Source organism: Pseudoxanthomonas sp. SORGH_AS_0997 (assembly GCF_031453535.1).
GTDB classification, from domain to species: domain Bacteria; phylum Pseudomonadota; class Gammaproteobacteria; order Xanthomonadales; family Xanthomonadaceae; genus Pseudoxanthomonas_A; species Pseudoxanthomonas_A winnipegensis.
The window spans coordinates 1,371,627-1,425,409 of record NZ_JAVIZI010000001.1 but is presented as its reverse complement, the minus strand read 5'-3'; the positions used below and the strand labels follow the sequence as shown (position 1 = coordinate 1,425,409).

At 66.2% G+C, this 53,783-nt stretch carries 59 protein-coding genes, 1 tRNA gene and 1 pseudogene (1 of these 61 only partly in view); 32 read left to right on the top strand and 29 right to left on the bottom strand.

Annotated elements, in window-relative coordinates:
• Nucleotides 1-178: 178 nt before the first annotated feature.
• On the top strand, nt 179-952 hold the full coding sequence (locus QE438_RS06440; RefSeq protein ID WP_306991666.1) for an SDR family oxidoreductase: 774 nt from the start codon (nt 179-181) through the stop codon (nt 950-952).
• Nucleotides 953-1,752: 800 nt separating this feature from the next.
• Nucleotides 1,753-2,400 (top strand): response regulator, encoded by a 648-nt coding sequence (locus QE438_RS06435; protein WP_130522720.1) that lies wholly within the window; start codon nt 1,753-1,755, stop codon nt 2,398-2,400.
• 652 nt (nt 2,401-3,052) lie between these two features.
• Here the strand turns inward: QE438_RS06435 and rne are convergent.
• Nucleotides 3,053-6,291: pseudogene (rne, locus tag QE438_RS06430) on the bottom strand (ribonuclease E).
• A gap of 416 nt (nt 6,292-6,707) precedes the next feature.
• Here rne and QE438_RS06425 point away from each other — a divergent pair.
• Nucleotides 6,708-7,688, top strand: a complete 981-nt coding sequence (locus tag QE438_RS06425) for an RluA family pseudouridine synthase (RefSeq protein WP_130532094.1) — start codon at nt 6,708-6,710, stop codon at nt 7,686-7,688.
• A gap of 12 nt (nt 7,689-7,700) precedes the next feature.
• On the opposite strand, the gene QE438_RS06420 is transcribed toward QE438_RS06425, so the two are convergent.
• Nucleotides 7,701-9,734 (bottom strand): ATP-binding protein, encoded by a 2,034-nt coding sequence (locus QE438_RS06420; RefSeq protein ID WP_306991669.1) that lies wholly within the window; start codon nt 9,732-9,734, stop codon nt 7,701-7,703.
• 204 nt (nt 9,735-9,938) lie between these two features.
• Nucleotides 9,939-11,138 (bottom strand): cation:proton antiporter, encoded by a 1,200-nt coding sequence (locus QE438_RS06415; RefSeq protein WP_306991671.1) that lies wholly within the window; start codon nt 11,136-11,138, stop codon nt 9,939-9,941.
• Nucleotides 11,139-11,336: 198 nt separating this feature from the next.
• Between QE438_RS06415 and QE438_RS06410 the strand changes: the two genes are divergently transcribed.
• From QE438_RS06410 to QE438_RS06400, 3 genes are all read left to right on the top strand, one after another.
• Entirely contained in the window at nt 11,337-12,194 is an 858-nt protein-coding gene (locus QE438_RS06410; protein WP_130517991.1) for a PA4780 family RIO1-like protein kinase, read from the top strand.
• 92 nt (nt 12,195-12,286) lie between these two features.
• Nucleotides 12,287-14,044: a M1 family metallopeptidase gene (locus tag QE438_RS06405; RefSeq protein WP_306991674.1), complete on the top strand. Its 1,758-nt coding sequence runs from the start codon at nt 12,287-12,289 to the stop codon at nt 14,042-14,044.
• 115 nt (nt 14,045-14,159) lie between these two features.
• Nucleotides 14,160-14,855, top strand: a complete 696-nt coding sequence (locus QE438_RS06400) for an SGNH/GDSL hydrolase family protein (protein WP_306996117.1) — start codon at nt 14,160-14,162, stop codon at nt 14,853-14,855.
• A 16-nt stretch (nt 14,856-14,871) separates the two neighbouring features.
• Here the strand turns inward: QE438_RS06400 and QE438_RS06395 are convergent, their stop codons facing one another.
• The 5 genes from QE438_RS06395 to QE438_RS06375 all read right to left on the bottom strand — a co-directional run bounded on the left by QE438_RS06395 (nt 14,872) and on the right by QE438_RS06375 (nt 17,844).
• Nucleotides 14,872-15,264 (bottom strand): MliC family protein, encoded by a 393-nt coding sequence (locus QE438_RS06395; protein WP_165394511.1) that lies wholly within the window; start codon nt 15,262-15,264, stop codon nt 14,872-14,874.
• 315 nt (nt 15,265-15,579) lie between these two features.
• The gene (locus QE438_RS06390; RefSeq protein ID WP_306991677.1) at nt 15,580-16,056 is read right to left on the bottom strand and encodes a DUF6644 family protein; all 477 of its coding nucleotides are present in this window, start codon (nt 16,054-16,056) and stop codon (nt 15,580-15,582) included.
• 12 nt (nt 16,057-16,068) lie between these two features.
• Nucleotides 16,069-16,410 (bottom strand): DUF6152 family protein, encoded by a 342-nt coding sequence (locus tag QE438_RS06385; RefSeq protein ID WP_130517999.1) that lies wholly within the window; start codon nt 16,408-16,410, stop codon nt 16,069-16,071.
• A gap of 117 nt (nt 16,411-16,527) precedes the next feature.
• A complete protein-coding gene (locus QE438_RS06380; RefSeq protein ID WP_130518002.1) occupies nt 16,528-16,773 on the bottom strand; it encodes a DUF2789 domain-containing protein in 246 nt (81 codons plus the stop codon).
• 69 nt (nt 16,774-16,842) lie between these two features.
• On the bottom strand, nt 16,843-17,844 hold the full coding sequence (locus QE438_RS06375) for a cupin-like domain-containing protein (RefSeq protein WP_306991679.1): 1,002 nt from the start codon (nt 17,842-17,844) through the stop codon (nt 16,843-16,845).
• A gap of 148 nt (nt 17,845-17,992) precedes the next feature.
• Between QE438_RS06375 and QE438_RS06370 the strand changes: the two genes are divergently transcribed.
• Complete coding sequence (locus tag QE438_RS06370) at nt 17,993-18,259, top strand: DksA/TraR family C4-type zinc finger protein (protein ID WP_130518006.1); 267 nt, start codon at nt 17,993-17,995, stop codon at nt 18,257-18,259.
• A 1-nt stretch (nt 18,260) separates the two neighbouring features.
• On the opposite strand, the gene QE438_RS06365 is transcribed toward QE438_RS06370, so the two are convergent.
• Both QE438_RS06365 and QE438_RS06360 read right to left on the bottom strand, forming a co-directional pair.
• The gene (locus tag QE438_RS06365) at nt 18,261-18,833 is read right to left on the bottom strand and encodes a mechanosensitive ion channel family protein (RefSeq protein WP_130518009.1); all 573 of its coding nucleotides are present in this window, start codon (nt 18,831-18,833) and stop codon (nt 18,261-18,263) included.
• Between the two features lie 127 nt (nt 18,834-18,960).
• The gene (locus QE438_RS06360) at nt 18,961-19,485 is read right to left on the bottom strand and encodes a DUF1993 domain-containing protein (RefSeq protein WP_306991681.1); all 525 of its coding nucleotides are present in this window, start codon (nt 19,483-19,485) and stop codon (nt 18,961-18,963) included.
• A 157-nt stretch (nt 19,486-19,642) separates the two neighbouring features.
• On the opposite strand from QE438_RS06360, the gene QE438_RS06355 reads away from it, so the two are divergent.
• Entirely contained in the window at nt 19,643-19,921 is a 279-nt protein-coding gene (locus tag QE438_RS06355; protein ID WP_306991683.1) for a hypothetical protein, read from the top strand.
• Nucleotides 19,922-19,935: 14 nt separating this feature from the next.
• Here QE438_RS06355 and QE438_RS06350 read toward each other — a convergent pair whose 3' ends face one another.
• Nucleotides 19,936-20,385, bottom strand: a complete 450-nt coding sequence (locus QE438_RS06350; protein ID WP_306991685.1) for a carboxymuconolactone decarboxylase family protein — start codon at nt 20,383-20,385, stop codon at nt 19,936-19,938.
• 155 nt (nt 20,386-20,540) lie between these two features.
• Complete coding sequence (locus QE438_RS06345) at nt 20,541-21,416, bottom strand: RNA polymerase sigma-70 factor (RefSeq protein ID WP_306991687.1); 876 nt, start codon at nt 21,414-21,416, stop codon at nt 20,541-20,543.
• 108 nt (nt 21,417-21,524) lie between these two features.
• Here QE438_RS06345 and QE438_RS06340 point away from each other — a divergent pair, with 108 nt between their 5' ends.
• The 4 genes from QE438_RS06340 to QE438_RS06325 all read left to right on the top strand — a co-directional run bounded on the left by QE438_RS06340 (nt 21,525) and on the right by QE438_RS06325 (nt 24,519).
• Nucleotides 21,525-23,090, top strand: coding sequence for a fumarate hydratase (locus tag QE438_RS06340; protein ID WP_306991689.1), 1,566 nt, complete (start codon nt 21,525-21,527; stop codon nt 23,088-23,090).
• 79 nt (nt 23,091-23,169) lie between these two features.
• Nucleotides 23,170-23,454, top strand: coding sequence for a hypothetical protein (locus tag QE438_RS06335; protein ID WP_130533213.1), 285 nt, complete (start codon nt 23,170-23,172; stop codon nt 23,452-23,454).
• 21 nt (nt 23,455-23,475) lie between these two features.
• Nucleotides 23,476-24,114 (top strand): glutathione S-transferase family protein, encoded by a 639-nt coding sequence (locus QE438_RS06330; RefSeq protein ID WP_306991692.1) that lies wholly within the window; start codon nt 23,476-23,478, stop codon nt 24,112-24,114.
• A gap of 30 nt (nt 24,115-24,144) precedes the next feature.
• On the top strand, nt 24,145-24,519 hold the full coding sequence (locus QE438_RS06325) for a hypothetical protein (RefSeq protein ID WP_306991694.1): 375 nt from the start codon (nt 24,145-24,147) through the stop codon (nt 24,517-24,519).
• 3 nt (nt 24,520-24,522) lie between these two features.
• Here the strand turns inward: QE438_RS06325 and arsC are convergent, their stop codons facing one another.
• Nucleotides 24,523-24,903: an arsenate reductase (glutaredoxin) gene (arsC, locus tag QE438_RS06320; protein WP_306991697.1), complete on the bottom strand. Its 381-nt coding sequence runs from the start codon at nt 24,901-24,903 to the stop codon at nt 24,523-24,525.
• A 218-nt stretch (nt 24,904-25,121) separates the two neighbouring features.
• On the opposite strand from arsC, the gene QE438_RS06315 reads away from it, so the two are divergent.
• Complete coding sequence (locus QE438_RS06315; protein WP_306991699.1) at nt 25,122-25,610, top strand: redoxin domain-containing protein; 489 nt, start codon at nt 25,122-25,124, stop codon at nt 25,608-25,610.
• 30 nt (nt 25,611-25,640) lie between these two features.
• The gene (locus QE438_RS06310) at nt 25,641-26,177 is read left to right on the top strand and encodes a thioredoxin domain-containing protein (RefSeq protein WP_306991700.1); all 537 of its coding nucleotides are present in this window, start codon (nt 25,641-25,643) and stop codon (nt 26,175-26,177) included.
• 37 nt (nt 26,178-26,214) lie between these two features.
• Here QE438_RS06310 and QE438_RS06305 read toward each other — a convergent pair whose 3' ends face one another.
• From QE438_RS06305 to QE438_RS06295, 3 genes are all read right to left on the bottom strand, one after another.
• On the bottom strand, nt 26,215-27,351 hold the full coding sequence (locus tag QE438_RS06305) for a phospholipase A (protein WP_286574647.1): 1,137 nt from the start codon (nt 27,349-27,351) through the stop codon (nt 26,215-26,217).
• Nucleotides 27,348-28,613: a phospholipase D-like domain-containing protein gene (locus QE438_RS06300; protein WP_306991702.1), complete on the bottom strand. Its 1,266-nt coding sequence runs from the start codon at nt 28,611-28,613 to the stop codon at nt 27,348-27,350. Before QE438_RS06300 ends, QE438_RS06305 begins: the two co-directional genes overlap by 4 nt.
• 119 nt (nt 28,614-28,732) lie before the next feature.
• Nucleotides 28,733-29,218 (bottom strand): DUF456 domain-containing protein, encoded by a 486-nt coding sequence (locus QE438_RS06295; RefSeq protein WP_306991704.1) that lies wholly within the window; start codon nt 29,216-29,218, stop codon nt 28,733-28,735.
• Between the two features lie 230 nt (nt 29,219-29,448).
• Between QE438_RS06295 and QE438_RS06290 the strand changes: the two genes are divergently transcribed.
• Nucleotides 29,449-29,658, top strand: a complete 210-nt coding sequence (locus QE438_RS06290) for a cold-shock protein (protein ID WP_130518035.1) — start codon at nt 29,449-29,451, stop codon at nt 29,656-29,658.
• Between the two features lie 93 nt (nt 29,659-29,751).
• Here the strand turns inward: QE438_RS06290 and QE438_RS06285 are convergent, their stop codons facing one another.
• Nucleotides 29,752-30,234 carry a glycine zipper 2TM domain-containing protein gene (locus QE438_RS06285; protein WP_306991707.1) on the bottom strand — a complete coding sequence of 161 codons (483 nt, stop codon included), beginning with the start codon at nt 30,232-30,234 and terminating at the stop codon, nt 29,752-29,754.
• Between the two features lie 160 nt (nt 30,235-30,394).
• The gene (locus tag QE438_RS06280) at nt 30,395-30,811 is read right to left on the bottom strand and encodes a hypothetical protein (protein WP_130518039.1); all 417 of its coding nucleotides are present in this window, start codon (nt 30,809-30,811) and stop codon (nt 30,395-30,397) included.
• Between the two features lie 68 nt (nt 30,812-30,879).
• On the opposite strand from QE438_RS06280, the gene QE438_RS06275 reads away from it, so the two are divergent.
• A complete protein-coding gene (locus tag QE438_RS06275) occupies nt 30,880-31,725 on the top strand; it encodes a tRNA threonylcarbamoyladenosine dehydratase (RefSeq protein WP_306991709.1) in 846 nt (281 codons plus the stop codon).
• Between the two features lie 95 nt (nt 31,726-31,820).
• Here QE438_RS06275 and QE438_RS06270 read toward each other — a convergent pair whose 3' ends face one another.
• Nucleotides 31,821-32,585, bottom strand: coding sequence for a TatD family hydrolase (locus QE438_RS06270; RefSeq protein ID WP_306991711.1), 765 nt, complete (start codon nt 32,583-32,585; stop codon nt 31,821-31,823).
• A 4-nt stretch (nt 32,586-32,589) separates the two neighbouring features.
• Nucleotides 32,590-32,814: a DUF6116 family protein gene (locus QE438_RS06265; protein WP_130522698.1), complete on the bottom strand. Its 225-nt coding sequence runs from the start codon at nt 32,812-32,814 to the stop codon at nt 32,590-32,592.
• A 166-nt stretch (nt 32,815-32,980) separates the two neighbouring features.
• Between QE438_RS06265 and QE438_RS06260 the strand changes: the two genes are divergently transcribed.
• Nucleotides 32,981-33,805, top strand: a complete 825-nt coding sequence (locus QE438_RS06260) for a glycine zipper 2TM domain-containing protein (protein ID WP_130518045.1) — start codon at nt 32,981-32,983, stop codon at nt 33,803-33,805.
• 244 nt (nt 33,806-34,049) lie between these two features.
• Nucleotides 34,050-34,676, top strand: a complete 627-nt coding sequence (locus QE438_RS06255; RefSeq protein ID WP_306991714.1) for a glutathione S-transferase family protein — start codon at nt 34,050-34,052, stop codon at nt 34,674-34,676.
• A gap of 14 nt (nt 34,677-34,690) precedes the next feature.
• Here the strand turns inward: QE438_RS06255 and QE438_RS06250 are convergent, their stop codons facing one another.
• Nucleotides 34,691-35,569, bottom strand: a complete 879-nt coding sequence (locus QE438_RS06250) for a folate-binding protein (protein ID WP_306991716.1) — start codon at nt 35,567-35,569, stop codon at nt 34,691-34,693.
• A gap of 21 nt (nt 35,570-35,590) precedes the next feature.
• On the opposite strand from QE438_RS06250, the gene QE438_RS06245 reads away from it, so the two are divergent.
• From QE438_RS06245 to lolD, 9 genes are all read left to right on the top strand, one after another.
• Entirely contained in the window at nt 35,591-35,743 is a 153-nt protein-coding gene (locus tag QE438_RS06245; RefSeq protein WP_130518053.1) for a DUF1674 domain-containing protein, read from the top strand.
• A 73-nt stretch (nt 35,744-35,816) separates the two neighbouring features.
• The gene (sdhC, locus tag QE438_RS06240; protein WP_130518055.1) at nt 35,817-36,212 is read left to right on the top strand and encodes a succinate dehydrogenase, cytochrome b556 subunit; all 396 of its coding nucleotides are present in this window, start codon (nt 35,817-35,819) and stop codon (nt 36,210-36,212) included.
• Nucleotides 36,209-36,589 carry a succinate dehydrogenase, hydrophobic membrane anchor protein gene (sdhD, locus tag QE438_RS06235; protein ID WP_130518057.1) on the top strand — a complete coding sequence of 127 codons (381 nt, stop codon included), beginning with the start codon at nt 36,209-36,211 and terminating at the stop codon, nt 36,587-36,589. The genes sdhC and sdhD overlap by 4 nt, the downstream gene beginning before the upstream one ends.
• 7 nt (nt 36,590-36,596) lie before the next feature.
• A complete protein-coding gene (gene sdhA, locus QE438_RS06230; protein ID WP_130532072.1) occupies nt 36,597-38,390 on the top strand; it encodes a succinate dehydrogenase flavoprotein subunit in 1,794 nt (597 codons plus the stop codon).
• A 104-nt stretch (nt 38,391-38,494) separates the two neighbouring features.
• A complete protein-coding gene (locus tag QE438_RS06225) occupies nt 38,495-39,274 on the top strand; it encodes a succinate dehydrogenase iron-sulfur subunit (RefSeq protein ID WP_130518061.1) in 780 nt (259 codons plus the stop codon).
• A gap of 71 nt (nt 39,275-39,345) precedes the next feature.
• Nucleotides 39,346-39,612 (top strand): succinate dehydrogenase assembly factor 2, encoded by a 267-nt coding sequence (locus QE438_RS06220; protein ID WP_306991721.1) that lies wholly within the window; start codon nt 39,346-39,348, stop codon nt 39,610-39,612.
• Nucleotides 39,613-39,640: 28 nt separating this feature from the next.
• Entirely contained in the window at nt 39,641-39,955 is a 315-nt protein-coding gene (locus tag QE438_RS06215; protein WP_309732829.1) for a hypothetical protein, read from the top strand.
• A gap of 109 nt (nt 39,956-40,064) precedes the next feature.
• Nucleotides 40,065-41,327: a lipoprotein-releasing ABC transporter permease subunit gene (locus QE438_RS06210; protein WP_130518067.1), complete on the top strand. Its 1,263-nt coding sequence runs from the start codon at nt 40,065-40,067 to the stop codon at nt 41,325-41,327.
• The gene (gene lolD, locus QE438_RS06205; protein ID WP_130518069.1) at nt 41,320-42,021 is read left to right on the top strand and encodes a lipoprotein-releasing ABC transporter ATP-binding protein LolD; all 702 of its coding nucleotides are present in this window, start codon (nt 41,320-41,322) and stop codon (nt 42,019-42,021) included. The genes QE438_RS06210 and lolD overlap by 8 nt, the downstream gene beginning before the upstream one ends.
• A gap of 81 nt (nt 42,022-42,102) precedes the next feature.
• On the opposite strand, the gene QE438_RS06200 is transcribed toward lolD, so the two are convergent.
• The 4 genes from QE438_RS06200 to QE438_RS06185 all read right to left on the bottom strand — a co-directional run bounded on the left by QE438_RS06200 (nt 42,103) and on the right by QE438_RS06185 (nt 45,716).
• Nucleotides 42,103-42,933, bottom strand: coding sequence for a hypothetical protein (locus QE438_RS06200; RefSeq protein ID WP_306991725.1), 831 nt, complete (start codon nt 42,931-42,933; stop codon nt 42,103-42,105).
• 558 nt (nt 42,934-43,491) lie between these two features.
• Nucleotides 43,492-43,968: a hypothetical protein gene (locus QE438_RS06195; RefSeq protein WP_306991728.1), complete on the bottom strand. Its 477-nt coding sequence runs from the start codon at nt 43,966-43,968 to the stop codon at nt 43,492-43,494.
• Nucleotides 43,969-44,126: 158 nt separating this feature from the next.
• Complete coding sequence (locus tag QE438_RS06190) at nt 44,127-44,723, bottom strand: hypothetical protein (RefSeq protein ID WP_307183993.1); 597 nt, start codon at nt 44,721-44,723, stop codon at nt 44,127-44,129.
• A gap of 669 nt (nt 44,724-45,392) precedes the next feature.
• Nucleotides 45,393-45,716, bottom strand: coding sequence for a helix-turn-helix transcriptional regulator (locus QE438_RS06185; RefSeq protein WP_306991732.1), 324 nt, complete (start codon nt 45,714-45,716; stop codon nt 45,393-45,395).
• Nucleotides 45,717-45,874: 158 nt separating this feature from the next.
• On the opposite strand from QE438_RS06185, the gene QE438_RS06180 reads away from it, so the two are divergent.
• Both QE438_RS06180 and QE438_RS06175 read left to right on the top strand, forming a co-directional pair.
• Nucleotides 45,875-46,318 carry a hypothetical protein gene (locus tag QE438_RS06180; protein ID WP_306991734.1) on the top strand — a complete coding sequence of 148 codons (444 nt, stop codon included), beginning with the start codon at nt 45,875-45,877 and terminating at the stop codon, nt 46,316-46,318.
• Entirely contained in the window at nt 46,315-46,794 is a 480-nt protein-coding gene (locus tag QE438_RS06175) for a hypothetical protein (protein WP_306991735.1), read from the top strand. The genes QE438_RS06180 and QE438_RS06175 overlap by 4 nt, the downstream gene beginning before the upstream one ends.
• Nucleotides 46,795-47,178: 384 nt before the next feature.
• Here QE438_RS06175 and QE438_RS06170 read toward each other — a convergent pair whose 3' ends face one another.
• On the bottom strand, nt 47,179-47,685 hold the full coding sequence (locus QE438_RS06170) for a MarR family transcriptional regulator (RefSeq protein ID WP_306991738.1): 507 nt from the start codon (nt 47,683-47,685) through the stop codon (nt 47,179-47,181).
• A gap of 186 nt (nt 47,686-47,871) precedes the next feature.
• Between QE438_RS06170 and QE438_RS06165 the strand changes: the two genes are divergently transcribed.
• From QE438_RS06165 to QE438_RS06155, 3 genes are all read left to right on the top strand, one after another.
• Nucleotides 47,872-48,921 (top strand): hypothetical protein, encoded by a 1,050-nt coding sequence (locus tag QE438_RS06165; RefSeq protein WP_306991740.1) that lies wholly within the window; start codon nt 47,872-47,874, stop codon nt 48,919-48,921.
• Nucleotides 48,922-49,787: 866 nt separating this feature from the next.
• Complete coding sequence (locus QE438_RS06160) at nt 49,788-50,012, top strand: hypothetical protein (protein WP_306991743.1); 225 nt, start codon at nt 49,788-49,790, stop codon at nt 50,010-50,012.
• Nucleotides 50,013-50,297: 285 nt separating this feature from the next.
• Nucleotides 50,298-51,731: a hypothetical protein gene (locus QE438_RS06155; protein ID WP_306991745.1), complete on the top strand. Its 1,434-nt coding sequence runs from the start codon at nt 50,298-50,300 to the stop codon at nt 51,729-51,731.
• A gap of 114 nt (nt 51,732-51,845) precedes the next feature.
• On the opposite strand, the gene QE438_RS06150 is transcribed toward QE438_RS06155, so the two are convergent.
• The 3 genes from QE438_RS06150 to QE438_RS06140 all read right to left on the bottom strand — a co-directional run.
• Nucleotides 51,846-53,057: a tyrosine-type recombinase/integrase gene (locus QE438_RS06150; RefSeq protein ID WP_306991747.1), complete on the bottom strand. Its 1,212-nt coding sequence runs from the start codon at nt 53,055-53,057 to the stop codon at nt 51,846-51,848.
• Between the two features lie 146 nt (nt 53,058-53,203).
• A tRNA-Ala gene (locus tag QE438_RS06145) sits at nt 53,204-53,279 on the bottom strand.
• A gap of 115 nt (nt 53,280-53,394) precedes the next feature.
• A protein-coding gene (locus tag QE438_RS06140; protein ID WP_306991749.1) for an Lrp/AsnC family transcriptional regulator crosses the window boundary here: on the bottom strand, nt 53,395-53,783 show its 3' portion. Its footprint extends 154 nt past the window's final position; only the last 389 of its 543 coding nucleotides appear in the window; its start codon lies beyond the right edge, outside the window; the stop codon is at nt 53,395-53,397.

Here is a 53,783-nt window from a genome sequence, read left to right as displayed (position 1 = left end):
CTGCGTCCCTCGATTGGTCAGGATCCACGACATGTGAAGTCACACATGCCAGCTTTATGTTCTTGGCCTGGATTATATGGTGTGAGGCACGCCCGCAAGCGGGGGAGGCGGTCTTCGTATCGCGTTCTTCCGGCACGGGCCGACGTGGTTCCCGTTTTCCACAGCCAAGGATCTTCCAATGACCGACCATTCCCTCCAGGGCAAGACCATCCTCATCGCCGGTGGCGCCAAGAATCTCGGCGGCCTGCTCGCCACCGACCTGGCCAGGCACGGGGCCAAGGCCGTGGCGATCCACTACAACAGCGCCGCCACCAAGGCCGACGCCGACAAGACCGTGGCAGAGATCAAGGCCACGGGCGCCAAGGCCTTCGCCTTCCAGGCCGACCTCACCACCGCCGAGGCGATGGAGCAGCTGTTCGCCGATGCCAAGGCCGCGATGGGCTCGATCGACATCGCGGTCAACACCGTGGGCAAGGTGCTGAAGAAGCCGATGACCGAGATCAGCGAGGCCGAGTTCGACCAGATGAGCGCGGTCAACTCCAAGTCGGCGTTCTTCTTCATCAAGGAAGCCGGCAAGGCGCTGAGCGACAACGGCAAGATCTGCACGCTGGTGACCTCGCTGCTGGGCGCCTACACGCCGTTCTATTCCAGCTATGCCGGCACCAAGGCCCCGGTGGAGCACTACACCCGCGCCGCCTCGAAGGAGCTGGGCGACCGCGGCATCTCGGTGACCGCGATCGGCCCGGGCCCGATGGACACGCCGTTCTTCTATCCCGCCGAAGGCGCCGATGCGGTGGCCTATCACAAGACCGCCGCGGCGCTGTCGCCCTCGTCCAAGACCGGCCTGACCGACATCGAGGACATCGTGCCGTGGATCCGCTTCCTGGTGAGCGACGGCTGGTGGATGACCGGGCAGACCATCCTGGTCAACGGCGGCTACACCACCAAGTAAGCGTGGCGCCGCGGCCGGCTTCCAGGCATCCGGCTTTCACGCCTCCATCTGAAGCCGCCGCGGACCTCTCTCACCGTCATTCCCGCGAAAGCGGAACCTTTGCAAAACTTCCCTCGGCTGCGTTCGGGTGGCACTCATCGGCTGACTGCGCCGAGCTAGGTCAAAGCCAAAAGCAAAAGCACCCCACCCCCTCAGTCGCTAGCCGCGACTTCGAGCTCCCCTTCGCCTTCGGCGAAAGGGAGGGGGCCAAGCCCAGTAGGCGGTGGCACAGCAAGCAACCTACTGCCCCCTCCCTTGCGCGCAGCGCAGGGGAGGGCTGGGGAGGGGTCGGGGCTTTCCCGATCAACTGGCCAGCCACCAAGGCGCAATCGTCGTTCCCGATCAGCGATGTTTTGCAAAGGTCCCGCGAAAGCGGGAATCCAGGGACTTTGGGGTTTGCGCGCGCAGCCGTGGCAGGCGCCCAGGCCTCCACAGGAAGCCGCCGCTAACCCTCTACCGTCATTCCCGCGAAAGCGGGAATCCAGGGACTTTGGGGCTTGCGCGCGCACGTCCATGGATTCCCGCCTTCGCGGGAATGACGGGGTTTGTTTGCGGGTCGGCGGGAATCTCTGGACGTTCCCGCCGCTGAGCTCGTTCCCCTCAGGGCAACGACACCGGTTGATCCAACTTCCCGGCGCGCCCGTGTCCGGTGACACCCCGCGCACTTCGCCACCGCAACCAGCCGGCGCCCTTGCCCAGTTTCACCCGCCGCGAGTAGGCTGACCACGGGAGCGGCATATGCCTACAAGGGGATGGCAAGGATGACGATCCGGGTATTTCTGGTGGACGATCATGCGCTGGTGCGGACTGGCCTGAAGCTGATCCTCGCCGGCCAGGTGGATATCGAGGTGGTCGGCGAGGCCGAGAGCGGCGAGGAAGCGCTGCCGGCGATCCGCAAGCTCAAGCCCGATGTGGTGTTGTGCGATCTGCACCTGCCCGGGCTCAGCGGCTTCGACGTGACCGAGCGCATCGTGCGCGGCGACTACGGCAGCCGCGTGATCATCGTCTCGGTGCTCGAGGATGGCCCGCTGCCCAAGCGGCTGCTCGAGGCCGGTGCCTCGGGCTATGTCGGCAAGGGCGGCGATGCGGCCGAGCTGCTGCGCGCAGTGCGCGATGTCTCGCGCGGCAAGCGCTATCTGGGCAGCAACGTGGCGCAGAACCTGGCGCTGTCGAGCATGAGCGAGGAGGCCTCGCCGTTCGACGATCTGAGCGCGCGTGAGCTGGAGGTGGTGATGATGCTGGTGCAGGGCCTGCGCCAGAGCGAGATCGCCAAGCGCCTCAACCTCAGCCCCAAGACCGTCAGCACGCACAAGACGCGCCTGCTGGAAAAGGTGCAGGTGCAGGACACGATGGCGCTGGCGCGCCTGGCGGCGCAGTACGGGCTGATCGATCCGTCGAAGAGCCTTTGATTGTGCGAGGGCGGCACGTGCGAAGGTGGCAGATGCCAGTGTGCTGCCGGCCTTTCATTGCTGTGCGTACGCCGCTCAGGCTGGGGTAGGGCGCTGGCAGAGCGAGCTCGCCGAGTGTTCCCCTGGTCCGATCACTCGACGCCCGTCATTCCCGCGAAAGCGGGAATCCATGGACGTTCGCACGCAAGCCCCAAAGTCCCTGGATTCCCGCTTTCGCGGCAATGACGTGTTGTTGGTCCGTTCGCACGGACTGTTCGTCCCTTCGTAGGGACACGCAAAAGGTCACTTAGAGCCCGCGCAAAGCGAAACGGGCAGCTGGGTCCCCGCCGCAGCGAAACCTCTACCGTCGTTCCCGCGAACGCGGGAACCCAGGGACTTTCGCTCCGCAGTGCAGCGGGCACGGGATGGTCAGATATGCGTCTGCCAAGAAGCACTCCCCGCGTTCGCGGGAATGACGGACCGATGGTCCAGTCGTAAGGACTGTCGGTTGCTTCATACGGGCTGGCCGTCCCTTCCTAGCGACGCGAGAACGTAAAGGCAAAGAGCCACTCAAAAGGCCACGCAAAGCGAAACGGGCGCCTGAGGGCGCCCGTTCCGTTTCATCCCGATGCCGGGCCTGGCGATGAAGCCGGGCCCGGTCCGCGTCGCTGGCTCAGGCGCTGCGCTCGCTGTCGGTCGTGCCGCCATGGCTGTCGTTCTGCGCGGGCGTCTGTTCGTCGGACGCGCGCGGGGCGGGCGCCGGCTCGAACAGGTGGCGCGTCACCGAGCGCGGGGTCTGCGCGTCGGCGGCGAAGAACAGCGAGCCCGAGGCCGCCGCGGGCTTGGACGCCGGGGCATCGGCCGGCGTCTCGTCCTCGGTGGCCTGCGCCGTTGCCGGGGCTTCCTCGGCGGGCGGGGTCACTTCGGCCTGGACGGGCAGCTCGGGTTCGGGCGCGGCGCTGGCCACGGGGGCCTGCACCTCAGCCGGCGCCTCCGCCGACGTATCGGCGCTTGGGGCGGCCGTCGTCACCGGAGGCTGCTCGGGCGCGATCTCGGCCACGACCGGCGACGGCTCGGGCTGCACTTCGACGCTGACGTGCACTTCCGGACCTGCGGGAGCAGCTTCAGCGGTCACCGGCTCGGTCGCCGGAGCAGGCGTTGCCGCTTCGACGACCGGGGCGGCGACCTCGTGGGTCGGCGCCGGCGCATCGAACGACGACGCGACCTGCGGCTCCTCGGCGGGCGCCGACGGCTTGCTGTCCGGTGCGACGGCAGCGACCACGGCAGTGGCGCTGGCCGCGGCGACCGCAGCGGTGGCGGCCTCGGTGCGCACGCGCGGCTTGGCCGCCGGCACGGCCGGGGCGGGCGTCTCGGCGTCGTCGAAGTCGAACTCCGGCTGCGAGGACGACGGCACGACCACCGGCTCTTCCTCGCCGGCGGCATCCTGCTCGAACGCATCGCCAGCGGCCTGCTCGCCATTGCCACGACGACGGCGGCGACCGCCGCGACGGCCGCGACGACGGCGCGGCGTGCCGTTGTCGTCGCCGGACTCGGCGCCGTCGGCGTTCAGTTCGTCCTGCTCGTCGCGCGCGTTGTCATCGGTCTCGCCATCGGCATCGACGGTCAGCGGTGCGGCCGGCGCGGGCTTGGGCGCTTCGGCGACCGGTTCGGTCGTCGCTGCCGGCACGGGCTGGGGCGCCTCGGCGTTCAGGCCGGCGGTCACGGCCGTGGCGGCCAGCAGCTCGGGCGTGGCCTCGACCGGCTTGGCCGGCTCGCGCGGCGGCCTGGGCGCACGCGGCTGCGCGGGCTGGGCCTGCTGCGCCGGGGCGTCCTGCTGCGGCTTGTCCTGCTGGGGCTTGGGCTGCTTGGGCGGGTTCTGGTTCTGCGCGGCCTTGGGCTGCTGCTGGGGCTGCTTGTTCTGCTGGCCCTCGCCCTTGTTGCGCGGCGCCTGACCGTTGCCGGCCTGCGCCTGGCCGCCGTCCCGATTGCCGCGCGCCTCGCGGTTGTCGCGACGCGCCTGGCCGTTGCCGTTCTGCTGGCCGCCGCGGGCGTTGTTGCCGCCCTGGCCACGGTTGCCTTCATTGCCGTTGCGACGCTGCTGACCGTTGTTGCCGCGCTCGTTGCGCGCCGGACGCGCCTCGCGCGCCGGCTGCGGCTGCGCGGCGGCCGGCGCCGGGGCGCTGGCCGCGCCGAACACGCGCTTGAGCCAGCCGACCACACCACCGGTGGCGGCGGCGACCGGCTGCGGCGCCGGGGCGACCGGCGCGGGGGCCGGTTCGACCGGGGCCGGCGCCTCGCGCTCCTGGCGGATCGGCGCGGGCTGGGCGTGCTTGACCGTGGTCACTGCCGGGGCGGCGGGGATGTTGAGCTGGGCCTTGGTCAGCGCATGCACCGGCAGCTTGCGCGGGGTGCCGCGCTGGTAGCTGGGCTTGCTCGACTCCTCGCCCAACTCGTTCTCGCGCAGGCGGGTCACTTCGTAGTGCGGGGTGTGCAGCTGCTCGTCGGCGACGATGATGATCGGGGCGTCGTGGCGCTGTTCGATCTCGCGCAGCGCGTTGCGCTTCTCGTTGAGCAGGTAGTTGGCGATCTCCAGCGGCGCCTGCACCAGGACCTGCCCGGTGTTGTCCTTCATCGCGTGCTCTTCGGCCACGCGGATGATCGACAGCGACAGCGACTCGACGCTGCGCATGCGGCCATGGCCGTCGCAGCGCGGACACACGATCTGGCTGGATTCGCCCAGGCTCGGGCGCAGACGCTGGCGGCTCATTTCCATCAGGCCGAAGCGCGAGATGCGGCCCAGCTGGACGCGGGCGCGGTCGTACTTGAGCGCGTTCTGCAGGCGGTTCTCGACCTCGCGCTGGTGCTTGGAGGAGGACATGTCGATGAAGTCGATCACCACCAGGCCGCCCAGGTCGCGCAGGCGCAGCTGGCGGGCCACTTCCTCGGCCGCTTCGCAGTTGGTGTGGAACGCGGTCTCCTCGATGTCGCCGCCCTTGGTGGCGCGCGCCGAGTTGACGTCGATGGCGGTCAGCGCCTCGGTCTGGTCGACCACGATCGAAACCGCCCGAGGGCAGGCGCACGTTGCGCTCGTAGGCGGCCTCGATCTGCGACTCGATCTGGAAGCGGTTGAATAGCGGGATGTCGTCGGTGTAGTGCTTGAGCTTGCGCAGGTTGTGCGGCATCACCTGCTGCATGAACTCCTTGGCCGTCTCGTACAGCTCGGCGGTGTCGACCAGGATCTCGCCCACGTCGGAGCGCAGGTAGTCGCGCAGGGCGCGCACGATCAGGCGCGACTCCTGGTAGATCAGGAACGGCGCCGGCTTGGCCAGCGCGGCCTCGGCCACGGCCTTCCACACGCTCAGCAGGTAATCCAGGTCCCACTGCAGCTCTTCGGCATCGCGGCCCACGCCAGCGGTGCGGATGATCACGCCCATGTCGTCTGGGATGGTCAGCGCGTCCATGGCCGCCTTCAGCGCGGCGCGGTCATCGCCCTCGATCCGGCGCGAGACGCCGCCGGCGGTGGGCGAGTTGGGCATCAGCACCATGTAGCGGCCGGCCATGGGAGATGAACGTAGTCAGGGCCGCGCCCTTGTTGCCACGCTCGTCCTTGTCGACCTGGACCACCACTTCCTGGCCCTCGCGCAGCAGTTCGCGCAGGCCGGCCTTGTGATGGTCGACCCCGGACTGGAAGTAGTCGCGGGAGATTTCCTTCAGCGGCAGGAAGCCGTGACGCTCGGCGCCGTAATCGACGAAGGCCGCTTCCAGGGAGGGTTCGAGCCGGGTGATGCGGCCCTTGTAGATGTTGGACTTCTTCTGTTCCTTGGAGGGCTGCTCGATATCGATGTCGTACAGCGTCTGCCCGTCCACGATCGCCACGCGCAGTTCTTCCGCCTGCGTGGCATTGATCAACATACGTTTCATTGTTGCGTTCCTCGCGCTGCTACCGCGCGGGGCGCCATGGCGTTTTGCCTCTGGAACGTTCGGCCGCCCCTCGCGCGCTGCGCGGGTGGGGCGGGTTGGAGCTTCCAGCGCTTCGACACCACGGCGGGCCGCGGGAGCGCTTTGTCATGTGTCGGTGTTGCGGGACCGTCGGCGACCGCCCGGGAAGGGCCGTTACCGCGCGGGACGTGTTCAGCTTCGGATGTCTGACGCATCCGGCGGGTGTCGGGGCCTGCCGGCGAGCCGCTAACATGGCCGCCCCGGGGGCGGTGGTCGCGCACTGTGCCGGGCTTTCGCGAGGGAAGCTGGGCTTCTGGCCCGTGTAGAACTTTCCTGCGAAATCAAACCCTTATCTCGCATCGCCGAGTGTAACAGAGAAGCTGCCGGAAATGACCGTACCGCCACGCCCCGACTCGCCGCCCGCCCGCAGTGCCGTGCGCACGGTGGTCGTGCCCGCCGACCGCGATGGCCAGCGGCTGGATAATTTCCTGCTCGGCCAGCTCAAGGGCGCCCCGCGCAGCCTGGTCTACAAGCTGGTGCGCAGCGGGCAGGTCCGCGTGAACGGGGGCCGGGCCAAGGCCGAGCGCAAGCTCGCCGCCGGCGACGAGGTGCGGGTGCCGCCGGTCAGCTTGGAGGAGGCCGGGCCCAAATCGGCGCCGCCGGCCGGCTTCCTGGCGCGGATGGAGGCGGCGATCGTGTTCGAGGACGCCCGCCTGCTGGTCATCAACAAGCCCACCGGGGTGGCCAGTCACGGCGGCAGCGGCATCAGCCATGGCGCCATCGAGACCATGCGCGCCCTGCGCCCCAACCAGCCGCTGGAGCTGGTCCACCGCCTGGACCGCGATACCTCCGGCCTGCTGGTGCTGGCCAAGAAGCGCTCCGCCCTGACCGAGCTGCAGGCGCTGCTGCGCGAGGACGCCGGCCCGGCCAAGGGCATCCGCAAGCGCTACCTGACCCTGCTGACCGGGCGCCTGCCCGACGGCACCATGACCGTCGACGCGCCGCTGCTGGTCGGCCTGCGCCAGGGCGGCGAGCGCCACGTTCAGGTCAACGACGGCGGCAAGCCCAGCGTCAGCCACTTCAAGGTGCTCGAGCGCCGCGGCGGCCAGTCCTACTGCGAAGTCCTGATCGAGACCGGCCGCACCCACCAGATCCGCGTCCACGCCCAGCACATCGGCCACCCGGTCGCCGGCGACGACAAGTACGGCAATCCGGAGGCGAACAAGCGCCTGCGCGAGCAGATCGGCCTCAAACGCCTGTTCCTGCACGCCGCCTCGCTGGAGTTCTCCCTCGACGGCGGCCGCACCCCGTACCTGCTCAACGCCCCCCTGGCCGACGATCTGGCCGCGGCGCTGGACGCATTGGGCTAGCGAAGGCCGGATTCAGTGGGCGAAGCCGATCGGTCGGCTGTTGCCCGGCTTCAGCGCCTGCTCTTCGTCCAGCCAGGCCAGCAGATCGCTCTGGCCCGCCTGACCGTCTGCTGCCTCCAGCCGGCGCCGGACCGCCGTGAAGTCGCCCGGGGTCAGCCGATCCAGGCGCTGCAGCCGGCGCATGCGATCGGCCTCGTCCAGGTCAGGATGCAGACGATGCTGGGCCACGTGGCGCTCGAACAGCTGCAGGCGCTGGCGCGGATCCAGGTAGTCGAAGCGCAGCTTGAAGTCGAACCGACGCAGCGCGGCGGCGTCCAGGGCGCCCATCAGATTGGTCGAGGCCACGAACACCCCCTCGAAGTCCTCCAGCCAGGTCAGCAATTCGTTGACCTGCGTGACCTCCCAGGCGGCACGCGCGCTCTGGCGGTCGCGCAGGAAGCTGTCGGCCTCGTCCAGGCAGAGCAGGGCGCCGTCGCGCGTGGCCTGCTCGAACATCGCGGCGATCCGGGCCTCGGTCTGGCCCACCCAACTGCCCAGCAGATCCGAGGCGCGCTTGCGGTGCAGGGGCATGTCCAGGCGCTGGGCCAGGTACGCGGCCAGCGCGGTCTTGCCGGTGCCTGGAGGGCCGTACAGGCAGATGCGGGCCTGCGGACGGCGTTCCAGCAGCGACAGCATCGGCGCCAGCGGCGGGGTGCTTCGAACCAGCTCGGGATCGAAGGTGGTCTGCGGCCCGTCCTCTTGCAGCGGCGGCTCGCCGGCGATGCGCAGAAGCGCGTTCAGCGAGTCGCGCAGGATGCCTGCTCGCGCCTCGGGCGCCGGCGCAAGGCGCCGCATCAGGCGCGCGACCCGGGTGAAATGCGCGGGCGCGAAGGCCTCCCGTCCGGCGATGCATTCCAGCAGCGACGCAGGAACCGGGGTGGCATCCAGTGCCCGTTCCAGCAGGGCGCGGCGGGCGCTGCGCGGCGGCGGCACCACTTCCAGCACGATGTCGAACCGGCGCAGCTGCGAGTCGTCCAGCCCGTCGATGCGGTTGCCGATCCAGACACACGGCAGGGTCATGCTTTCCAGGCGCCGGTTGACCCAGCTCTTGTAGCTGACCTTGGGACTGTCGGCGCCGTTGCCGTGGCGAAAGACGTCCTCGATCTCATCGAACAGCAGCAAGGCGCGCGGGTTGTGCGCCAAGGCACGTTGGGCAGTCTCGAAGGCGCGCAGCCGGGCCAGCGCGTCGATCGGCTCGCCATCGCTGTCGGCGCTGCGCACCAGATAAAGCTCCATGCCCAGTGTGCTCGCCAGGGCGCGGGTGAGCTCGCTCTTGCCGGTGCCTGGCGGTCCGTGCAGCAGCACGTTGGCGCCCGATCCGTCTCGGCGCGCGGCGCGCAGCAGGTCGGCGATGCGTTGAACCGCCGCCTGCAGATGCCCGTAGTCGGCCAGCTTGAGCGTCCCGGGTTCGGCGCGCTCGAACAGGCGGCCGAGTAAGCGTTCGTCCAGCACCCCATCCTCGAACAGCTGGCTGGTGTGGTCGGCCGGTTCCAGGCACTCGGAGGCATCGCTGCAGTGCACGAAGCTGGCGTACAGCAGTCCGCTGGACAGCAACGCGCCGCGTGGCCGGGTGGTCTCGCGCAGCCGGGCCGGCGGGAGTTCCAGCGTATCGCCGAGCAGGCGCAGAAGGCCGCCGCGTGTGCCGGGCCAGCGCTTGGCGCCGGCCTCGACCGCGTCGATCAGCGGACGGTGGTCGTGCAGGATGCAGACGAACCACACCACGCGCAGCTGGTCGCGCGAGAGGCCGAAGATGCTGGCCAGTTCCTTGATGAAGGGCAGGGCGAGCGGCGTGGCCATGGCGCGCGGGCGCGCCAGCAACTGTTCGACCTTGGCGCGCGCGGCCGCCGTGTCGGCAGGTGCCTGGCGCACGCCGAGCGACAGCAGGCCCTGCGCAACGGTCGGCAGGATGTCGTCTTGCTTGATTGAGGAATTGAGCAGCTGGCGGTACAGGCGCAGCTGCCACACGCGCGCCGATGCGGCACGCAGGGAACGCAGTTTGATGTGCATCTCGTTTCACCGGCGCAATGCGCCAACAGGTCACGGTTCCGCCTGGGCCTCATGCCCATGCGGGGGCGTCGGGATTACGACGCTGTGAGATTTCCTGGGTGAAAGGCGGCACGCATGACGGCGGTCCGGAAGGATGCGAAAAGAGGCGGCGATCCTACAGGCGTCGTGGCCGGCGGGCAAGCGGTCGCGCCGCCCGCCGGGCTTTCAGTCTTGTTGCTGCTGCAGCCGCCGCAGCCGCGGCGTGGCCATCGGGATGGAGAGCATGGTGCTCATCACGGCCATCAGCAGCAGGGCGGTGAAGGTGGCGCTGGTGATGATCGCCTTGTCCAGCAGGATGTTGGCGAAGATGATCATGATCAGGGCCTTGGTCTGCAGCAGCCAGCCGATCAGGCTGGCCTCGCCGGGCTTCCACTTCAGCAGCCGGCCGGCCAGGTGCACGCCGGCCAGCTTGCCGGCGACGGCGGCCACCAGCAGCGCCAGCGCGGCCAGGAACACGGTCGCGCCACCGACGCTCCAGGCGGTGCGCAGGCCCGTGCTCAGGAAGAACACCGGCATCATCACCAGCAGCACGTTGTGACGCAGGCGGTCCATGTCGGCCTGGTCGAACCAGTGGGCGTCGATCACCACGCCGGCCAGGAACGCGCCGACCATGAAGTGCAGGCCCGACCAGTCCGCACCGAAGGCGCACAGCGCCAGCCAGATCAGCATCACGTACCAGCGGTCGCGCTCGCCGATCGCGCGCATCAGCCTGCGGAACAGCACGCAGGCCACCGCGAAGCTGACCAGGAAGCCGACCTGCCGGCCGATCCGCTCCCAGTCCAGCAGGACCAGGGCCAGCACGCCCCAGATGGCGATGTCGTCCAGGCTGGCATAGCGCAGGATGCGCTGGCCGATGGGCTGGCGCAGGATCGCCAGCTTCTCCATCAGCAGGATCAGGATCGGCAGCGCGGTCACCGCGCAGGCCATGCCCACGCCGGCGACGAACTGCCAGGACTGGCCCTGCGCGCCGATCCAGCCCGGAAAGCGCAGCAGCCCGACCGCCGCCAGCCCGCCGAACAGCAGCGGCACGCCCAGCGCCAGGCCGGCGGTGATGCCGCTCTCGCGGCGGTTGGCCCAGGCCTGGCTGAGGTCCAGCTCGATCCCGGCGATCAGCACGAACAGCATCACCGCCCAGCCGCCCAGGCCGGTCAGGATCTGCACCACCTGCGGGGTGAACACAAATGCGTAGTAGCCCGGCAGCGCCGCGCCCAGGATGCCCGGCCCGAGCAGGATGCCGGTGATGATCTGCACCACCACCAGCGGTGCGAAGTACTCGGTGCGGCCCAGCCGCCAGATCAGGAAGGGAACGCAGAAGATGATCGCCATGGCGATCAGGAACACTTCCATGGTGCTGACCGGATGCATCGGCGCTGTCGTCCCTTTGGCAGGTGCCGCGAGGGCGCGGCGGTGCGCGACTGTAGGGCCAGCCCGGCCGCCGCCACAAGCCCGAGGGCAGGCCGCCGGCTGTGAATCGCGATGGGATCTTCAACACCGCTCGCCCCGGGGATGCGACACTGGCCCGCCCGCAACGGACCTGCGACGCAAGTCCCCTGGCATGACGCGATGAAGACTCCCCCCGGCCTGCTGGCCTTGATCGACGATGGTGTGATCGACGAGGTGCTGCGACCGCTCAAGAGCGGCAAGGAAGCCTCGGTGTACGTGGTGCGTGCCGGCGACGAAGTGCGCTGCGCCAAGGTCTACAAGGACATGGCCCAGCGCAGTTTCCAGCAGCGCGTGCAGTACCAGGAAGGGCGCAAGGTGCGCGGCAGCCGCGAGGCCCGCGCCATGGGCAAGGCCACTAAGTACGGCCGCAAGCAGGCCGAGGTGGCCTGGAAGAACACCGAGGTCGATGCGCTCTACCAGCTGCGCGATGCCGGTGTGCGCGTGCCCGAACCCTTCGGCTACTTCCACGGCGTGCTGGTGATGGAGCTGGTGACCGATGCCGAGGGCTTCAGCGCCCCGCGCCTGGGCGAGGTCGAGCTGGAGGCCGACCAGGCGCGCGCGTTCCACGCGGTGCTGATGCGCCAGGTGGTGCGCATGCTGTGCTGCGGCCTGATCCACGGCGATCTGTCCGAGTACAACGTGCTGGTCGGCCCCGACGGACCGGTGGTGATCGATTTCCCGCAAGTGGTCAGCGCCGGCGGCAACAACGCGGCGCGACGCATGCTGCTGCGCGACGTCAACAATCTCACCGCCAGTCTGGGACGCTGGGCGCCGGAGCTGCTGGACACCTGGTATGGCGAGGAGATGTGGGCGCTGTTCGAGGCCGGCGCGCTGCAGCCGGACACGGTGCTGACCGGCGAGTTCACGCCCGATACGCGCACCGCCGATCTGGACGGCGTGCGCGAGGCGATCAACGAGGCGCGGATGGAGGCCATGATCCGCCAGCAGGGGCGCGAGGCCGCCGCCGAGGACGATTGAGCCAGGCATCTCGGCGGGCATGACTTCGGATGGATGCAGCGGCGGCGGTTTGCTGGCACGCTGCGCCGGTTTCCCTTTCCGCCAGGCCTGCCATGTCCCGTTCCCGTCTGCTCGTCTCCACCCTGGCGCTTGCGCTGGCCTGCGTGTCCCAGGCGCACGGCGCCGAGCTCAGTCCCGTGACCAAGCAGACCGGCCTGCCGCGCACGCCGGAGCAGCTGGCGGTGAGCTTCGAGCACGCCGACCTGGGCTTCAAGGTGATTCCCGACCAGCGCCGGATCGAGGGCGATGCGACGCTGACCTTCAAGGCGATCTCCCCGCTGCAGGCGCTGGTGGTCGATCTGGATCCGGAATACGCGGTCAGCCGGGTCGAGGTGGACGGCAAGCCGGTGGCCCGCGAGGCCTGGCAGAACCCCGAAGGCCGCATGCGCGTGACCCTGCCGCGGCAGGTGCCGGCCGGGGGCAGCGTCAAGCTGCGCGTGGTCTATGCGGGCCAGCCGCACGTGGCCAAGCGCGCGCCGTGGGACGGCGGCTTCGTCTGGGCGACCGCGCCCACCGGTGAGCCGTGGGTGGCCTCGGCCATCCAGGGCGAGGGCTGCGATCTGCTGTGGCCGTGCATCGACCATCCGCAGGGCGAGCCCGCGCTGGTGGACGAGCACATCACCGTGCCCGCGCCGCTGGTGGCGCCGGGCAACGGCGTGTTCGTCGGCATGCAGGAGCGCAAGGGCTGGCGCACCTACCACTGGCGCGCCAAGAACCCGGACACCTACGCCATCGCCCTGGACGTGGGCCCGTACGAGCAGCTCAGCGGCAGCTACAAGAGCCGCTACGGCAACACCATCCCGCTGGCCTACTGGTATCTGAAGGGCGACAAGGACGCGCAGGCCAAGGCGCTGTTCGACGAGTTGCCCAAGATGCTGGACTTCTTCGAGAGCCAGATCGGCCCGTATCCGTTCGGCGATGAGAAGGTGGGCGTGGTGCAGACCCCGCACCTGGGCATGGAACACCAGACCATCAACGCCTACGGCAACGACTACAAGAAGGACAAATACGGCTACGACTGGCTGATGCAGCACGAGTTCTCGCACGAGTGGTTCGGCAACCAGCTGACCAACGCCGACTGGGACGACATGTGGCTGCACGAAGGCTTCGGCAGCTACATGCAGCCGCTGTACCTGCAGTACCTGCGCGGCGAGATGGACTACCACGCCGCGCTGCTGGACCAGCGCGCCGCGGTGACCAACCGCGTGCCGATCGTCAGCGGCAAGTCGCAGACCGAGGAGGCGGTCTACAACCGCGAGCACGGCGCAGGCCTGGACATCTATTACAAGGGCTCGCTGATGCTGCACACGCTGCGCTCGCTGATCGGCGACGAGGCGTTCTTCACCTCGATCCGTCTGGCGGTGTACGGCAGCGCGCATCCGCGCCCGGGCCACTTCAAGCCGCGCTATGTCTCGACCAGGGACTACATCGACATCGTCAACAAGGTCACCGGCAAGGACTACGGCTGGTTCTTCGACGTGTACCTGTATCGCGCCGCGCTGCCGGAGCTGATCGCCGAGCGCGATGCCGGCGGCCTGTCGCTGCGCTGGAAGACGCCGGGCGATCTGCCGTTCCCGATGCCGGTGGACGTGCGCATCGGCCCGAACAGCGGGCGCACCGTCACCGTGCCGATGACCGACGGCCGCGGCCATGTCGCGCTGCAGGACAACGACCTCTACACGCTGGACCCGCAGTCCAAGCTGCTGCGCGAGGAGCCGCGCTTCGCCGCGGCGGTCAAGGATGCGGCCGAGCGCAAGGCGGCGGCGGACAAGGCTGCGGCCGACAAGAAGGCGGACAAGCCCAAGCCCTGACCGGACGCGCCGGCACGAGGCGATAGACTGGTCCGCATGACATGCCTGGGAGGGACTCATGTTCAAGCGCGTATTGCCTCGTGCCGGCCTGCCGGTGTTGCTGTTGATCGCCGCGATGAGCGGCAACGCCACCGCGCAGACGCCGGGCGCCGAGCAGGTGCAGGCCATGCAGCGGCAGCTGGCCGACTGGCCGCAGCTGTCGCGCTATCGCGATGAGAACGCGGCGCTGGCCGCGCCGGCGCCCGGTGAGCGGCGCGTGGTGTTCTTCGGCGATTCGATCACCGAAGGCTGGGGAAAGACCGGGAGCGAGACGTTCTTCCCGGGCAAGCCCTACGTGAACCGCGGCATCTCCGGGCAGACCACGCCGCAGATGCTGGTGCGCTTCCGCCAGGACGTGATCGATCTCAAGCCTGCCGTGGTGGTGATCCTGGCCGGCACCAACGATATCGCCGGCAATACCGGGCCGGCCACGCCGCAGATGATCCAGGACAACCTGGCCTCGATGGCGCAGCTGGCCAAGGCCAACGGCGTCGCCGTCGTGCTGGCCTCGGTGCTGCCGGCCAGCGACTATCCGTGGAAGCCCGGCCTGCAGCCGGCGCCGAAGATCCGCGCGCTCAACGACTGGATCAGGCAGTACGCCCAGCGCACCGGCGCGGTGTATCTGGACTACTACAGCGCGCTGGACAACGGACAGGGCGGCCTGGATGCGAAGGTCTCCGGCGACGGCGTGCACCCCAACGCGGCCGGCTATGCGGTGATGGCGCCGCTGGCCCAGGCCGCCATGCAGCGCGCGCTGCAGCACGCGCGCTGACGCAGGCTACGGTCCGTCAGCGCTGTGGCGCCTCCGGCGGGAGCGCCGTGCAGGTCTTGTCGTGGGGGTCCTGGGCGAGCGTCAGCGTCGCCCGGTCCATGCCCTTGGCCCAGAAGGCGTTGCCGGCATCGTCGGCGTAGCGCGCGCCATCGGCGGCGAGGGCGGGCTTGAGCACCAGCAGACGCGCGTCCAGCGTCACTTCGGCGCGCGCCTGGCCGAAGAAGGCCACGGCGATGCGGGTGCCCTCGCAGTCGTAGTCGGCGTGCTGGATCGGCGTGTCGGGCGGTGAGGCGTCCGGCGCTGTCTGCGGCGATGGAGCGGGAGCGGCGACTTCCGGGGTCTTTGTTGGCGTGCAGGCGGCCAGGGCCGCGGACAAGGCGATGGGTGCCAGCAGGATCAGGGATCGCAACGCGGAGCGCTCCTGCCGCCGTTGCGGCCTATCGAACCAGGGGCCAGCCTAGCCGGGCCTGCCTGGCGCAGGATGATTGGTGGATGAAGCGGGCGGGATCGTGCGCGGGGCTGGAGTTCGGGCGGCAAACAGGCTTCTGTCTTGCTTCATCCGCTGATCCGCGGCTCCTTCAGGTCGTCATTCCCGCGAAGGCGGGAATCCAGCTTTTGCCTTTGCTTCTGCTTCGAATGCTTCGCACCAAGCAACCCGCGACCTGATCCAACCCCCCTCCCGGCCTCCCCCTGCTGCGCAAGGGGAGGGGCGGAGCGCGCGGGCTCAGGTGTAGGCGATCATCCGGCCGGCGACCAGGATGGTCAGCCACGCCAGCAGCGACAGCGCGGCCATCGCGCGTCCCAGCGGCGGCGAGCGATGGCGCCAGGCTTGCAACCTTCCGCCGAAGCACAGGCGGAAGGCCAGCGCGTTGATCACCGCCACGGCGATGGCGATCAGCTTGAACTGCATCATGCGGTTTCCGAGCAGGGCGGTGGCGTCGGCGCTGAACAGCATCACCCCGGTGACCACCAGCACCAGCAGCCCGACGATGCCCAGCGGCGTGAGCAGGCGCGAGACCTGTTCCGGCTCCAGCCGCCTGCCGAAGCCCAGCAGGCGCAGGTCGAGCAGGCCGATGCTGCCGAGCAGCAGCACCAGCCCGCCCAGGTGCAGCACGTTGGCGAAGGGATAGCCCCAGCCGGCCCGCATCCACTGGCCCAGCGCGGAGGCTTCCAGCTGCTGGGCCCAGGCCATCGCGTCCATGGCGCTGCGAGATCAGCGCAGCTCGATGGTCTTACCGTCCACGGTGATGCGTTCGGCGCGCAACTCGGCCGTGCCGTCCAGGCGCGGATAGCCTTCGATCGTGACGGTCTTGCCGACCACGAGGGCGCCGTCCGGCAGGCCGCGCGAGGTCATGCGGCTGATCGGCGCCAGCACCGCGTTCCAGCGCTTGCCCTGGTAGTCGACGCCGACTTCGGCATGCGGGTTGCGGTACTGCACCTGGGCGAGCGGTGCGGAGATCTTCAAGGTCTTGTTGGCGTCATAGCTGCTCCAGCCGTGGTGGGCCAGGGCGGGCAGGGCGATGAGCGCGGCGAGCAACACGGGCAGACGACGCATGGCGCAACTCCGGGCGGTGTCGGGTGTGTTCCGGTGATAGCACGCGTGCGCTTGGGTTCCTGGCAAATGCGCCGCTGCGGGCATGACAATCAGGTCAGGCCCGGTTCGCCTGAGGATTCAGGCCTCGGGCGTGGCGTGCAGGGCGACATTGAGCTGATCGACCACCACCGCCCAGTCTGCATCGTCGATCCGTTCTTCGCGCAGCAGCTGAGCCTGGGCCGGCGACCAGAACGGGGCCTCCTCCAGACGCATGGCATCGGGCAGCGGCGCGTGTTCGGCGATGAAGGCGCGGATGCTGCGCTCGTCCGAGGCCAGGCCGAGCTGGGCGAACAGTTCGGAAAAAGGATGGACGGTCTGTTCCATGGTCAAGCTCCGCAAGGTGAAAGGAGAGGGTGACGGCGCCGGCGTCAACGCGGGATCAGCGCCCCGGGCCTAGAGCGAATTGGCGATGCGCTGGCGCAAGGCCGCCAGGGCCTGCGCATCGAGCGCGCCCAGCACGCCGCGCCTGGCTTCCGGGATATGCGCGGCCGGGTCTTCCTCGCCGAAGACGTAGTGCTCCAGCAGCGCGCGCCAGGCCTGGCGCTCGTGCGTGGGCAGGCCGGCGAAGGCCAGGCGTGCATGCAGCAGCGCCACGATCCCGGGGCTGGGCGCACGGCCATCGGCCAGGGTCGGCTGCCACCAAAAGTTCACCAGCGCGTTCAGGCGCTCCAGCGAGGCGACGTGGTGCCACCACAGCGGCGGCAGGTACAGCGCATCGCCGGGCGCCAGCTCGGCGACGAAGGCGTGTTCGCGCGCCTGGGCCAGGCGCGGGAACTGCGCCGTGTCATCGTCCAGGTCGGCCAGGCTGATCGCCGCGCCGGTCGGCGCGAAGTCCAGCGGGCCGATGTAGAGATTGCGCACCTGCTCGGGCGCGAACACGCTGAAACGCCGCCGCCCGCAGACCACCACGGCGATGTTGTGGAAGGCGTCGAAGTGCGCAGGCGTGGTGACCCGGTTACCCAGCCACAGCCGCGGCGCGATGGCGGCCGGCAGGCCCTCGATCGCATGGTCGGCCAGCAGACCAGGCAGGCAGCCGGCGATCGGTGCGCTCTGCAGGGCCACGCCGTTTACCGGGCCTTCGCGGCGGCTGTACTGCGCCAGCCGGGTCAGCACATCGGTCACCGACACCTTGAAGTGCTGGTAGTTGAAGCCCTCCAGCGTGGCGTCGTAGCCGACCAGGCCGTTGGCCTCCGGCGGCATCAGCAGCGTGTCCACCGCCGCGCCGCTGTCGTGCGCGGCCAGCAGCTTGGCGAACTCGGTGTCCGAGCGCTGCGCCGCCTGCACCATCGGCCAGTGCGCGCACAGGCCGCGCAGGACCAGCGGCGTGCCGCGCTCGACCAGCATGGCCGGGTCGACTGCGCCGGCGTCGCGGACTTCTTCGATGGCAGAGGGCATGCGCGGGCGGCCCGGCGGCGGTGGAGCCGTGCATGCTAGCGAAACCGCACCGATCCGGCCGGGCGCGGGCGTCTGGCCCGCGCGGCTCGCTGCGGATTCATCTGGATCGGCGTAGGGTCGGGGACTCGTCCACAGGCAGGAGACGGCCATGGCCACCGGTTGGGCCAACGATGGCGCGGTGCAGGACCAGATCGATGCGACGGTGAAGGACGCGATCCAGCGCGCCCGCAGCCAGTTGCCCAGCGGTCCCGGGCTGACCCATTGCGAAGAATGCGATGCCCCGATCCCGAAGGCGCGACGCGACGCCATTCCCGGCGTGCGCCTGTGCGTGCAGTGCCAGGCCGCGCACGATGCCGAGCAGAAGTCCGCCAGCGGCTACAACCGCCGCGGCAGCAAGGACAGCCAGCTGCGCTGAGTCAGCTGCCGGCGATGCGCTGCGCGTCGCGCCAGCGTCGGATGCCGCGCTGGAAGAACCAGTTGTTGGGCACCTGCACCGAGGTGGCCGGCGCACCGTCGCCGGCCGCTTCTTCCTGCAGCGTGGTGTAGAGCAGGTTGACGTCGATCACCTTGCCCTTGATGCCGGGCTTCTCGCCGTTCTCGAGCAGTTCCACCGTTTCGTACAGGCGGAACGGACGCACGATGAAGATCAGGAACGTGCAGAAGATATTGGACAGCACGCTCCACGCGGCGAAGAAGGCCACCGCGCCCACCGTCGCAAAGCCGGTGAACGCCGTCCACAGCACGGTGCCCGACACGCCAAGACGCTCCAGGATCAGCAGGGTGGCCGCCATCAGCAGCACGGTGTTGAGCACCCGGCGCACGCCCATGGCCAGCTCGGGTGGCAGGTCGTAGCGCGCCGCGGCACGCCCGATCAAGCGCTTGAGCAACAGCTGCAGCAGCCGCGTCAGCAGCAGGATCAGCAGGACCTGCGCGACGGGCAGGATCACGCCCAGCCAGTCCTGCAGCAGCGGGGGAAACGGGATCTTCATCTTCGGCACAACGGATCGCACAAACGGCCGACCATGATGCCAACCCTGCGCAGGGCCGGCAAAGCTGGCGATCGCGAGTCCGCGGCGCACACCGGCGCGAGGCTGCGCCGGTGCGCCAGCATGAAGCTCACTCGGTGATCGGCGTGCCGATCGGACCCAGGTAGTCGAGCTTGCCGACAGGCACGCCGTGGTGGCGCAGGATGTCGTAGGCGGTGACCACGTGGAAATAGAAGTTCGGCAGGCCGAACTGCAGCAGGTAGTCCACGCCTTCCAGGCGCGTGCCCAGCTTGCCGAACTTCAGCGTGATCTCGCGCGTGGCGCCGGCATCGACCTGTTCGGGCGTCAGCGAGGCGAGATAGTCGGCGGTGGCCTGGATGCGCGCCTGCAGCTCCTCGAAGGTCTGCTCGGTGTCGGCCAGCTTGGGCGAGGGCACGCCGGACAGGCGCTCGCCCGTGCCCTTGGCGGTGTCGCTGACGCGCTGCACCTGCGCCGCCAGCGGCAGCATGTCCGGCGCCAGCCGGCCCTGGATCAGCGTGGCCGGGTCCAGGCCGGCCTCGGCGGCGTGGCGCGCGCCGCGTTCCAGCACATGCGAGAGCTGGCGCAGGCCGCGCTGCAGGGACGGGATGGCGACTTGGTAAAGGGACAGCGACATGGTGTGTTCCGGGCTGGAGATGAGCGCGCAGCCTAGCGCCGTCCCCACGCCCACGCAGCGCCCATCACGAAGACGCGGCGTTGCAGGCCGATGGCCTTGTGTGAACGCAAGGCCGACCCGCGCTGCAGCCGGGCGCGGCGACGGGCACAATCGGACGATGCGCCACGTGCTCCCCCTGTTCTGCAACGCCCTGGCCCTGCTGCTGTTCGGCATCGGATTGACCGGGCCTCTGGTGCCCAAGGGCGGCACGCCCGGCTGGTGGGTCCTGATGTGCTTCGGCGCCGCGCCGATCGCGCTGCTGTTCGTCTGCGGCTATGCCGCGCGCGGCTGGCCGGCGCGGATCGCCTTCGTGCTGCAGGGCGCGGTGCTGCTGGCGGTACTGCTGGCGATCCTGTCGATTCAGGCCGGCGCGTTGGGACTGCCGCCGCCGCGCTGACGGCGGCGGGCGCCTCACGGCATCTGCGGCTGCAGGCCCACGCCGAGCCGGTTCCAGGCGTTGATGGTGGCCACGGCCATGGTCAGGGTGGCGATGGCTTCCTCGTCGAAGTACGCCTGCAGCGCCTGGTACGCGGCCTCTTCTGGTTCGCCCGAGGGCAGGGTGGTCAGGCTCTCGGCCCAGGCCAGTGCGGCGCGTTCGCGGGCGTCGAACAGGCGGCTGTCGCGCCAGGCCGCCACGGTATCGAGCTTGCGCGGCTCCACGCCGGCCTTGCGCAGCGCCGTGGCATGCATGTCCAGGCAGTAGGCGCAGCCGTTGAGCTGCGAGACGCGCAGGAATACCAGCTCCACCAGCGTGTGTTCGAGCACGCCCCCGTGGACATGCTGGCTGAGCGTCAGCAGCGCCTGGGTGGCCTTGGGCAGATGGCGGGTGTAGTCGATGCGGGCGAAGGTGGTGGCGCTCATGCGCAAGATCCTTTCAGCGTGGCGACCGACAGGGCCGCCTTCCCTGCAAGGACGCGCCAGAGGTGGCTCGCGTGACAGCTACCGCTTCTCCTTCCGCACAGGGGAGGTTGAAGAAGATCGTCGCCCGGTTCGGACTCGGACGCGCACGGTCGGCGCTATGGGCGGCCCGCCTGGACCGCAACGGCGGCCAGCTTGTCCGGATTCATCAGCGTCAGGATGTCGCTGATGCGCTCGCCGTCGCTGACCAGCATGGTCAATGAATGCAGCCGGCCGTCCACGAAGCGCAGGATCGCCGGCTCGCCATCGACCCAGCCCACGCGCGCCTCCACCTGCGCGCCACGCCGGGCGATGGCCCAGTACAGCCGCGCGATGCGCTCGGCGCCCAGCAGCGGGCGCAGCGCGGCGGTGACCTTGCCGCCGCCGTCGGACACCAGCCGCGCATCGGCGCGCAGCAACGCGGCGATGGCCGCCTGGTCGCCGGACTGCGAGGCGGCCATGAACTTTTCCAGCAGGCGGCGATGGCGTTCGGCCGGCACCTCGAACCGCGCGTGCCCGGCCTGCAGCCGCGCGCGGGCCCGGTGCACCAGCTGCCGGCAGTTGGCCTGGCTGTGGCCCAGCAACGCGGCGATCGCCTCGTAGTCGTAGTCGAACACTTCCCTGAGCAGGAAGGCCGCGCGCTCGTCCGGCCCCAGCCGTTCCAGCAGCGCCATCAGGGCCCAGGACACCGATTCGGCCTGCTCGGCGCGTTCGGCCGGGTCGGGCGCCAGCGCCACCTGCAGCGGCTCGGGCAGCCATGGGCCGACGTAGTCGGTGCGGGCGTTGCGCACCGCGCGCAGCCGGTCCAGCGCCAGGCGGGTGGTGGCGGTGACCAGCCAGGCCTCGTCGTCGCGGATCTCCTCCTGCGCCGCACCCTGCCAGCGCAGCCAGGCCTCCTGGACCACGTCGTCGGCCTCGGCGCGGCTGCCCAGCAGGCGATGGGCCAGCGCCAACAGGCGGGAACGGTGCGTTTCGAAACGGATGGCGGGTCGCATGAGTCCCAGGACGCGGGAGCGGGCGCCGGTGTGACAGCGGGGCCGGCGCGGCAGTTTGGCCTAAAATGTCCCGATTCCTCACTCCCCACCGCTAGCGTCGAGCCAGCCATGAACCTCCACACCCATGCCGCCCCGCCGGCGTCCACCGCGCCGGTGTCGATCCGGCAGGAAGACCTGATCCAGTCCGTGGCCGATGCGCTGCAGTACATCAGCTACTACCACCCGGTGGACTACATCAAGAACCTCGCCGCCGCCTACGAGCGCGAGGAATCGCCGGCCGCCAAGGACGCCATCGCCCAGATCCTGATCAACTCGCGCATGTGCGCCGAAGGCCACCGCCCGATCTGCCAGGACACCGGCATCGTCACCGTGTTCCTCGAGATCGGCATGAACGTGCGCTGGGACGACGCCACGATGGGCGTGGAGGACATGGTCCACGAGGGCGTGCGCCGCGCCTACAACGACCCGGACAACAAGCTGCGCGCCAGCGTGCTGGCCGATCCGGCCGGCAAGCGCATCAACACCCGCGACAACACGCCGGGCGTGGTCAACGTCAAGGTGGTGCCGGGCAACAAGGTGGAGGTGATCGTGGCGGCCAAGGGCGGCGGCTCGGAGGCCAAGTCCAAGTTCGCCATGCTCAATCCCTCCGACTCGATCGTGGACTGGGTGCTAAAGACCGTGCCGACCATGGGCGCCGGCTGGTGCCCGCCGGGCATGCTGGGCATCGGCATCGGCGGCACGGCCGAGAAGGCGATGCTGCTGGCCAAGGAAGCGCTGATGGAGCCCATCGACATCGTCGACCTGCAGGCCCGCGGCGCCTCCAACCGTGCCGAGGAGCTGCGCCTGGAGCTGTACGAGAAGGTCAACGCGCTGGGCATCGGCGCCCAGGGCCTGGGCGGCCTGACCACGGTGCTGGACATCAAGGTCAAGGATTACCCGACCCACGCGGCCAACCTGCCGGTGGCCTTGATCCCCAACTGCGCCGCCACCCGCCACGCCCACTTCACCCTGGACGGCAGCGGTCCGGTGATGCTCGACCCGCCCTCGCTGGAGGACTGGCCGACGCTGACCTACAACCCGCAGGGCGCGCGTCGCGTGGACCTGGACACCATCACCGCCGAGGAGGTCACCACCTTCAAGCCCGGCGAGGTGCTGCTGCTCAACGGCAAGCTGCTCACCGGCCGCGACGCGGCGCACAAGCGCATGGTGGACATGCTCAACCGCGGCGAGACGCTGCCGGTGGACCTCAAGGGCCGCTTCATCTACTACGTCGGACCCGTAGACCCGGTGCGCGATGAGGTCGTCGGCCCGGCTGGCCCGACCACGGCCACGCGCATGGACAAGTTCACCCGGCAGATGCTGGAGCAGACCGGCCTGCTGGGCATGGTCGGCAAGGCCGAGCGCGGCCCGGCGGCGATCGAGGCCATCCGCGACAACAAGGCCGTCTATCTGATGGCGGTCGGCGGTTCGGCCTACCTGGTGTCCAAGGCGATCAAGGCCGCGCGCGTGCTGGCCTTCGAGGACCTGGGCATGGAGGCGATCTACGAATTCGAGGTCAAGGACATGCCGGTCACCGTGGCGGTGGATGCCGCCGGCGAGTCGGTGCACAAGACCGGGCCGCGCCAGTGGCAGGCAAAGATCGGCAAGATTCCGGTGGTGGTCGAACCGGCGTAAGCGCCGGGGCGCCAACGCGTGCAGGACAGCAGGGCCGGCGTGCATACTCCGGCCCTGTTCGTTTGCGGCAGGAGGGGTGGTGAAAGCATGGATCCTGGCGGCGTGTCTGCCGCTGCTCGCCGCTTGCGCCAGCACCGATCCCGGCGTGTCCGAGACCACGTTGCTGCGCCCGGCCACCCCGCAAGGCCAGGCCTGCGCGCGCCAGTGCGACACGCTGCGCGCGGCCTGCACCGGCGCGCCGATGCACAGCGCGCCCGCCACGCTCGGCGGCGCCCGCTCCGATCCCAAGCCGACGGCGGCCTCCTGCGCCACCACGCACCGCGACTGCGTGCTGGACTGCGGCGGCCGCCTGGTCGGCGACTGACCACCCAAGCCAGACCATCCCATGACCGACGCCGTTCTCTACTACAGCCCCAGCACCGCCAGCCTGGTCGTGCATTGGCTCCTGATCGAACTGGACATCCCGCACCGGCTGGAGCTGGTCGATTTCGACACCCGCGCGCAGCGATCGCCCGAATACCTCCGGCTCAACCCGCAGGGCCGCGTGCCCACGCTGGTGCTGGACGGGCAGGTGCTGACCGAGTCGGCCGCCATCGTCATGCATCTGGCCGAGCTGCATCCGCAGGCCGGGCTGGCGCCGGCCGTGGGCACGCCGGAGCGGGCCGCGTACTACCGCTGGCTGTTCTTCTGCGCCTACACGCTGATGCCGGCGTATCGCAGCTGGTTCTATCCGGACGAACCGGCGGGCGAGATCAACATCGAACCGGTCAAGGCCGCCGCGCGCGTTGCGCTTGAGTACGCCTGGCAGCAGGTGGCCGACCATCTGGAAGCCAACGGCCCCTACCTGCTGGGCGAGCAGCGCAGCGCGGCCGATTTCGTGCTGACCATGCTGATGCGCTGGTCGCGCTACATGCCGCGGCCCACCGACGACTGGCCGGTGCTCAAGGCCTATGCGGCGCGGATGAAGGCCTTGCCGTCCTTCCACGAGACCTACCGCCGCGAAGGCATCACCGACTGGCAGTAGATCCGGTCCGTTGCCACAGGGAAGGTGATGATGGGAAACGGTCTGCTGATTCGTGCCGTGGCGATCCTGCTGTGCGCCGCGGCGCTGAGCGGTTGCTGGGCCGACAAGCTGCACCGGCCGGCCAGTGCGGCCGGTGCCCTCTGTGCCGAGCAATGCGACCAGCAGCGCCTGCGGTGCAATAACGCGGCCGAGTCCCTGGCGCTGAGCGCACGAGGCAGTTGCCAGGCGCAGCGGGATCACGTCGAGCAGCGGTGCTCGCCCTGGGTGAAGGATGCGGACAAACAGCGCTGCCAGCGAGTCAACAATCCAGGCGGCCCGACATGCATCGATCCCAGTCCCGATTACGCCAGCTGCACCAGCAACTGGCGCGGCTGTATCACCTCGTGCGGCGGCTGGTTCGAATAACCCTCAGTCCGCCAACAGCGTCAGCACCTGCTCCGGCGGTCGGCACAGCCGCGTCCCGCGTGCGGTGATCACGATGGGGCGGTTGATCAGCACCGGATGGCGCAGCATGGCCTCGATCAGCCCCGCATCGTCGATGCCCGGATCGTCCAGGCCCAGCTGCGCGTACTCGGGCTCCTTGCGGCGCATGAGTTCGCGCAGGGGCTGGCCGGTGGCCGCCAGCGTCGCGACCAGGGTGGCGCGATCGGGCGGGTCGTTGAGGTAGTCGACGATATGCGGCTCGATGCCGGCCTGGCGGATCAGCTCCAGCGCCCCGCGCGAATTGCCGCAGCGGGGGTTGTGCCAGATCACCACGGTCTGCGGATCATGGCTCGGCGTCTGGCTCATCGCGCGCCGCCCCCGCGCAGCCGTGCGAAACGCGGTGGCTCGGTGCCGGGATCGTGCATCGCGGAGTTCCTTGAGAAAGCCTGGGACGGCCGACCATTCTACGTGCGGCCAGGGAGAGGTCCGCGCCGAACGGGCGCACGACCAGGCCGGTCTTCCTGACGCCATGTTTCCAGTCGCTGCGCGACAGTGGGTCACATCCGGTCGACAGGAGCGCTGCCATGTCCGCCTCAGACAGTTCCGACGCCATTCTCCCGGCCGGCACGCAGGCGCCGGATTTCAGTCTCAATGCCACACCCGACCAGGCGCTCGCGCTGCATGAGCTGCGCGGCCGACCGGTCGTGCTGGTGTTTTATCCGGCGGACTGGAGCCCGGTCTGCGGCGACGAGCTGGCGCTGTTCAACGCCGCCCTCCCGTTGATCGCCAAGTCCAGGGCCACGGTGCTCGGCATCTCGGTGGACAGTGTCTGGTGCCACCAGGCCTTCATCGCCGACCGCAAGCTGGGGTTCGAGCTGCTGTCGGACTTCGAACCCAAGGGCGCCGTCGCCCGACGCTACGGCGCCTACGATGCCGAGCACGGCTACTGCAAGCGCGCCCTGTTCGTGATCGATGCACAGGGCACGATCGCCTGGAGCTATCTCTCACCCACCGCGATCAATCCCGGCGTGGACGGCGTCCTGGACGCGCTCGACGCCCTGCCCAAAGGCTGAAGGCCGAGCCGGCCGCACAAGGAGACTGCCATGTCCACGCTCCGCATCCCGGTCGGCCCCGACGACCACGCCCAGGGTCCGGCCGATGCGCCGGTCACGCTGGTCGAGTACGCCGACTACCAGTGTCCGTACTGCGCCCAGGCCTTCCCGATCGTGCGGCAGCTGCAGGCCCGCTACGGCCACGATCTGCGGCTGGTGTTCCGCAATTTCCCGCTGAGCCAGGCCCATCCCCAGGCCTTGCCGGCTGCGCTGGTGGCCGAATTCGCCGGCCAGCACCGCAAGTTCTGGCCGGCCCACGACGCGCTGTTCGAAAACCAGGACCGGCTCGGCGGGTCGCTGTACGCCGAACTCCTGGAGACCCTGGGGCTGGGGGCCGATGCGCTCGAGTCGGCGCTGCAGTCGCGCCCGCTGCTAGAACGCGTCCAGGCCGACTTGAACGGCGGCCTGCGCAGCGGCGTGAACGGCACGCCGGCGTTCTTCCTCAACGGCCAGCGCTACGACGTGCGCAGCGGCTTCGACGAGCTGGCGGCGCCGATCGAAGCGCTGATCGCCCAGTCGAGGGCTTGAAGCCCGCTGGCGCGCCGCTGCGCGCCAGCGCCGGGCCTCAGTACCACTCCAGCAGCGAGATGCCCAGGCCGATGTAGGTGGCCTTGTGGTTGTAGTCGATCAGGCTCTCGCCATAGCCGTGGAAGATCTCGATATGCCCGCGCAGGTTGCGGTCGATCGGGAAGCCCCACGAGGCCTGCAGCGCGCCATGCGACTGGTCGCCGCCGCGCAGCGAATGCCGGCCCATCAGCGAGAACTCGTGGCCATCGTGGCTATAGGTCAGCGTGGCGTCGCCGCGGCCCATGTAGTTCTCGATGTCCGGATTGTCGTCGTCGTGGCCCTCCGGGATGCGGTACCACGGCCGCACCACCAGCGCCCAGTTGTCGCGGTCGAAGCCGATCATGCCGATCACCCGGTTCCAGCTGCGCGAGAGCGGGTCGCCGCGGCCGTTGGACTGGTGGTTGAGGCTCAGCCCGGCCAGGCGGCCGTGCCAGTCGCCGAGCGCGTAGTTGGTGCGGAACACCATCATCACTTCCGGCTCGTAGTTGGTCTCGCGGAACGGGCGCGAGGCCTCGCTGTTGTAGGTCTGCCAGCGCGAGCTCTGCGTATAGCCGCCCCAGATGTCGCCGTTGTCGCCGAACAGGTTCTCCACGAACTTGGTCTTGAAGCTCAGCTGGAACTTGGTCTCGATGCTCTGCAGGTCCTGCGCCACGGTCACCGTGTTGTCCGGGTTGGGCGAGGAGGGCATCTCGTTCTTCTTCGACGTCCAGAACGCCGGCAGCAGGTACACCGGCTTGTAGGCGCGCATCTGGAACACGCCCAGCTTGGAGGCGGCCGCCAGCTCCCAGCGCGAGTCCAGCAGCGAGCCCTTGCCGGCATTGGCCAGCACCGCGTCGTAGTCGTCGTCGGCGTACATCGAGCCGCCGCGGCGCTTGGCCTTGGCGCTGCTGGCGTCCAGATCCTTCTGCTCCTTGGCGATGCTGGCCGCCGCATCGGCCTGCGCGGTGCTGGGCGCCACGCGCTTGATCGCCGTGTCGTAGCAGGCCAGGCGCTGGGCGTCGACGGTGATCAGACCGCAGGCCTCGACCGAGGCCGGGGTGATGGTGGTGGTGCCGTCCTGGGCAGCCGCCGCGCCAGGCGCGGCGGCAACGCACAGCAGGGACAAGAGTCGGGGCAGGGGGTGCGGGCGGCTCATAGCTGTGACCTGATGGGAAGGATGAGGGTTTCGAACAGTTTCTCCCGCAGCGGCCGCGTGCGCCAGCGCTGCAGGGAATAAGGCGTGGCCTTGGCCAGATCGCTCTCGTACAGCGCCGTCATGCGTTCGGCCAGCGCCGGGTCGTAGACGTTGAGGCTGGCCTCGTCGTTGAGCCGGAACGAGCGGATGTCGAAGTTGGTCGAGCCCACCGACACCAGCAGGCCATCGACGATCAGCAGCTTGGTGTGCAGCATCGTCGGCTGGTACTCGCTGATCTGGATGCCGGCTTCCAGCAGCGGCCCCCAGCTGGCCCGCGAGGCCAGCCGCACCGACAGCGAATCGATATGCGGGCCGGGCAGCAGCACACGGATGGCGACGCCGCGCGCCCGCGCCTCCAGCAGCGAACGGGTGATCAGCGCATCGGGGACGAAGTACGCCGCGGCCAGGTCGATCGTGCGCGTGGCCGCGGCGATGGCCAGCAGATACATCAGGTGCATGCTCTCGCTGCCGCCGGAAGGCGAGGCCAGGAACAGCTGCGCCGGACTCTCGCCGACGGGATCCAGCGGCGGGTAGAAGGCCTCGCCATCCAGCACCCGGCCGGTGGACTTGATCCAGTTGTCGTTGAAGGCCGTCTGCACCTGCGCCACCACCGGGCCTTCGATGCGGTAGTGGGTATCGCGCCAGTGCTCCGGATCCTGCGCCTGTCCCAGCCACTGGTCGGCCACGCCGACCCCGCCGGTGAAGCCGATGCGGCCATCGATCACCAGCAGCTTGCGATGGGTGCGGTTGTTGATGCGCTGCAGGTTGTACCAGACCAGCGGGCGGTAGCGATGGACCTCCACGCCGGCCTGTTCCATCTCCTCGACCAGGCGCCGGTCCATCTTCAGGCTGCCGCCCCAGTCGATGGTCACCTTGACCTGCACGCCTTGCCGGGCGCGCTCGGCAAGCGCCTGACTGAACTCGCGTCCGATCCGGCCCGACCAATAGATATAGGTCTCGAAGGTGATGGTCCGCCGGGCGCCGGCGATGGCGTCCAGCATCGCCGGGAAGATCTCGTGCCCGTTGTTGAGCACCTCGATGCGGTTGCCCGGGGTGATGGCCGGACCGAGCAGCACGGACATCTCGCGCATGAACTGCGGATCGCCCACAGCATGGCGATGCGGCGGCACGTGCTCGAGTTTTTTCTCCGGCGTGGCGAAGTTCAGCGCGAGCAGCACCACCACCAGCGTCAGCACCACCGCTGCCGCGATCATCCAGGTCATGCGACCGACATCCCCAATCCCCGCAGGCCGCCTTGGGCCCAATGCGGCGGGATTCTGGCAAAGCCGCCTTCACGCGTTGCGTGAAGGCGTTGGGACCTTCCGGGAGATCGAGGGCAGGCCTAGTAGAACCAGGCGATCAGGAACACCGCCAGCATGGCGAAGGCCAAGCCCACCTTGAGCACCACGCCCACCACCAGCCCGACCCAGGTCGCCAGCCCGACCTTGCCGGCCTGGCGCAGCTCGCGCCCGTGGATCAGCTCACCCACCAGCGCGCCGGCGAAGGGCCCGACCAGCAGTCCCAGCGGCATGAAGAACAGGCCCAGCACCGTGCCGATCACCGAGCCGATGATGGCCAGGCGACTGGCGCCGACCCGCTGCGCGCCCATTGCGGTGGACAGCACGTCCACGGCCAGCGACAGCGCGGTGAGCAGGCCCAGCACGGTCAGCGTGACCCAGCCGACCTGCTCGAATCCGCCGGCCCATGCCGCAAGCAGCATGCCGGCGAAGGCCAGCGGAAGTCCCGGAAGTACCGGCAGCACCACGCCGAGCACGCCGCCCAGGATCATGAGCGCCGCCAAGACGTACATCACCGTCTGTAATTCCACTTATTTTTCCTTTAGGAACATGGGGTTATGAATTTATGAACGTGCGTTGAAGGGCGTTGCTTTTTCATATTGGCCGCGCTACTGTCAAGCCGCTGCGTTTGCCAAGGTCACCGTGAATCGTGGCCTGATGCGGTAGATCCAAAGATCCGCTACATCGTCGTACCTCGGCTCCTCCTTGCAACCAGCCGCCCGACCCGGCGTACCCAACCCCTGTTCCAAGGAGATCCGCAATGGCAGACCGCGAAACCGGAACCGTGAAATGGTTCAACGATGCGAAGGGTTTTGGCTTCATCAGTCGTGAGAATGGCGAGGACGTGTTCGTGCACTTCCGTGCCATCCAGACGCAGGGCTTCAAGAGCCTCAAGGAAGGCCAGAAGGTGACCTTCACCGTCGTCCAGGGCCAGAAGGGCCTGCAGGCCGACGCTGTCCAGCCTGTCTGAGCCCGCGCGGGTCGTTCCCCCGCGGCCAGGCGCAAACGAAAAAGCCCGGCGAAAGCCGGGCTTTTTCGTACCTGCCATTCGGCTGCCGAAAGCTCAGCGGATCACCACACGGCCGTTGACCACGCGCACGTAGGTGTTCTCGGTCACGCCGCCAAGGTCGCGCTGGTTGATCACGATGGTGCGGCCATCGTCCATGCGCACGGTCACGTCATAGGTATCGCCGGTGACGCGGTCCTGGATCGCGTTGCCGGCCAGCGCGCCGCCCACCGCACCGGCGACGGCGGCCACATTCTTGTTGCCCTTGCTGCCGCCGGTCTCCTTGGAGATCTCGCGGCCGGCGACCGCGCCGACGATGCCGCCCAGCACCGCACCGGTGCCGGTGGGCGCGCTGCGGTTGGAGGAGACCGGATCGATGCGGGTGACGATGCCGCAGTCGGCGCAGTAGCGCGACGAGGCGGGCGGATAGGAGGAGGAACCGCGGTAATCATCGCGGTAGCCATAGTTCGGGCTGGTGGTGGCGCAGCCCGCCAGGGTCAGCGCGCCAGCGCTCATCAGGACGAGAGTTTTGAACTGCATCGGATGACTCCTTCGCCCCGCGGGCGTGCCAGGTGGGATGCGGCCAGCGCCGCGTGCCCGGCATCGTGTTGTCATCGCCATGAACGCGGCATCAATTGAAACCGCTTGCCACGCGCCCGCCCGAAGGCCTCATCAGACGCCGTTCATCCTCCGCCGCCGATCAGTGCGCGAAGTCGTCGTGGCAGGCCTTGCAGGCCTCGCCGATGCGCGCGACCACGGCCTTGGTGTCCGGGCAGCCGACCGGCGGCGCTGACAGCGCGCCGTCCAGCGTCGCCCGCAGCTGACCGGCGTGGGTCACGAACCTGGAGTCTTCGGCCAGATCGGGGAACGCCGTCTCCAGATCGTTGCTGACCGCGCGCAGCGTCTGCAGCCGGGGCAGGGCGTCGCTGGCCGTGCAGCGGTTGGCCGCCAGATTCGCCTTGAGCACATCGGTCTGCTTGGCCATCACGTGCATCACGCTGTGCGGGAACGGATCCTGCCGCGCCTGCAGCGCGCGCATGCCCATCACCGTGATCACCCCGCCGACCAGCAGGCCGAGCAGGAACAGGAACAGGAAACGGGATGCTTGGCTGGCCACGGGGCGTGCTCCTTGGGACGGTGTGATCGATGGTACGACGGCCGAAGCCGCGCTCCTACAATAGCGGCATGAACGCCGCCGCCTCGCCAACTGTCAGCCCTGTCACCACCCTGTGGAAGGAACGCTTCGCCGGCGTGGACCGCCTCTATGGCGTCGGCGCGGTCGAACGCCTGTCCCGGCGCGCGGTCGCGGTGATCGGCATGGGCGGGGTCGGCTCGTGGGTGGTCGAGGCGCTGGCACGCAGCGGCGTGGGCAGGCTGGTGCTGATCGATGCCGACGACATCTGCCTGTCCAATACCAACCGCCAGCTGCCGGCGCTGGACGGGCAGTACGGCCGCAACAAGGTCGTGGTGATGGCCGAACGCTGCCGCGCGATCAATCCGGAGATCCAGCTGGAGGTCGTCGAGTCGTTCCTGACCTCCTCCAACCTGGAGGCGCTGCTGGGCCAGCCGCTGGACCTGGTGATCGATGCCTGCGACAGCTTCCGCACCAAGGTCGAGACCATCGCCTGGTGCCGCCGCCGCAAGTTGCCGATGATCACCGTGGGCTCGGCCGGCGGGCGAACCGACGCGACCCAGGTCCGCGTGCGCGATCTCTCGCGCACCGAGCACGATGCGATGCTGGCGCTGGTGCGCAAGAAGCTGCGCGCCGAGTTCAACTTTCCGCGCAACCCGCAGCGCTACTTCGGCGTGTCGGCGATCTACTCCCTGCAGAACGTCCAGTACCCGCAGGCCGATGGCAGCGTCTGCGGCCTGCGGCCGGTGCTCGGCGCCGAGGCGGCCTTGAAACTGGACTGCGGCGCCGGCCTGGGCGCGGCCACCCATGTCACCGGCACCTTCGCCTTCGCCGCCGCGGGCCGGGCCCTGGAACTGCTGCTCAAGCCGCGCAAGGAAGCAGCGCCCGCCACGACGTAGGCGGATGCCATCTTCCCCACCGGTGGCCGGGACATCGTGAAGCTAAGCGGGAACCGTGAGCCTAGGGCGCCGGCACTTGGGACCCTGGGCAGGGCTCAGTCCCGAAGTCCGAACAGCCGCGTGGCGTTCTCGGAAGTGACCCGCGCGATCTCTTCATACGGCTGGCCGCGCAGCTCGGCGATCACCTCGCACACGCGCGTCAGGCGCGCCGGCTCGTTGCGCTGTCCGCGGTGTTCGGCATCGGGCTGATCGGGCGCATCGGTTTCCAGCAGCAGATGCTCCAGCGGCATGCGCGCGGCCAGGCGGCGCAGGCGCTGGGCGCGGTCGTATGTCACCGGTCCGCCGAGGCCGATCATGAAGCCGTTGTCCCACAGCTGCCGGGCCTGTTCCTCGCTGCCGGCATAGCTGTGCACCACGCCACGCAGCCCGCCGACCTTGCGGACCGCCACGATCACAGCCTCCACCGCGCGCCGCGCATGCACGATCAGCGGCAGGTCGAACTCCCGCGCCAGCGCCAACTGGCCCTCGAAGTAAATCTGCTGCGTCTGGTGGTCCAATCCCTCGACGAAGAAATCCAGCCCGCACTCACCGATGGCCACAGGGCGCTCGCGCTCGATCCATTCGCGCAGCAGATCCAGATGCTCCGGCGCATGGGCCTGCAGGAACATCGGATGCAGGCCGTAAGCCGGGTACAGCCCCGCGTGCTGATTGCACAGCCTGCGCAGCGCCGGCCAGCCAGCCGCATCGATCGCCGGGACGACCTGGCGTCGCACGCCGACCGCCAAGGCACGGGCGATGACTGCGTCTCGATCGGCGTCGAACTCTGCGGCGTCGAGGTGGCAGTGGCTGTCGGTCAGCACGCGATCAGCGTGCCGAGCGCGGCCGGGTGTCCAGCGACGGCTGGGCGCGGCGGTCCTTCCAGTTGGCCAGCAACAGCGTGCCCAGGCCCAGCAGGATCTCGTCGACGAACGGGATGAAGTCCGGCACCGCCAGGTCCACGACGAACAGCAGCGCGGTGAGCTTGAACAGGGTGGGGTGGCGCAGCCGGCGCGCCCAGCGCAGCAGCGGGGAAACGAGAGGGCTTGGCATGACGGCCTCGCAGCGATCTGGATCTGGAAACGCTAACACGGCCCCGCCTGGCATGGCGTTTAGCCGCTAGCGGGGTTCGGCTGTGTCGTTCGGTGCCTTGTTCAGCTTCATGCGACAACAATCCAGGCCAACACAGTGCGGGCAAGGCCCGTGATGGAGAGTCGTCATGAAGAACACCACCACCCTGATCCTGGTCGGCGCTGGGGCGCTGCTGTTCGGCGGCGTTGCCACTGCGGCTTACATGAACCACCGGAGTTCGGCGGAGACCTTCGCCACCGCGCCGCAGGGCGAGCTGGCGGCGACCACGCCGCTGGAGAACGGCGATGCCTTGCCGGCCAGCGCGGTGCCCACGGGCACGCAGGTCGATTACGCCGATATCGTCAATGTCGTGCCGATCACGCAGAAGGGCACGCTGTACGCCACGGTGATCGGCACCGACCCGGTGCGCGAGACCACCACGACAACCACCCCGCGTGAGGTCTGTGAGGACGTGGTCGTCAACGACCGTCTGCCCGAGCGCGACGGCAATGTCGGCGGCACCGTCGTCGGTGCGCTGGTCGGCGGCCTGGTCGGCCACCAGATCGGCGGCGGTCACGGTCGCGACCTGGCGACCGCCGCCGGCGCGGTGGCCGGCGGCTTCGCCGGTAACCGCATCGACCGCAACCACGTCGGCGGCCGCGTCGTGCAGCGCACCGAGCGCCAGTGCCATACCGAGAACGCCACGTCCGAGTCCTCGCGCGTGACCGGCTACAACGTGACCTATCGCAATCCGGATGGCACCACCGGCACCATGCGCATGGACCAGAAGCCCGGCAGCCGCATCGCCATGGGCAAGTCCAGCGAGGTCACCGGCTACAACGTGACCTACCGCTACGATGGCGCCGAGAAGACCGTGCGCCTGGACCGCAAGCCCGACTCGGACCGCCTGCCCGTGATCGACGGCCGCGTGGTCACCCAGACCGCCGCGCTGGATTCCAGCCCGCGCGGCTGAGTTTCCGCGAAGACAAGACAACAGTGATGAAGAAGATGCCGGCGCAAGCCGGCATCTTCTTTTGGGGGTGCCTGTTTCCCCGAGGACCAAGAGGTGGGGCTCGCCACGCAAGTCTCTTCTGGCAAGCGCATGCGTGACGCCGCGCCTGGCTGATGGAGGTTGGGGGGCGAAGGCAGCTGTCGGTATCGCACACCACAGCGAGCGCCCGGCACAATGTCGACGGGCCGACCCGCGGGGAGCAGTGATGACGATCAAGGTATATGGCATGTCCTCTTCGGGCAATTGCCACAAGGTGCGCATGGCGCTGACGCTGCTGCAGCGTCCGTGCGATTGGGTCGAGGTGGACAGCGCGGCCGGTCAGACGCGCACGCCGGAGTTCCTGGCCAAGAACGCCAATGGGCGCGTGCCGATCCTCGAGCGCGAGGACGGGCAGGTGCTGGCCGAGTCCAACGCGATCCTGTGCTGGCTGGCCGAGGGCAGCGCCTTGATGCCGGCCGATCCCTGGCAGCGGGCGCAGGTGCTGGCGTGGATGTTCTTCGAGCAGTACAGCCACGAGCCCTATGTGGCCGTGGCGCGCTTCATCTGTGGCTGGATCCCGCCGGACTCGCCGCGCCACGCGGATCTGCCGCGGCTGCGCGAGCGCGCCGCCGATGCGCTGGCGGTGATGGAGCGTCACCTGCAGGCGCAGGCCTGGTTCGGCGCGGAGACGATGTCGATCGCCGATCTGGCGCTGTTCGCCTACACGCACTGCGCCGACGACGGCGGTGTGTCGCTGGAGGCCTTCCCGCAGGTGCGCGCCTGGCTGGCCAGGATGCTGGCCGTCGATGGCATCACGCCGATGCCCAATCCGCCGCTGCTCGCCCACGCCTGAGCGAGGGCGTTGCCTCAGCGTGCCAGGCCGTCGAGCAGGACGCGCTGAGCCAGGTGCTGGTCGCCGCTGTACAGGTCGGTGGCAGGGAGCTCCAGCGGCAGGATCGCCAGTACCGGGCCGGGGGCGCGATGGCTGGCGCAGACCACCTGGCCGACTTCGCGCTCGGCGTCCGCGACCGGCGCCCCGGCCTGCAGCAGGGTGTCGCTCTCCAGCAGCGCCAGGCCGCGCTTGGCCTTGCCGAGGAAATGCGTGCGGGCCACGATCTCCTGGCCGGGATAGCAGCCCTTCTTGACGCTGAAAGCGCGCAGGCGCTCCAGCGAGAGCTGCTGTGGCGTCCATTGTTCGCGCTGGCTGGCCTCCAGGCGCGGCAGGCCGTGCGCCAGATCCAGGTCGCGCCAGCGCTCCAGCGCGGCCGCATCCGCTTCGCCTGCGGCCTTGCCCAGCAGCAACGTGCGCGGCTGGTGGGCGCTACCGACATCCATCGCGATGCCGGCGTCGTCCTGGGCGAGCAGGGCGCCTTGCGCGTTCGTCGAGGCGGCGAACAGCCCCTGGGCATGCAGGTCGGACATGGAGACGACGACCTTCTTGCGGAATACGAAGCGCTTGAGCGCGGTGGCCAGCTCAATGGCCGGCACATCGGGCACGACCAGCACCAGTCGGTCCGTGGCCAGACGCAGCACGGCGAAAACGGCGATCACCCGGCCCTTGGGCGTCAGCCAAGCGTTCCACTGCCAGCGACCGTCCTCCAGCGCATGCAGATCGTTGGCGAACTGCGCCTGCGCGAACGCCACCGCATCCGGCCCCTCCAGACCGACCACGCCGTGGTCGGGGAGGGCAAAGGCCCGTTCACTGGGATTTGCGTGGTTGTCAGTCAAGATCGTGAGGATTAACATTTTGTGCGTTGCGAGACTCACATGATAGGCCAAACCCCTCCCACCCCCGTCCCCGAGCCTGAAACGCAGAAGCCCGAACAGGCTCCCGCGCAGAAGGAGATCGGCGGCCGCGACGGCCCCGAGCCGACCCGCTACGGGGACTGGGAAAAGAACGGGCGCTGCATCGACTTCTGAAAGTCGAATCCACGGCGCCTTCCAGCCAACGCGGCCTTTCCCGACCGCCCAGCCGAGACTAAGAGCCAATCCAATGGCGACACGTCAACGTCCGCTTTCCCCGCACCTGCAGGTGTATCGCTGGCAGATCCAGATGGCCACGTCCATCCTGCATCGCGCCACCGGCGTCATCCTGTCCCTCGGCGCATTGCTGATCGCCGCCGCGCTGGTCGCGCTGGCCTCCGGCCCCGATGCCTGGACCTGGATCTCCGCCCAGGCGAGCACCTGGTACGGGCTGGTCTTCCTGTTCCTGTGGACCTGGGCCTTCACCTATCACCTGCTCAACGGCATCCGCCACCTGGCGCAGGACGGCGGCCTGGGCTATGCGGTCTCGGCCTTCGTGCGCAACGGCTGGCTGGTCAGCGCCGGTAGCCTGGTCCTGGCGCTGCTGGTCTGGGGTGGCGTGCTGGCCAAGGGAGGTGTGGCATGAGCTTCCGCAACCCGCTCAAGCAGGCCAAGGGCCTGGGCTCGGCGCACGCCGGCCTGCATCACTGGGTGGTGCAGCGCTACACGGCCGTGGCCCTGATCTTCCTCGGGCTGTGGTTCGTCTATTTCGTGGTCGGCCTGATCCATGCTGACTACCTGGCCGCCACCGACGCCATCGCCCGGCCCTGGAACGCCACGCTGCTGGTGGCCTTCCTGGTGGCGATGTTCTGGCACGCGCAGCTGGGCCTGCAGGTGATCCTGGAGGATTACGTGCACACCCCGCTGACCGCCTTCGTGTCGCAGCTGCTGGTCCGCTTCGTCTGCTTCCTCGGTGCGCTGGCCAGCGTGTTCGCCGTGGTCCGCATCGCCTTGGGGAACTAACGCCACCATGTCTTCCGCATACAAGATCACCGAACACAAGTACGACATGGTCGTGGTCGGCGCCGGCGGCGCGGGCCTGCGCGCCACCTTCGGCCTGGCGGCCAAGGGCCTGTCCACGGTCTGCCTGACCAAGGTGTTCCCGACCCGTTCGCACACCGTCGCCGCGCAGGGCGGCATCTCCGCCGCGCTCGGCAACATGGGCGAGGACGACTGGCGCTACCACTTCTACGACACCATCAAGGGCTCGGACTGGCTGGGCGACCAGGACGCCATCGAGTACATGGTGCGCGAGGCGATCCCGGCGATCATCGAGCTGGAGCACTACGGCGTGCCGTTCTCGCGCACCGAGGCGGGCAAGATCTACCAGCGTCCGTTCGGCGGCATGACCACCAAGTACGGCGAAGGCCCGGCGGCGCAGCGCACCTGCGCGGCGGCCGACCGCACCGGCCACGCCATGCTGCACACGCTCTACCAGCAGTCGCTGGCGCACAACGCGCGCTTCATGATCGAGTACTTCGCGCTCGACCTGATCTTCGACGAGGAGGGCGTGTGCCGCGGCGTGCTGGCCCTGGACATGGCCGAGGGCACGCTGCACCTGTTCCGCGCCCATGGCGTGGTGCTGGCCACCGGCGGCTACGGCCGCGCGTACTTCAGCGCCACCTCGGCCCACACCTGCACCGGCGACGGCGGCGGTCTGGCCATGCGCGCCGGCTTGCCGATGCAGGACATGGAGTTCGTGCAGTTCCACCCGACCGGCATCTACGGCGCGGGCTGCCTGATCACCGAGGGCGTGCGCGGCGAAGGCGGCATCCTGCGCAATTCCAGTGGCGAGCGCTTCATGGAGCGCTATGCCCCGCACTACAAGGATCTGGCCTCGCGCGACGTCGTGGCGCGCTCGATGACCATCGAGATCCGCGAAGGCCGCGGCGTGGGCGAGCACAAGGACCACATCCTGCTCGACCTGACCCACCTGGGCCCGGAAGTCATCCACGAGAAGCTGCCCGGCATCGCCGAGAGCGCGCGCATCTTCGCCGGCGTGGACGTGTCCAAGGAGCCGATCCCGGTGCTGCCGACCGTGCACTACAACATGGGCGGTATCCCGACCAACTACCACGGCGAAGTGGTGCGCAAGGTCGGCGACGATCCCGATGCGGTGGTGCCCGGCCTGTACGCCATCGGCGAGGCGGCCTGCGTGTCGGTGCATGGCGCCAACCGCCTGGGGTCCAACTCGCTGCTGGACCTGGTGGTGTTCGGTCGCGCGGTGGCCAACCGCTGCGCCGAGACCATCCAGCCCAACCAGCCGCACAAGACCCTGCCGTCTGACGCCTGCGACAAGGCGCTGGGCCTGCTGGACAAGCTGCGCCACGCCAATGGCGACACGCCGACCTCGGTCATCCGCGACAACATGCAGCGCACGATGCAGGCCGACGCGGCGGTGTTCCGCACCAGCAAGACGCTGGCCGAGGGCTGCGAGAAGATGGCCAAGGTGTTCGACAGCTTCCAGGACGTGAAGGTCTCCGACCGTTCGCTGGTGTGGAACTCGGACCTGATCGAGACCTACGAGCTCAACAACCTGCTGCTCAACGCGGTGGCAACGATCAACTCGGCCGAACAGCGCCACGAGAGCCGCGGCGCGCATGCGCACGAGGACTACCCCGAGCGCGACGACGTCAACTGGCAGAAGCACACGCTGGTCAGCGTCGACGAGCAGGGCAAGTGCAGCTTCGACTACCGCCCGGTGCACATGTACACGCTCAGCAAGGATGTTGACGTGGTTCCGCCCAAGCCGCGCGTTTACTGACCAGAGCCGGGATTCGGGATTGGTGATTCGGGATTCGAGAACGCTTCGGCTCCTGCTTTCAACCCATCCCCAATCCCTAATCCCCAATCCCGGATTTTAAAGCCATGGCTGAGTTTGCACTCCCCAAGAATTCCAAGATCGGCAAGGGCAAGCACTTCCCCGCCAAGGGCGCCAAGAACACGCGCACCTTCAAGATCTACCGCTGGAGTCCGGACGACGACCAGAACCCGCGCACCGACACCTATGAGGTGGATCTGGACAAGTGCGGCCCGATGGTTCTGGACGCGCTGATCAAGATCAAGAACGAGATCGACCCGACGCTGACCTTCCGCCGCTCCTGCCGCGAGGGCATCTGCGGCTCGTGCGCGATGAACATCAGCGGCACCAACACGCTGGCCTGCACCAAGGCCATCGAGGACTGCGGCCGCGGCGAGGTGCCGATCTATCCGCTGCCGCACATGGACGTGGTCAAGGACCTGGTGCCGGACCTGACCCACTTCTACGCCCAGTACGCCTCGATCAAGCCCTGGCTGCGCACGCAGAGCCCGGCGCCGGACCGCGAGCGCCTGCAGTCGCCGGAGGACCGCAAGAAGATCGACGGCCTGTACGAGTGCATCCTGTGCGCGTGCTGCTCGACCAGCTGCCCGAGCTACTGGTGGAACGGCGAGCGCTACCTGGGCCCGGCGATCCTGCTGCAGGCCTACCGCTGGATCATCGACTCGCGCGATGAGGACACCGGTGCGCGCCTGGACGATCTGGAAGATCCGTTCAAGCTCTACCGCTGCCACACCATCATGAACTGCGCGCGCACCTGCCCGAAGGGTCTGAACCCGGCCAAGGCGATCGCCGAGATCAAGAAGCTGATGCTGGCCCGCGCGGCCTGATCGCTTCGACTGCTGTACGCACGGCGCCCTCCGATGGAGGGCGTTTTGCTTTCCACGAACTGGACACGCCCATGAGCGACGCGAGCGACCCCACCTTCGACCCGGTGATCAAGCGCCTGCGCTGGCGCAGCCGGCGCGGCATGCGCGAGCTGGACCAGCTGTTCGAGCGCTACCTGGACCACGCCTGGCAGGACGATTCCGAGGACCAACGGGCGGTTTTCCTAGCGCTGCTCGAATGCGAGGACGATAAGCTCTGGCGCTGGTTCATGGGCTACGAGGACTGCCCCGATGCCGCGCTCGCCCAGCTCATGGAACGCATCCGCCAGCTGCCGGCTTGAGTGGCGCCCCTCGCGCCTGCTGGGCGCGATGCTGGCGCTCATCGGCGTGCTTGCCGTCTGCGCGGTCCTGGCCAGCGCCCTGCCGGGCTGGGGGATCGCGTTGCTCGGGCCGTGCAGCGCGGCGCAGGCGAGCGTGTCGTTGCGGCGCTATCTGCGGCGGCCATCGTGCCTGCTGGTCTTCCCCGGCGGCGACGCCGCGCCCACGCTGGATGGCGTAACGCTGACGCGCTGCCAGGTGCAGTGGCGCGGACCGCTGGCGTTTTTGGCCTGGCGCGACGCCACCGGCCGGCGCGGTCACTTGGTCTGGTGGCCCGATACGCTGGAGGGCGCGCGCACGACGTGAACTGCGTCTGGCCGCCGACGGGCTGGCCATTTCCGCGCGCGGCGCGGCGATGGCACCATAGCGCACCGCCAGGCCCGCGACGGCCTGGTTCACCTCACCGCAGGCCGCAATGTTCAAACCCATCCCGGTCGCCATCGGCCTGCGCTATCTGCGCGCCAAGCGACGCAACGGTTTCATCTCCTTCATCTCGATGGCCTCGATCATCGGCATCGCGCTGGGCGTGATGGTGCTGATCACCACGCTGTCGGTGATGAGCGGCTTCCAGCGCGAGATCCGCGACCGCCTGCTGCAGATGACCGCGCACGCCACCGTGTCCTCGACTGGCGAGCCTATGCGGGACTGGCAGACGGCGGTGAAGCTGGCGATGGAGGACCCGCGGGTGGCGGGGGCGGCGCCGTATGTGGATGGCGAGGGCCTGATCGCCGGCAACGCGACGCAGAACATGCCGGCGGTGGTGCGCGGCATCGTGCCCGACCAGGAAGCGCACGTTTCGGTCCTGGCCAAGAAGATGGACCAGGGCTCGGTCGATTCGCTGCAGCCGGGTAAGTTCAACATCCTGCTGGGCAGCGAGCTGGCGCAATGGTTGAACGTGCGCGTGGGCGACAAGGTCAACGTGCTGACCAGCGACGTGCAGAGCACGATCGTCGGCGCCCTGCCGCAGACCAAGCGCTTCACCGTCACCGGCATCTTCACCGTCGGCTACAACGACATCGACAAGGGCATGGCCTTCGTCGACATGCAGGACCTGCAGCGGCTCAAGCGCATGGGCGACGGCGTCACCGGCGTGCGCCTGATGCTGCACGACATGGACCAGGCGTCCGATGTGGCGCGCGACCTGGCCATGCGCCTGCAGCAAGTGAATCCCTATCCATACCGCATCAGCGACTGGACCAGCGACAACGCCAACCTCTACCAGTCGTTGAAGATGGAGAAGACGGTGATGGGCGTGCTGCTGTCGCTGATCATCCTCATGGGCGCCTTCACCCTGGTCAATTCGCAGGTCATGCTGGTGACCGACAAGCAGGCCGACATCGCCATCCTGCGCACGCTGGGCCTGACCCCGCGCGGGGTGATGCAGGTGTTCATGGTGCAGGGCTCGCTGATCGGCGTGATCGGCACCGTGGTCGGCGTGATCAGCGGCATCGTGCTGACCATGAACCTGGAGCGCATCCTGGAGCTGATCGAGCACACCTTCCACGTGGTCCTGCTGCCCTCGGACGTGTACTACATCACCGGCCTGCCGTATGTGCTCAACCCGCACGAGATCGTGGTGATCGCCCTGGTCGCGCTGACCATGAGTTTCCTGGCCACGCTGTATCCGGCCTGGCGCGCGGCGCGCACCGACCCGGCCGAGGCCCTGCGCTATGAGTAAGCCGATGCAAGACAGCAGCGTGATCCGCGCGCAGGCGCTGGCCAAGACCTATGCCGAGGGCAAGATGAAGACGCCGGTCTTCGACGGCCTGGATCTGGACGTGCAGGCCGGCGAGACCGTGGCCATCGTCGGCGCCTCAGGCGCCGGCAAGAGCACGCTGCTGCACCTGCTGGGCGGCCTGGATACGCCGACCTCGGGCGAGGTCTTCGTCGCCGGGCAGAAGATGTCGGGCCTGTCCAATGCGGCGCGCGGCAAGCTGCGCAACCGGGCGCTGGGCTTCGTCTACCAGTTCCATCACCTGCTGCCCGAGTTCACCGCACTGGAGAACGTGATGATGCCGGTGGCGCTGGGCGGCGGCGACCTGAGCGAGGCGCGCCAGCGTGCGACCACGCTGCTCGAACACGTCGGCCTGGGCCATCGCCTGGAGCACAAGCCGGGCGAACTCTCCGGTGGCGAGCGCCAGCGCGCGGCCGTGGCCCGGGCGCTAGTCAACAACCCCGGCTGCGTGCTGGGCGACGAGCCCACCGGCAACCTGGACGACAAGACCGCCGAGACCGTGTTCTCGCTGATGCTGGACCTCAACCGCGCTCAGCGCACCAGCCTGGTCCTGGTGACCCACGACCGCGGCCTGGCCGCCCGCCTGGACCGCACGCTGGAGCTGCACCAGGGCAAGCTGCGTCCGATCGCGCTCTGAGTCCGAAACGCACGCAACGAAAAAAGCCCGCCGATGGCGGGCTTTTTCTTTGTCTCAAAGCTGGTTGAAACCTCGCTTGTTCTACAGCGCCTGTCCGTTAACGACGGTCAACAAGTGCACCGGAGATTGCAGCGCCAGCGACTGTCCATCGCGCAGACCCACCGGATCGAAGGACTGCTCAGCCTCGGCAAGCCAAGGAATCGGCGTGCGGATGATGGTCGGAAGTTCCTGCCATCCGTTGATGGGGGATTTGGACTCGCCCAGCCAGAACGTCACCGGAAGGATCAAGGTGGCATCGGCGACATCGCCGAACTCGACATTGGCTGGCGTGAATTGCCATTTCCTGGCGGCTTCGATGGAGGCCTTGCCGAAGGCCTTGGCCCATTGCGCGCTCTGCTTCGGCTTCATGTCGCGATATGGAAACGCGACCTGGGTCGCCATTGCATCCACGACTTGTCCCTGCGCATTGATGCGCACGGCCAGGAGCACGTTGCCCATCACGCCGGCGCGTGCCGCGTCTACGGGATAGCGTGGCGGCTCCATGGATGTCGCGGGCTGTCGGGTCGAATAGAAGCGGACATCGCGTATGTGCAACTGGTAGCCGCTGTCCACCTTAGTCGCCACCAGTGCCAGCTGCATGGAAGTCTTGGCATAGCCGGGCTTGCCGTCGTGCATCACAGGCTCGAACTTCCACTGCCGCACCGACTTCTCGATGAGGTCCTTCAGCGGTGGAGTGACGATGGTGCGGATATCGATCGCGAAGACCTTACCCTGCGGATCGATGCCCAGTTCGCCGGAAACCGGCAGGATCATGTCCGCTGTCTCCGCGGCCGGAACCGCGTCCACAGCCGCAGCCATCCCCGGCGCTGCGCCGGCCAACAGCAGCGCCCAGCCAAGCATCCACTTGTACATACGGCATTCCCCAATGCGTAGACGGGACGACTATAGGACAAGCGCGCATGTGCGGGAATGTCCGCCCGGGTGGCCTCCAGGCGCAGTGGCGGCGAGGAAGGCGTGATGGCAATCAGCACCCCGGCGGCCAGGTTCTAGTGGGGGCGCCCGGCCCATGGCCACCCAGTGAACTTTCCAGTTCCGACCTCGTGGACACGGGCTGCTGGGCGTCAGCGCGGGTTGGTACGCGAAGTCGGCGAGGCCGCGCCAAAGCTGCAAACAAAAAAGGCCTGATTCTCAGGGAAATCCCTTTAAATCAGACCTTTGTCGAACATTTGCGGATGAACGCAAACGGGAAACTTGGTGGAGCCAGGGAGGATCGAACTCCCGACCTCGTCATTGCGAACGACGCTAAACTCATTGAGTATGTAGGATCAGTTCCTTTCGAAACAGCAAGATAGCCGATCTCGCGCAGCTAGATGACGCAAAGTAAGTGGCCAGGAAGCCTCAATGTTTAGCTGTGTGAGGAATTCTTAAGTTGCCGCTTGCAGGCATCCTCGTTGCGCGCGGCGAGTCACTCTAGTGATACTTCCCGTCAACGCCCAAAACGGACCCCGGCGGATGGTATTCCCCATCGGCGCCTAAGAAGTAGCCCGGTGGATAGTATTTACCTTTGACCCCTTGCACACTTCCTTTGGGATGGTACTTGCCATCAAGTCCGAGGAAGTGATCTTTAGGGTGGTAATCCCCATCAAGACCAAGCACCCAGTCCTTTGGATGATACTTTCCGTCGAGTCCTAGCACTTCGACGTTTTTGTGGTACTTGCCATCGAGCCCAAGGACGTAGTCCTTAGCGTGGTACTTACCGTCCATGCCTAGAACTGCTCCGGGCTTATGGTACGTCCCATTGATGCCGAGAACATATCCCTTGGGGTGATATTTGCCGTCAATGCCTTGGAACGAGCCGGGTGCGTGGTATTTGCCGTCCATTCCCAGAAACCAGCCAGTCGGATGGTATTTGCCGTCAAATCCCAAAAACTTCCCTTGCTTTGCCATTTGTCTCTCCATTGGTAACCGCAGGGCAGGGCGAAGCAAGGCAGACAGAGTTGTGCTGTGCTGTCAGCTTGTAAAACCAAAAAACGATCTGGCTGCCGCGACTTTGAGGTGGCAAGGGTGGTGTCCGTTCTCAGACGAACACCACACTACCATCCGCTTTACTGGAGCTTGCTCATTGCGTTAGCGACTGTCGCCTTCATCTGCTCCGGATCGTAGTCTTCGTGGACACGGATCAGGCGCTTACGGGGGATGTCTACGATGGCAACGTCAGCATTGATCTGGCGGGCATCGGCGATGTACTGCGCCAAGTGGAGCAGCGCTACAGCCTGCTGCGTCTTCATCGGCGCGTCCACAACATGGAAGTAGAGGAGAAGCAGTCGGCCATCTGACTTGTTCGACGCCACCAGGTCCTGTCGGGTACTGAGCGTCACGCCTTCGATCGACGTGTTGCAACCCTTGGGGCTTTGCTTGGGGGTAAAGTCTATGTCGTCGTTGGCAGCGACAATCTCTTGGAAGCTTCGGATCAGACCGTGAGCCTTTTCCTTCAAGGCATCCGGGAAATTGGTGACCCGCTGAAAGGCCTCCGCCGTGCTCTTTCCTTCACAGATGTCCTTGGCGCCAAGTTTCAGGCAATTTGTGTACCACAGAGGGAACGACATGCCTTCTTGTCGGTTGCTCTTGGCGTACTTCACCGCCTCTTCGGCCAGCTCTTCCTCGGTGGCTGCAAAGAGCCGGCTTGCCTTACGTACAGTCATTTTAGGTTTCATTGGAACTCCTATGTGGATACATGTAGTAGGGGTTCCGTTCGATCTGTACGTTATAGATGCCTTGGCTCTTTACATGTGGCCTCGTACGTTCTATAATTTTCGGATTGACTTCGGCGTTCAGTTTCGACGGAACCCACTTCTTGCGACTTGCTAGCAAGCCGGCAATCCATTAGCAGTGGATTGCTGGCTTTTCTTCGAGGGTAACAGAGACCTGCAATAAAGATGCCCTCATTTAACATCTTACGAGGTTATCTCTGCCTGTGCAAGAGGTTGCAATTGTGATGTATGTCGTTTGTTCAGGTTACGCCTGGTTATGAATAGCTGCGCCTGGGCTGGATTCAAAGACAGCTCTGCGTGCGTCTAGCGGGCCGGACAGTCAAGCGATGCGGAACTGTGTGAAGGTCCCGGCAATGATTGAGTGCTACTTGCGCGTTAATTGCGGACCGTATGGCCGGCCGTAGGTGTCCGGCCCTGTCACTATGAGTGACGGCGCACCTGAGAGTAATGCTCCGAAAAATGTTTTAAAATCAGCTAGATATGAAGGGCGCTGGTTCGCGCGATGAGCCCGTAAGGCGCCCGTAAGCCGGGCTGGGGCACGCTAGCCGCAGCTGTCGGAAAGCTGGCTGCTTGGCTGCTTGAACGCCCGTCTGTAGGGCGTTAATCCCGCTTGATCGACGACAGGAGTGCAGCCTTCTGGTCGGCATCAAGCTTGGAGTACGCCAGGATCAGCTCTGCCAGGTCGTCGGTTTCCGCGAACAGGTAAGCCACGGGCACATCCAGCGCCTTGGCCAATGCTGCGGCCGAGTCCATGTCCGCCCGGTTGACTTGCTGCTCATAGCGGTTGATCCGCACCGAGCCCTTGTCCTTGGACTGGTCCTTATCCACCAGAGCCCCCAGCGCGCGCTGCGACAGCCCGCGCATCGCACGGGCCTGCTTCAAACGCTTGGCAAAGATGGCGGTAATCGCGTCGGGCGTGGACACGCGGAGGGAACGGTGACTGAACCTGCGAGAGCATGACCTATGTACCCCATCAGTAGAAACCACTACCGTATCGGTAATATCATCACGCGGAGCCAAATCGGCCGCAAGGGGCACTTGGCGACCGCGATGCATGCCAACAACCAAGGGGAATCAATCGCATGAAGCGTTACGTGCTGCTTTGCTTGACGACGATGCTCGCCGGATGTGCTACCCACCCGGTGGACTTGAAGGAAGCCAAGCCGGTCGCGGCTGATCGGATCTTTGCGTTCAAGGAAGGCGATCAAGCCACTACGGGCAAGGTGATCGTGGTCCGGGATCTCGGGCAAATGGCGGGTCTATGCCCCATGGCGTTCTATGTGGACGGAACCTTGGCAGCCCAGTTGTATCGGGGCGAAGCGGTGTCCTTGCAGGTGCCAGCAGGTAGCCACATCCTGGGCGCCGGTCCTGCGGGCAAGGGCACGTGCTCGTGGAACAACGAAGCAGCCCATCGCCGGGAACTCTCGGTCACCATCACGGCGGGGAGCACGTCGAAGATCCGGCTCGGGCTAAACCAAGGGGGCGTGATCGAGATCAGCCCGACTGCCTTCGGAGGTGGCAAGTGAACTTCAAGGCCTTCGGATGGCTGATCTTCACCGTTGGGCTGCTGGGCGGGTTGGCCACGTGGATCAAGTATTCGTCACTGGATCGAGACCAGGCGCGCGCAGGATTCCAAGCGGTGCTGGGCATGGGGACTGTTGACGGCCTCGAGGCTCGCTTGGCAGGGGCGGACGCGAAGGGGCAGCAGCAGCGCTTGCAGCCCTGGATGATCGCCAGCGGTGTTGCGGCAGTGCTGGGGCTATGCGTGGCATTCGCTGCCAGTGGCGAGCCCCGACAAGTTCGGACGTGCCCCAAGTGCGCTGAGTCGATTCAGTTGCATGCGGTGCTATGCAAGCACTGTGGCACCGACCTGACGGCGATCGGTACCGAAGGCACGGACTGGATGGCTCAAGCGGATGAGCGCGCAAACGACCGACCTCATTCGTATCGAGAACTCGCAGCTGCCGCCGAAAGAGCGGAAGCGGCGGCAAAGGGCAAATAGCCCGGACACTGTCGCTTCGACCCACGGGCCCACCCGAGGAACGCGCTAGACATCGCTGTCAGCGCGCTCTTTCTTTTGGTCCGGGGCTATGCGCTTCTTAGCGAGATTACGGGCCCCTGATCTCAGTAATTTCGATCGACGCCAGGGCGTCTGTGGCGCGATCTGGGCCGCGCACGGCGCATGGAAGCTACGGGCGTAGCGTGATTGGCCCGAGTGCCCCATACGCGCACTTGTGCGCCTTGGTGCGATGCGTCGCTACGCAACCTTTGCGGATGATCTGCATCCAGCTGGAAGTCCTAGGACGGTCCGCATTGGCGCTATCCCCAGGCCCCGATGTGGACGTTGCGATCTGAGCACTCCATACAGGGGCAACATGCCGCAAAGTCACTCTCTGCTCTTCTTCAAAGTGTCCATTCGGCCCTGATTGCTGATTTCACTCAGAAGGTTGGGAATGATGTCCCAAAGCCGTGTCCAATGTAGACGCGGAAGGGCGTTGAACACGGTTCGGGTCTTGTCATAAGCCTTGGTGGCTTCTGCGAAGACGCGTTGTCCTTTGCTGGACAACGCAAGTTCTTGCGTGCGTCCATCGACTGTCGAACGGGTACGTTGGACCAGTCGCTTTGCCACCAGTGCGTTCACGGCCACAGTGACCGTGCGCGGGGCAAAGCCGAAGTAGTGCGCGATGTCGCCGTGATGGACTGGACCAGCCGGCGCGCCTGACTCAAGCACCGGCGGGTCGTTGATGAAGCGCAGCAAGCTGTACTGAGAGTACGTCAGTCCATAAGGCTCAAGCCGGCGATCCAGCAGTGCGCGAAGCTCGCGTTCGACGGCAAACAGTCCATCGATTCGATCATCGCGTTTCTTGTTCCGCAGCGCGCGTTTCATGTCCATGGGCGCATGGTACGCCCAGAAAGAATGCTACATCAACTAATTTAAGTGCGGAGAAGCAGCGCCGAAACGCCAATTTCCAGGGCTCTTTCGACAATTCGTACTGTTGGTAAGAAGTGGTTCTATGGTGGAGCCTGATCTACACAATAGGTGTCGCCCCGATGTGCGGGCGACACTGAGTTGAAGATCATGGCAAAGAATGAAATAGCAGCCTTGCAGCGCGTTCGCGCGCTAGAAGATGCACGTAAGCAGCCCGACAAGGCTAAGCGCCTGGAAGCAGAAGCGGCCTTGGTCGGTACGTGGATCGAGCGGCGTCACTTGGAAGCCGAGCCGGAATTGCAGCAACAGGCTTGGATCGGATATCGCTACATGACGCCCTTGCAGCGCACCGAACTGTTCGTCAAGGCATATCACGAAGCCTATATCGAGTGGTACGCCAGGCAGTTCCCGGAAGCAGATACCGGCAAGAAGCGTCCGATCAACGTTCTGTTCCCGGCAAACAGTCCTGGTGAGATGAGCGCTTTGTGGCGTGCACGGCAGCAGGCCGATGTTGTGGGTTTGCCCTACGACGTGCATTTGGATGCGATCTTGGGAGGGCATCTGATCAACGACAAGTGGCAGCGACCCCCTCGTCCGAATCAGCTGTACGGCAAGCTGGCGCTGCCTCGGACGCGCGACCTGCTCACTACGGAACTGATCGCTGAACGGCTGTACGCGGAAGACTGGGATCCCAGGTTCTTCGCGGGGCAGTACCAGCACGATGCGGTGCAGAATGCGGCTATTCAGATGTTGCAACAGGTCGTCGTAGCTGCGGAAGATCCGGCCCGGACCCTTGGGAAGTACCTTTGCGAGCGTCACGCGTTGACGCAGCGCAAAGCGGTCGCGGTGTTCGGCCCGCAACTGGTGCGTGAGGCGCTGCTTGGAGCCTCTGGTGTGCCCATTGAGCATGGTGCAAAAGAGCGCCGTCTGATGGTGCCGGGGTGTTTCGGCTACATCAGCCTGCGTGACGACGCGTCGTGCCAGGTGTGCCCGGTGTCTGAGCAGTGCGCGGTGTTTTCCGAACGCGTGCGGGCCACGGTCGTGCGTACCACCGGCAGTGAGGATCCCCGCAAGGCATGGAGGCAGGTCAAGGCGCGAGCACGGCAGCAGCGTCACCGGGACAAGGTGAAGCGTCAGGAAAAGATCGTGGAGCTGGACGCGCTGGTGGAAGCGGAACGCAAATTTGGTGAGGATTGGTAGGGCAAAACTGTAGTCCGGAAGCGTTACGTGCGGCGTAACGCTTCCCATAAAAGCTATACCTAACTACATACATCAACTAGTAACCTTAAAAGCTTACGGCGAACGTAACGCTTCCGGGGCTTAAAGATGCCGTGTCCCTTCGGTGCTCCGGGCCTTCGGCCCTTCGCACCTTGGTCCCCGTGTGCGCGCCCCTTCGGGGACGCGCAGGAGAATAGTGTTCCGGAGTTAGAAGGAGGGAAGCCCTTGGGACGAAATTTCATTGCTTTCAGTACCGGAGTTAGCTTCCGGGTTCCCATGCCGGATTCCGTGTTGCTTCGGCACCCTTGCGGGCGCCTCTACAACGACCTGTAAGCGTCACTGTTGCGTTCCTGTGGTTCTTGCTACGGATTTGTCGCCTATCGTCTGGAGCCGCGGCCACGCGCTTCTGCCGCGCTTCTAGGCATGAAGCGATCTGGACAGTCTAACTTCATGTGTGACCGCGTTGGAAGCACATGTAAACTCCAAGCTGAAATCGCGGGATCTGTATGCTAGCCAGAGCCGCACGGCTGCGATTCTAAGCAGGTAAAGGGCGTGCCTGTGTATCTATGAAGTTCTATGCAGTGTGTTGGCACTACAATGGCATCTTGAATTAGTCTCCCTAGGGAAGGAGAGGGCTTTGCGACCAAAGATGGGTCTGCCAGCTACGTGTGGTGTGCGCTGCTGCCTTTTTTGTACGCAGGCTTGTTAGACCAACCCAACTATCTTAATATCGAGTCGTATCAAGGTGTGGCCTACTATGGCGCGCTATGTAAGTCCTTCGAACTAAATCGATGATGCAACAATAATATTACATGTGTTTGGGTCGTTACCCCGCCTTAAGGAAAGAAATGGACGTCACTAAAGCATCGTTAATCACTATCGAGTTTGAAGCATTTTATGATTTGTTGGCGAAGAAAACGGCCAATCCAATTTCTGAGGAAGAGGTTCCGGAAATGCTGCGTACTGCGATTCAGTCAGGAACCAAGGTGCTCCTCACTGATGTTCATGGCGGCGATTCATTGGAATTAAAAATTTGCGCTGATGGGAAGTTTGTTTACGAGCCAAGGCCATAAAATCAGCTCAAACAGACGCAGTCTCGTGATTCTGTCTGTTCAACAATTCGATGTCCGTTTATGGCCGCAGGATACCTATCAATTCATAGGATTAGGCGTTGGGGTCAGAGAGCAATAGAGACAGTACACAGCATTAGACGGCATTGAGGCTGCCGCCGCTCATGACATCCCATACCTTCGAAGAGAGTCATGTTTTGGTGAGTTGAATCCATTTCTCATTCTGTGTTTGAGCAATGGGATCTTACGGGTTTCGCCTTGGCGTTGAGGCCAATATGGGAGGGTAGAATGCGTGTATCTCAGCAATACAGACTGAAGCGAAAGCAGGCAGAGCTCGATTTCGTGGATGTACCACTGGATACGGACATCCCAGTTTTTGTGGAGCCTACCGCTATACGGGCCATGGACACTCCTTGGTCAAGTCATTGTGTTGCCCTACTTCAAAATTTCTTCGGTAATGTCCTTGATGCGGTTAAGAGTGGTAATCGAACTCGGGCAGTCTCGTTACTTAGCTCTTTGAACGAAAGAAACGATTTTCATCTTGGATACTCATCTGGAAAGTCGCGCGGTCATGCGTTTGGTAAGGGGTCCGCGAAGTCTGTGTGGGAATCTCTGCTAACAAGTAAGGCGGCCAAGTCAGGTGTGCTCTCCGACTTGGAAGACACTGTGCTTTTAATTGAAGGCGTGGGCGCCGATATGATCTCTGATGCAGTTTGCAATATCATTCGGGCTCCACTAATTGAATACACGCAAGACATGTGTCGCTATTACGGGATTCCGATGGTGGCAAATGTTTCATCCGGTCCTTGTTGGGACATGCAAGCGCAGAGTTGGAGGTCGCGACATATAGAGCTTCCTATGCCGAAGGGCGAAAGCTTGGTTTTAGTTCCGAAAACCATTGTTCGCCTTGCAGGCGCTTACGATGTTGGGGCCTACTATAGGCATTACTTGTTGCCGGAAATGCAGAGACAACACTTGGCCAGCGGATCTGGTCTGGTGGAAGTGCTTAAGAGTAAGAAGCGAAGAGTCACGAAGAAGTCTTTGATGAAGCACTATGGTGTAGGCAAAGATGTTGTGGCAAAGTTGACTGAGGACAATCCGGATGTACTTGCTAAGTATAAAAGCGAAAGAGCATCTGAACCTTCACCACCTATAAGTAATAATAAGTTTGCTGAAATCGAAGGGGGTGCTAAGGTTCAACTATTTGACCTTTATAAGGCCGTGGTAACCGTTTCTCCCGGGGGTGCACAAGCCCACAAGTATGAGCGAGCCGTCGAAGGTCTCCTCTCAGCCCTTCTTTATCCCTCTCTCGTACACCCAGTTCGCCAAGCCCCAATCAATCAAGGCCGAAAAATTGTAGATTTAAGGTTCACAAATGCCGCCAGCGCTGGCTTTTTTTGCTGGCTTGCAAAGCATTATACGGCCCCATATGTCTTCGTTGAATTCAAGAATTACACTGAGGATGTTAAAAACCCTGAGCTGGACCAGCTATCTGGCCGTTTCTCAAAATCTGGCGGCCAAGTTGGAATTCTAATTTGTCGAGGGGTTAGTGATCGGAAAAAGATTGATGCCATGTGCAGGGATACTGCGAAGGACGGGCGCGGCTATATGATCGTATTGGATGATGCAGATCTTGAGATATTGGTTAAGTCAGCTTCAGCAATGCACTACGATGCCGCAAGAACAATCCTGAATGATCGCTTCGACCGATTAGTTTTGTGAGATTTTGGGGGAAATCGTTGGCTGATTCTCAAGTGCAAGGCGCGCAAGGAATTGTCTTTCGTTCTAATGCGCCGCTTCATAGTGCAAGGGAACGAGCTTAGCCGCGCACATTCGCTAACACAATTTTGCGACCGCTGCAGCCAAATGCTGGGGAGCCAGATGTGCGTAACGCAGGGTCATTGTTAGATCCGCGTGGCCAAGCAGTTCACGGATGGTATTCAAATCCACTCCAGTCATCACTAGCCGGCTAGCGAAGTGATGGCGCAGGTCGTGAAAGCGAAAATCGTTAATCTTTGCGACTGCGATCAGTTTTTCCCAAGATGATTTCACACTGGAGATTCCGAATACAGTTCCGGAGCCAGAGGTCTTCGGCCGCCAACGCTGCAACACCGACATCGCTTCATTGTTCAAAGGAACGTGGCGTTGTTTGCCGGACTTCGCATGTTCGGCTCGAACGGTCAGCATCCGAGCCTGCAGGTTGATATCCGACCAATTCAGCGACAGCAGTTCGCCCTTACGAAGCCCCGTGTTCATCGCGAGCAGGACTATAGGGGTCAGATGGTCGGCAAAGGCGCCTTCCGGCGCTTCTGGCAACAGCGCACGTTTCCTCGCTGTACGCCACTGGTTCGCTGACTTACGTGCTGCAGCATGGGCGTTGTCGCGCGCTGTAAGGGCAGACCGCAAGCGATGTTCTTCGGCAGTGCTTAGGAACCGGACGACACTGCGGGGCTTGGCGACCTTCAGGGCTGCATTGGTCACAGGGTTGGTTTCTAGCATTCCCCATTTAACAGCTTTGGACATTGCTGAGCGCAAGGTCGCTAAATTTCGGGATGCAGTGGCTTTGGAGATCGTCTGCTTTGAGCCGGGTTGAATCGTGTCACTCAGCCGTTTGAGCCACCAACGTTCGATGACTTTGGCGTCAATGTCGGTCAAGGTCATTGGCAGCAGGGCTGCGAACGCCTGTTCGATGCGCCGCAACGTGTCGTCTGCCCGCTTCAACTCCGTCTTGATCCAAGGCGCGTAGTGATTGTCCAGGAAGGCGCGAAGCGTGATCTTGACTGGTTCTGGCTTGGCGATGCTTGGTAAGCCCGTCTGGACGAATTCGGCAACGACCTTCCGGGCGACATCCCTAGCCTGATCGAGCGACAAGTGCTCGACGGAGCCCAATGTACGACGCTTCCCATGCGCCCAAGTGACGATCCAAGCGCGATGCCCGCTGGGCTGCACTCGGAGCAGTAGGCCGCGCACCTGGGCATCCCTGAGTTCGTAGGGGCGATCCTTGGGTAGCGTGCTGGTGACGATCTTCTTGGTCAGCTGGATACGCATATCGATTGCTCAGTCCATAAGTTCTGCCTAAGCCAGAACATAGGAAGGGCCGCGCATCGATGATTGGACAAGGACCATCCGCATCAACTGCTAAATTGCCTAAGTCCTTGAAACAAAAAGCCCCGCCGAAGCGGGGCTTTGGAACTTGGTGGAGCCAGGGAGGATCGAACTCCCGACCTCGTCATTGCGAACGACGCGCTCTCCCAGCTGAGCTATGGCCCCAAGGGGAGCGCCATTCTAACGATGCGCCTGCGGATTGCCAACCGGTCTGCGTGCGATCTCAAGGCGACGGCGCGAAGGCGTTCTGGCATGGACCGGGCACGCGCCTGGCTGGCGCTCAGCCCTCCCGCGGCTGGTCCAGGGCGGGCAGGGGGCGCTCGCCCGGAGCGCGGATGGCCTTGGTGACCACGTAGGTGGAGTAGCGGGCGATGCCCAGGTCCTCGCGCAGCAACTGCTCCATGAAGGCCTGGTACTGGGCGATGTCGCTGCACTCGATCATGGCGATGTAGTCGATGCCGCCGCCGGTGGCGTAGCAGAACGCCACTTCCGGGGCGTCGGCCATGCGCTGGGCGAAGGTGCGCATCGAGGTGGCGGTGTGCTGGCCCAGCACGATCTGCACCAGCACCTGGCTGGTCTTGAACAGGCGCTGCCAGTCGATCACCGCGCGGTAGCCGCGGATCAGGCCGGCGGCCTCGAGCTTGCGCACGCGCTCCCAGGTCGGCGTGA

Excerpts from the sequence above, each read along its gene's own strand:
- QE438_RS06305 (WP_286574647.1), bottom strand. The coding sequence starts at position 27,351 with ATGAGCCGCCCGCACCCCCTGCCCCGACTCTTGTCCCTGCTGTGCGTT.
- QE438_RS06365 (WP_130518009.1), bottom strand. The coding sequence starts at position 18,833 with ATGAAGATCCCGTTTCCCCCGCTGCTGCAGGACTGGCTGGGCGTGATC.
- QE438_RS06190 (WP_307183993.1), bottom strand. The coding sequence starts at position 44,723 with ATGACTGTACGTAAGGCAAGCCGGCTCTTTGCAGCCACCGAGGAAGAG.
- QE438_RS06310 (WP_306991700.1), top strand. The coding sequence starts at position 25,641 with ATGTCCACGCTCCGCATCCCGGTCGGCCCCGACGACCACGCCCAGGGT.
- QE438_RS06340 (WP_306991689.1), top strand. The coding sequence starts at position 21,525 with ATGAACCTCCACACCCATGCCGCCCCGCCGGCGTCCACCGCGCCGGTG.
- QE438_RS06250 (WP_306991716.1), bottom strand. The coding sequence starts at position 35,569 with ATGTTAATCCTCACGATCTTGACTGACAACCACGCAAATCCCAGTGAA.
- QE438_RS06420 (WP_306991669.1), bottom strand. The coding sequence starts at position 9,734 with ATGCACATCAAACTGCGTTCCCTGCGTGCCGCATCGGCGCGCGTGTGG.
- arsC (WP_306991697.1), bottom strand. The coding sequence starts at position 24,903 with ATGAGCCAGACGCCGAGCCATGATCCGCAGACCGTGGTGATCTGGCAC.
- QE438_RS06210 (WP_130518067.1), top strand. The coding sequence starts at position 40,065 with ATGTTCAAACCCATCCCGGTCGCCATCGGCCTGCGCTATCTGCGCGCC.
- QE438_RS06390 (WP_306991677.1), bottom strand. The coding sequence starts at position 16,056 with ATGGACGCGATGGCCTGGGCCCAGCAGCTGGAAGCCTCCGCGCTGGGC.
- QE438_RS06330 (WP_306991692.1), top strand. The coding sequence starts at position 23,476 with ATGACCGACGCCGTTCTCTACTACAGCCCCAGCACCGCCAGCCTGGTC.
- QE438_RS06265 (WP_130522698.1), bottom strand. The coding sequence starts at position 32,814 with ATGCCAAGCCCTCTCGTTTCCCCGCTGCTGCGCTGGGCGCGCCGGCTG.
- QE438_RS06425 (WP_130532094.1), top strand. The coding sequence starts at position 6,708 with ATGACCGTACCGCCACGCCCCGACTCGCCGCCCGCCCGCAGTGCCGTG.
- QE438_RS06440 (WP_306991666.1), top strand. The coding sequence starts at position 179 with ATGACCGACCATTCCCTCCAGGGCAAGACCATCCTCATCGCCGGTGGC.
- QE438_RS06215 (WP_309732829.1), top strand. The coding sequence starts at position 39,641 with ATGCTGGCGCTCATCGGCGTGCTTGCCGTCTGCGCGGTCCTGGCCAGC.
- QE438_RS06370 (WP_130518006.1), top strand. The coding sequence starts at position 17,993 with ATGGCCACCGGTTGGGCCAACGATGGCGCGGTGCAGGACCAGATCGAT.
- QE438_RS06410 (WP_130517991.1), top strand. The coding sequence starts at position 11,337 with ATGAAGACTCCCCCCGGCCTGCTGGCCTTGATCGACGATGGTGTGATC.
- QE438_RS06400 (WP_306996117.1), top strand. The coding sequence starts at position 14,160 with ATGAGCGGCAACGCCACCGCGCAGACGCCGGGCGCCGAGCAGGTGCAG.
- QE438_RS06150 (WP_306991747.1), bottom strand. The coding sequence starts at position 53,057 with ATGCGTATCCAGCTGACCAAGAAGATCGTCACCAGCACGCTACCCAAG.
- QE438_RS06345 (WP_306991687.1), bottom strand. The coding sequence starts at position 21,416 with ATGCGACCCGCCATCCGTTTCGAAACGCACCGTTCCCGCCTGTTGGCG.
- QE438_RS06170 (WP_306991738.1), bottom strand. The coding sequence starts at position 47,685 with ATGGACATGAAACGCGCGCTGCGGAACAAGAAACGCGATGATCGAATC.
- QE438_RS06200 (WP_306991725.1), bottom strand. The coding sequence starts at position 42,933 with ATGTACAAGTGGATGCTTGGCTGGGCGCTGCTGTTGGCCGGCGCAGCG.
- QE438_RS06355 (WP_306991683.1), top strand. The coding sequence starts at position 19,643 with ATGCGCCACGTGCTCCCCCTGTTCTGCAACGCCCTGGCCCTGCTGCTG.
- QE438_RS06385 (WP_130517999.1), bottom strand. The coding sequence starts at position 16,410 with ATGCGTCGTCTGCCCGTGTTGCTCGCCGCGCTCATCGCCCTGCCCGCC.
- QE438_RS06165 (WP_306991740.1), top strand. The coding sequence starts at position 47,872 with ATGGCAAAGAATGAAATAGCAGCCTTGCAGCGCGTTCGCGCGCTAGAA.
- QE438_RS06220 (WP_306991721.1), top strand. The coding sequence starts at position 39,346 with ATGAGCGACGCGAGCGACCCCACCTTCGACCCGGTGATCAAGCGCCTG.
- QE438_RS06415 (WP_306991671.1), bottom strand. The coding sequence starts at position 11,138 with ATGCATCCGGTCAGCACCATGGAAGTGTTCCTGATCGCCATGGCGATC.
- sdhD (WP_130518057.1), top strand. The coding sequence starts at position 36,209 with ATGAGCTTCCGCAACCCGCTCAAGCAGGCCAAGGGCCTGGGCTCGGCG.
- QE438_RS06155 (WP_306991745.1), top strand. The coding sequence starts at position 50,298 with ATGCGTGTATCTCAGCAATACAGACTGAAGCGAAAGCAGGCAGAGCTC.
- QE438_RS06300 (WP_306991702.1), bottom strand. The coding sequence starts at position 28,613 with ATGACCTGGATGATCGCGGCAGCGGTGGTGCTGACGCTGGTGGTGGTG.
- sdhC (WP_130518055.1), top strand. The coding sequence starts at position 35,817 with ATGGCGACACGTCAACGTCCGCTTTCCCCGCACCTGCAGGTGTATCGC.
- QE438_RS06195 (WP_306991728.1), bottom strand. The coding sequence starts at position 43,968 with ATGGCAAAGCAAGGGAAGTTTTTGGGATTTGACGGCAAATACCATCCG.
- QE438_RS06290 (WP_130518035.1), top strand. The coding sequence starts at position 29,449 with ATGGCAGACCGCGAAACCGGAACCGTGAAATGGTTCAACGATGCGAAG.
- QE438_RS06405 (WP_306991674.1), top strand. The coding sequence starts at position 12,287 with ATGTCCCGTTCCCGTCTGCTCGTCTCCACCCTGGCGCTTGCGCTGGCC.
- QE438_RS06325 (WP_306991694.1), top strand. The coding sequence starts at position 24,145 with ATGGGAAACGGTCTGCTGATTCGTGCCGTGGCGATCCTGCTGTGCGCC.
- sdhA (WP_130532072.1), top strand. The coding sequence starts at position 36,597 with ATGTCTTCCGCATACAAGATCACCGAACACAAGTACGACATGGTCGTG.
- lolD (WP_130518069.1), top strand. The coding sequence starts at position 41,320 with ATGAGTAAGCCGATGCAAGACAGCAGCGTGATCCGCGCGCAGGCGCTG.
- QE438_RS06380 (WP_130518002.1), bottom strand. The coding sequence starts at position 16,773 with ATGGAACAGACCGTCCATCCTTTTTCCGAACTGTTCGCCCAGCTCGGC.
- QE438_RS06285 (WP_306991707.1), bottom strand. The coding sequence starts at position 30,234 with ATGCAGTTCAAAACTCTCGTCCTGATGAGCGCTGGCGCGCTGACCCTG.
- QE438_RS06275 (WP_306991709.1), top strand. The coding sequence starts at position 30,880 with ATGAACGCCGCCGCCTCGCCAACTGTCAGCCCTGTCACCACCCTGTGG.
- QE438_RS06360 (WP_306991681.1), bottom strand. The coding sequence starts at position 19,485 with ATGTCGCTGTCCCTTTACCAAGTCGCCATCCCGTCCCTGCAGCGCGGC.
- QE438_RS06315 (WP_306991699.1), top strand. The coding sequence starts at position 25,122 with ATGTCCGCCTCAGACAGTTCCGACGCCATTCTCCCGGCCGGCACGCAG.
- QE438_RS06225 (WP_130518061.1), top strand. The coding sequence starts at position 38,495 with ATGGCTGAGTTTGCACTCCCCAAGAATTCCAAGATCGGCAAGGGCAAG.
- QE438_RS06255 (WP_306991714.1), top strand. The coding sequence starts at position 34,050 with ATGACGATCAAGGTATATGGCATGTCCTCTTCGGGCAATTGCCACAAG.
- QE438_RS06180 (WP_306991734.1), top strand. The coding sequence starts at position 45,875 with ATGAAGCGTTACGTGCTGCTTTGCTTGACGACGATGCTCGCCGGATGT.
- QE438_RS06245 (WP_130518053.1), top strand. The coding sequence starts at position 35,591 with ATGATAGGCCAAACCCCTCCCACCCCCGTCCCCGAGCCTGAAACGCAG.
- QE438_RS06350 (WP_306991685.1), bottom strand. The coding sequence starts at position 20,385 with ATGAGCGCCACCACCTTCGCCCGCATCGACTACACCCGCCATCTGCCC.
- QE438_RS06375 (WP_306991679.1), bottom strand. The coding sequence starts at position 17,844 with ATGCCCTCTGCCATCGAAGAAGTCCGCGACGCCGGCGCAGTCGACCCG.
- QE438_RS06160 (WP_306991743.1), top strand. The coding sequence starts at position 49,788 with ATGGACGTCACTAAAGCATCGTTAATCACTATCGAGTTTGAAGCATTT.
- QE438_RS06435 (WP_130522720.1), top strand. The coding sequence starts at position 1,753 with ATGACGATCCGGGTATTTCTGGTGGACGATCATGCGCTGGTGCGGACT.
- QE438_RS06260 (WP_130518045.1), top strand. The coding sequence starts at position 32,981 with ATGAAGAACACCACCACCCTGATCCTGGTCGGCGCTGGGGCGCTGCTG.